This window comes from Pseudomonas sp. 5C2 (assembly GCF_034314155.1).
Taxonomy (GTDB): Bacteria; Pseudomonadota; Gammaproteobacteria; order Pseudomonadales; family Pseudomonadaceae; genus Aquipseudomonas.
Genome location: NZ_JAVIWH010000003.1, coordinates 1,151,312 through 1,208,982 on the forward strand (window position 1 = coordinate 1,151,312; position 57,671 = coordinate 1,208,982).

A 57,671-nucleotide genomic window follows, 5' to 3' on the forward strand; every position below is an offset into this window, starting at 1 on the left:
CGGTCCAGATCGCCGACGATAATCAGCGTCATGTTGTTCGCGGCATACCAACTGTTGCGTATTTTCTCGACCTGCTTGAGGGTCAGCGACTCGACATCGGGTCGTTCGGCACATTTGAGGCCCAACTCGACCGCCAGTTGTTTACTGGCGTTGTGACCGAGGTCTTGATGATCGAGCCAGCGTTGCAGGTGCGAGTAATGGCCGCCGTCCTCGCGCTCGACGATACGTTTGGCGGTGTTCAGGGCATTTTCATCGATGCGACTGCGGGTCAATACGGCCATCAACAAATCAAGAACCTTACGCTGGTTTCTCGCGGGCGCTTCGATCACAAAGGTCGTGTCGGCACTGCTGGTGAAAGCGTTCCACTCACCGCCCAGCGCCTGCATGCGCTCCTCAAGCCCCCCTTCCCCTTGATCATCAATACCGCTGAACAAAAGATGCTCAAGCAGGTGCGGTAATTCCTTGTTGGCGCAATTGAAGTCATCGAAGCCAATACCGACGACCAGTCGAATAGCGACATGGCCTTTTTCATTGCCCGGCTTGAGCAGTAATTGCAGGCCATTGGGCAGGTCGTAGCCTTCGACTTGATAACGGTCGAAGGCTATTGACGGGCTGGCAGTCAGAAGCAGGCAAACAAACAGCAGACAACGCATAAAACGAGCTTCCTTGCGGGCCGATATGTTTAACAGACTTCAATGAGCCGAGGTCGTTCACATTGGTTGGTCGGGCAAGGGTTCGCTGGACAGTGCACCCGTTTCCGCGGTTTCTAGGACGGCATAGGCGCTGCTGCAGAACAGCGAGTTGAGCCGTTTCATGTCGCCAATCATCTCCAGGTGCAGCGAGCTGGTTTCGATACTTTGCACCACTTTGCGTTGTAAGCGACTGACGTGGGCATGTGCCAGACGTCGCTCCTGAGCGCGGAAGCGGCGCTTCTCACGCAATAATTGGCGGGCGCTTTCGGGGTCGGCGCTGACGAAGACTGACAGGCCAAGGCGCAAGTTCAACAGCAATTGACTGTGCAGCCCCGTCAGTTCTTCCAGGCCTACCTCGGAGAACGAGCGGCGTTGCGAGGTCTTCTGTTGCTGGACCTTGCGCAGCATGCGTTCGATCAGATCGCTGGCCAGCTTGAGGTTGATCGCCAGCTCGATAATTTCTGCCCAGCGTCGGCTGTCCTGCTCGCCCAGGTCTTCCCGAGGCATCTGCGCCAGATAGAGTTTGATCGCGTTGTACAGCGCTTCGGCATCGTCGTTGAGGCGCCGCATTTCCAGGGTGACCGCCGTTTGCGTACCGCGCAGCACCCCGTGCATGGCGTCGAGCATGCTTTCGACCAGATCGCCCAGGCGTAGGGTCTCGCGCACGGCATTGGTCAGCGCCAGGCTTGGCGTTGCCAACGCCGTGGCGTCCAGATGCCGGGGTTTTGCCACGCCGTTGGTGTCGGGGCGTTCAGGCAATAGCCACGTGCACACCCGGGCCATGGGGCTGACGCTGGGTAACATCAGCAGGCAGCGCAGGGTGTTGTAGGTCAGGTGGAAGCTGATCACCAGGCTCTGGGCGCTGAAGTTCAGCGTATCCATCCACTTCACCAGCGGGTCCAGTATGGGAATGATCAGCAGCAGGCCGATCAGCTTGTACAGCAAGCTGCCAAGCGCAACCTGGCGCCCGGCGACGTTTTGCATGCTGGTACTCAGGAATGCCAGCAGGCCGCTGCCGATATTTGCCCCGATCACCAAACCGATCGCGACTGGCAGGCTGATGATTTCCGCGCCAGCCAGGGTCGCAGTTAACAGCACGGCAGCAAGGCTGGAGTAGGAAATCAGCGCGAACATTGCCCCGATGAGGGCGTCGAGCAGGAGGTCTCCGGTCAATGAGGCGAACAGTACCTTCACGCCCGCTGCCTGGGTAATGGGCGACGCAGCCGTGACGATCAGTTGCAGGGCCAGAATGATCAGGCCAAGGCCGATACCCACCCGCCCGAGTTGCCCGGCTCGGGTTTGCTTGCGCGACAGAAAAAAGATCACGCCGAGGAAAATCAGCAGTGGCGACAACCAGGACAAATCGAGCGTCAGCACCCGCGCCATCAGCGCGGTGCCGACGTCCGCACCGAGCATGATTGCCAGTGCCGGGGTTAAGGCCATTAGCCCTTGGCCGACGAAGGAAGTGACAAGCATCGCCGTGGCGTTACTGCTTTGCACCAGCGCAGTGACGAGGATCCCGGCGACGAAAGCCAACGGGCGCCTGGACATGTTCTGGCTAAGTACGCGACGCAATTGGGAGCCGTATACGCGGAGGATGCCGGTACGGACGATGTGCGTGCCCCAGATCAGCAAGGCAACGGCAGAAAGCAAATTGAGCAGGGTTAGCATACAAAGGCCCCCTGAGGTCACCCAAGCCGGGTGAGGATTAAAAGTGCAGCGTGTAGCGAACGAAGCGATGTAACCGAAGCGTTTTAGCGCTCACCTAAGCTTTAGTCGGCTTATGGCCTTGGCGCCAGCATCGCATAGGCAATACACGCTTTGAAACAAAACCGTCATAAATCAGTAGATTGAAAGTTCATAAAAAAACGGGGCACTCAATGCCCCGTTTGTTTTCAAGCGGTGCAGTTACTGACCAGGGATGTCCTTGCGCAGTTTGACCGGCTCGCTTTGTTTCTTCTTTTTCGCCATTTCGGTGCGCATCTTGATGTTGATGGCTTCTACCGCCAGCGAGAACGCCATGGCGAAATACACGTAGCCTTTAGGTACATGCACGCCGAACGATTCGGCAATCAGCACGGTACCGACCACCGTCAGGAAGGACAGCGCCAGCATCTTCAGTGATGGGTGCTTGTCTATGAAGTTACTGATGGCGCCTGCGCACGCCATCATCACCAGCACGGCGACGACGATGGCAGCAATCATGACGGGCACGTGAGAGACCATGCCGACCGCAGTGATCACCGAGTCCAGGGAGAACACGATGTCGATGATCGCGATCTGGATGATGGTGTAGAAGAACTGGCCGCCCTTGCCTTTGGGCACGTCGACGACTTCGTCTTCACCTTCCAGGCCGTGGTAGATCTCTTGGGAGCTTTTCCACAGCAGGAACAGGCCACCGAAGAACAGGATCAGGTCACGGCCGGAAAAACCCTTGCCGAAGACCTCGAACAGATCTGCGGTAAGGCGCATGACCCAGGCAATCGACAGTAACAGCAGGATACGCGTGATCATGGCCAGCGCCAGGCCGAAAATTCGGGTGCGCGGCTGCATGGCTTTGGGCATGCGGCTGACCAGAATCGAGATCATGATGATGTTGTCGATGCCCAGGACGATCTCCAGGGCAGTCAGCGTGAAAAAGGCAACCCAGATTTCCGGGTTGGTCAGCCATTCCATAGGTATTCCTTTATGCGGTTAATACCCCTATGTTACCCCGCCTCACGGGCCAACCCCGGTGGTGAGGGGTAACAACGGGATGAATCGAGTGCGTTATAGACTGCTGAAGAGCGGGAAAATCCCCATCAGTAAGGCGGCAAACATTATGCACAGGCAGACCAGCACTGCCCACTTCAAGGTAAAGCGCTGATGGTCACCGAATTCGATGCCGGCCAGTGCCACTAACAAGTAGGTTGAAGGCACCAGCGGGCTGAGCAAATGCACGGGTTGGCCAACGATAGACGCACGGGCCATTTCCACTGGGCTAATGCCGTAATGGCTGGCTGCCTCAGCGAGAATCGGTAACACCCCGTAATAAAAAGCATCGTTTGACATGAAAAATGTGAACGGCATGCTGACCAGCGCGGTGATGACGGCCAGATAAGGGCCGAGGGCATCGGGGATGACGGCCAACAGGCTTTTGGACATGGCGTTGACCATGCCGGTGCCCGACAGAATACCGGTGAAGATGCCTGCCGCAAAAATCAGCCCAACCACCGCTAGAACGCTACCCGCGTGTGCGGCGATGCGGTCTTTCTGCGCTTGCAGGCAGGGGTAGTTGACGATCATGGCAATACTGAACGCGACCATGAACAACACAGGCAGGGGTAGCAGGCCGGCGATCAGGGCCGCCATCAGGGCCAGGGTCAGGGCGCCGTTGAACCAGATCAACTTGGGCCGGCGCGCTTCCGGGAACTGCGAAACGCTGATTTCGCTGTGGTCGACGTCATCGTCCGACAGGTGCAGTTCACCCAGGCGAGCGCGCTCGCGTTTACCGTAGGCATAAGCAATCAGCAGGATCGCCACCACACCTGCCAGCATGGCCGGGATCATTGGTACGAAGATATCCGAAGGGTCAACATGCAGCGCACTGGCAGCACGCGCGGTTGGGCCGCCCCACGGGGTCATGTTCATCACGCCGCCAGCCAGAATGATCAAGCCCGCCATGATGCGCGGGCTCATGCCCACGCGGGCGTACAGCGGCAGCATGGCGGCCACGCAGATCATGTATGTCGTCGCGCCATCACCGTCGAGGGACACCACCAGCGCCAGCACGGCGGTGCCCACCGAGACTTTGACCGGATCGCCCTTGACCAGTCTGAGGATCAGGCGCACTGCCGGGTCGAACAGGCCCGAGTCGATCATCAAGGCGAAATACAGGATGGCAAACATCAACATCACGCCGGTTGGCGCTAGCTTGGTGATGCCTTCGAGCATCATCGGGCCGATGCCGGTAGCGAAACCACCGAACAAGGCAAATGCGATAGGTACAAGGATCAGCGCAATCAGTGCTGACAGGCGTTTGCTCATGATCAGGTACATGAACGTGACGACCATGGCGAAGCCGAGGAAGGTCAACATAGAGATACTCCAGATGTAGCGCGACGTGAGGAAGGCGAACCGAGCGAATCAGCGCTGGGTGGGCGGCGCGTGGAGTACAAGGGGGAATGGTGCGAAGAGAGGGGTAGTAGAGGGCATGAGAATCACCATGGTTGTTAACGCTTATTGTTGTTTACTGGGCCGGGTGACGTTGAAAACACATGCCCTGGCTGACCGGTCTTTTGCCGGTGGTGGTGCGATCCTAAAGGGGTAAGCTTTCAGCCAGCTTTCGTCGAACAAACATCTGACGCGTTGCCGTTTCGTTGAAGACGCAACCGTGGCGTGCCACAAGGGTTTCAATTTCATGTGATCTGAGAAGGAGCACGCTTGATGAGTCAGTCTCACACCGGTGGGTGCCATTGCGGCAGTCTGCGTTATCAGTTCAACGCCCCGCTGCAGGACATCGCCCACTGTCACTGTTCTATTTGCCGACGGGTTTCAGGTGGGCTGGTGACGACCTGGATTACGGTGCCGCTCACGTCGTTCGAGTGGCTGGTGGGCAGCCCGGCGTCTTACGACTCTGGTCCGACCTGTGTGCGTTATTTCTGCGCCAACTGCGGCGCACAGTTGGCGTTGTTCACCCGCAAAACGCCGGACAGCATGGACGTCACGGTCGCCACGCTGGATCACCCGGAGCAGGCCCCGGCAGCTCGGCATATCTGGACCGCCAATCGATTGCCGTGGTTGCATCTGGATGAGCATTTGCCCGAAGAGCGTGAGGAGTCGTTGTAGGTTTAACGCCTATGTTGCAGGACTAAGGCAGTTCCAGCCCACCTGCGGCCTTGTGCAACGTGCGCAGGTGGTCGCTGATCTGTTTGAGGTTGTCTTCGTTGGCGGCGATTTCTGCGGCGCGTTCGGGTTCAAGCAATGCGCGGACTTCTTTGTCCAGATCACCGGTCAAACGCTGCAATTGCTTCTGACGCTGGCTGCTTTCGTCTTCCAGGCGCTGCCATTCGCTGGCTTGGGGCAAGCCGTAGCCGCCGCTGTCGAGCAATTCTGCCGGGCGACTGAGGAAGCCGCTGCTGGCGAGAATTTCCCGCAAGGTGCCGGTCGCCTTGGAGACGCCGCCATCCTTCTGCTCCCTGGCACTGAGGTAGCGTTGCTTGACCTCCTCCTGGGCCAGTAACAGTTCTCGACGCAAGCTGGCTTGCTCCAGCAACAGCATCGCTGCGCTGGTGCGCAAATCGGCACTGGCAAACCACTCACGCCGCTCCTTGGAGGGCACCCCCAACCAGTCTTCTACCGTGGTCTGTTTGATCGGCAACTGTTTTTTGAGCACGTCGAACATCGCCTGATAGCGGTCGCGATAGGAATCGAAACGATACCCTAGGCGCAATGCCTCTCGCGGGTCTTTCAGTACGCTGGTGTCAGCCAATCCACGTGCATTGAGCACTTCCAGCAGCCCATTGGGGATAATGCTGTCCAGACCTTTGAGGCGTGGGTCATCGGTGCCACTGCGCAGCAGTTTCAGGGTTTCCACAGCGCAGTTGTTCGATATGAAGTAGTAGTTGCCGTCGTAACTCCAGTGCATCTCGGCCGCGTGCTCGACCAGGTCGTTGATTTGCGGCCGGGACAAATTCATCGGCACCGAGGCCAGGCTGCGCAGTTCGGTCTTGGTGTATTCGTCGATCACCTGGCCCAGCGGCAGGACGAACAAGCGCGACGGGTACACGCCGGTCAGACCGTCCCAACTGGAAAGCTGCACGTCGCCGACGAAGGCGCGGTAAGACAACACCAGGTGTTGATCCAGGTCCAGACGGCAATCCGGGCCACGAGGGCGTCCAGGTTTGCAGATCACCAGCCGCAACATGCTATGACCCCAGCGGCTGACCCAGTTCTGGTTGGCCTCGGCCAGCAGGTAGTCGACGGCGTACACACGCTCGGGGTCGATTGTGCCCAGAGGTTGACGGCCAAAGTCGCTGCCGGCGTTAAGGAACGGGAAGGACGTCCGGCACTCACTCCTGGCTGAGGGGGCCCAGTCGAAATTTTCTTTGTAGTACGCGTACAGCGCGGGACGACGGCAGGGGTAGTCCGGATCGAGGAGGAAATACTCCATGTTGACCGCGACGAACTCACGCGGGTTGCTGATTTCGTAGATGTCCGGACTACGGGCGACCTGGCGGTTGTGTTCCTCACGCTCGCCCCTGCGGCCGACGTATTGCTGCCAGCCGGCGAGGTCGAGCAGCCTCGGATCGTCGCTGAGGGTGAAGCGCCGGGCCGTTTGACCACGGCAGCGGTCGGGCAAACCAATCTTGCCCAGGCTATTGGCCTGACGCTGGCAATTGAGGATCAGCGAACGCTCGGCACCCGGCCATAGCGTGGCGCGATCATAGATATGGGTAAGTTCATGCAGCACAGTGGCGAGCATTTCCCGGCGCACGGTGCCGTGGGGGCGATTGGTTTTCTGGGTGGCCGCTGAGCCATCGGTCAGACCGGCCAGCAGATTGCTGTTCAAGTCGAGCTGATAGGGACCTGACGCTTGTCCGTATGCGTTGCTCGGCAGGTCTGCAGACCAACGAACGTCGATACGGCGGTCCAGTTGCTCGATAAAGCGCGGCGGCAAGGCCTGCAGGGCTTCATCGAGCAGTGTCTGGCTGGCTTGTTGCTGCGCCGGAGTGAGTCTGTCAGCGTTGAGCGACAGACTCAATGCGGCTGCGGCGCTGTTGCCGACCAGCAACAGCATTGAGGCCAGCAGCCAACCTGTGAGGCGCCTCACAGAGCAAGAATGGCTTCGGCCAGCGTTTGGTCACTGGCGTCTCGGGCTTCAGGCAGGCGAGCACGCAAGGTGTCGAACGCGGCCTCAAGCTGCACTCCGCGAATATCGCCTTTGCTGGCAACGTAGCTGGCAGCATCATCTTTGGCCTGGATCACGACTTTTGAGTCGCGGGTCGAGGTGGTGGTGTCAGAGGTGAAATCAATACTGCGGCCGAAGGCGCGGACGACAATGTTACTGGTTGCCTTCACAGTTTGAGCTTGAGCTACACCGGCCAACAACAAGAGGCCGAGGGCGGTAGCAATGAGCGGGGTACGCATGAAATGTCTCCGGAATACAAAAGATACAACATGATTATTGGACGAGGATTGCCTGCGCCAGTTCAAGATCACTGGCACGAAATTCTGGCTGGGTCTGACGGTGCTCTTCACGTAAAAAAGCCAACGCCGATTCAAGCTGTGCTCCTCGCAGTTGGCCATCACTGGCTATAAACGCTGCAGCATCATCCTGGGCGGCAAGTATCAGTTTATTGTCGAAGGGGGCGGAGGTCACTTTGCTGGTGACAAATCCGCTGGCGACCAGATTTTGTGTGGTCAGGTCAAACGCCTGGGCCTGGAGACTCCAAGTCAGGGCAACGAACAGAAGCAACAGAAAACGCATGGGTCGAAATAGCCAATAATTCGAGCGGCGAAGGCTAGCGTAATGCCCGGAGCAGAGCCAGCCCGACAGTTGCGGGCTAGCCGATTAGCCTCGAACGACGCTCGTTAGAGGGCCAGAATCGCTTGCGCCAGCTGAGTATCGGTGGCGCTGAGCTGAGGAGCCTGTTGGCGGATATGCGCCAGGGCGCCTTCCAGGTGTACACCACGGATGTCACCTTGGCTGGCGACAAAACTGGCCGCGTCGTCACGTGCCGCAAGAACGATTTTGTCATCCTTGAGCGACGACGAGACTTTGGACGTTGCATTGCTGGAGGCATCGAGCGCGCGGACTACAGCATCGGTGGTGACGACAAAACTCGAAGCGCTGGCGCCGGTAGCGACAGCCAGCAGGACTACAGCGCTAAGTAGGCGTAGGCGGGACATGATGAACTCCAATGACTGAAAGAGGTGAGCTAAGCACGCCCAAGCCTATCGCAGCGGCGCTGTACGCACCATCCTGCGTCAGCTCCAGTGCATAGTTAGCGACAATCGGCGCTTCTGTGGGGGTGTTATGTGGTTGAGAAGTAAGCAGAAAACAACTGTAGCGGTGGATTGAAGTGATTTGCAAACTGTACTTGTAGACTGTCTGGTCGTTCGTTTCTCAGCCTGATTCCGGATCTCTGAAATGACAAAACCCGTCGGCAGTTACCTGCGACGGGTCTTGTATGGAGCAATTCGGGTTGCTGGAGGGAGACCTATGGTCTGAGACCAGCGAGCGCTAGCTTAGCGCCAGAACGGCTTGCTCAACTCTTCGTAACGTTGCGATTCGCTAATCCCGGCGTCAGCCAGCAAACGTGCGTCCAGACGAGCCAGTTGGTGGCGGCTGGAGATGCGACGCTGCCAAAGCATCAGGTTGGCGAAAGCGCGAAGAGGCCATGCAGCTTTAGCGGTTGAAGCGGTATTTTCGTAGAACAGGTCGGAACTGAGTGTACGTTCCATGATGACTTCCTTCCGCTTGTGGCGGGTTTAGATAGTGGCTTGACTGGTGCCAATCTTCCTCCCTCTTGGCCAGTCCCTCCAGACACAGTTCACTTCAATTGTGCTGGTCCAGTTAACTGTTTATAGGGACTGTTTTGTTCGTATTTGGGGTAACTGTACTGGTCCGCACTTTAATGGCGCATTTTCGTGCTAATCAGGGGGTTTTTTCGATTTGAAAGCCTGGAAATGACCGGTACAGCAGTACAGTTTTCTGATTTAAGGGAAACATTGGGGTAGCTGACAGCACGAAAAAATCGTTGTCAGCTACCCACTCCAAAATCAGAGAGGCTGCATGCGCCCTGTTTCTTCCAGATTGATGTGCCAGCTGAGTGCTTCGCGCAGTACGTGTGGAGTGTGACCACCTATTTTGCAGGCTGCCGCGAAGTAGGCGTTGAGTGCTTCGCGATAATCCGGGTGCACACAGTTGTCGATAATCACCCGTGCGCGCTCCCGTGGTGCCAGGCCGCGCAAGTCAGCCAGGCCTTGCTCGGTCACCAGGATATCCACGTCATGTTCAGTGTGATCGACATGGCTGACCATCGGCACAACGCTGGAGATCGCACCGCCCTTGGCAATAGACTTGGTGACAAAAATCGCCAAGTGCGCGTTACGGGCAAAATCTCCCGAACCGCCAATGCCATTCATCATCCGCGTGCCGCAGACGTGGGTGGAGTTGACGTTGCCGTACAGGTCGAATTCCAGTGCGGTGTTGATGCCGATAATCCCCAGGCGGCGAATGACCTCAGGATGGTTTGAGATCTCCTGTGGACGCAGCACCAGCTGTGGCTTGTAGTGCTCCAGCTTGTTGAACACTTCGTCGTGCTTGGCGGCAGACAAGGTGATGGAGCTGCCAGATGCAAAGATCAGTTTGCCGGAGTCGAACAAGTCAAATGTCGAATCCTGAAGCACTTCGGAGTACATGGTCATGTCATGGAACGGTGAGTCCAGCAGACCGTGCATCACTGCGTTGGCGATGGTGCCAATGCCTGCCTGAAGTGGCATCAGGCTGTTGGTCAACCGATCTGCGCGCACTTCGCTTTTGAAAAACTCCACCAAGTGGCTGGCGATAGCCTGTGTTTCTTCGTCAGGTGGCAGGACTGTCGAGTGCGAGTCAGGTTGATTGCTGATCACAATGCCGATGATCTTCGCCGGGTCGATCTGCACGGCGTGGCTGCCGATGCGGCTGTCAGGCTTCAGTACCGGGATCGGCAGGCGGGTTGGACGGTAGCTTGGGATGTAGATGTCGTGCAGGCCTTCCAGCTCAAGTGGCTGAGCAAGGTTGATCTCGACGATCACTTCTTTGGCCAGAATGGCGAAGCTGGCTGAGTTGCCCACCGAAGTACTCAGGATCAGATGCCCTTCTTCGGTGATGGCCACGCATTCGATCACAGCCAGGTCAACGGCTTTGATCTGGCGGTTACGTAACTGCTCAACGGTGTCGGACAGATGCTGATCGATAAACATCACCGAGCCATCGTTGATTGCTTTGCGCAGGGTGCTGTCGACCTGAAACGGCATGCGACGGGACAGCACACCGGCTTCGGTCAATTGTTTATCGAGGTCATTGCCGAGGCTGGCGCCGGTCATCAGGCTGATTTTCAGCGGAGACACTTTGGCGCGCTCGGCCAGTGCCTGAGGCACAGCCTTGGCTTCGCCTGCACGGGTAAAGCCGCTCATACCGACGGTCATGCCGTCCTGGATCAGGGCTGCGGCATCTGCCGCGCTCATCACCTTGTTGAGCAGAGAAGGCAAGCGGATACGGTCACGGTACATGGATTTTCATCTCGGGCGGTGGAAGCAAGACCTGCAGTCTAGTGAGTTGAGCATTTTTCGTCCCGCTACCATGGTCGCATTCACGTGCTCTAATTATAGTGCGTGATGTAAAACACCGTTGTGACAGATGTAAAAATCCCCGGCGATTTCGGTGCCAGGGATTGTTTTGAAGCGTGCACTTGCAGCGTGCCAGTATCGAAGCGTTATTCGATGGCTTTGACCATGTCCTCAATCACTTTCTTGGCATCGCCGAACACCATCATGGTTTTGTCCAGGTAGAACAGTTCGTTGTCCAGGCCTGCATAGCCGCTGGCCATAGAGCGCTTGTTGACGATCACGGTCTTGGCTTTGTAAGCCTCAAGGATCGGCATCCCGGCAATTGGCGATTTAGGGTCATTCTTCGCTGCCGGGTTGACCACGTCGTTGGCGCCCAGCACCAGAACCACGTCAGCTTGGCCGAACTCGGAGTTGATGTCCTCCATCTCGAACACCTGGTCGTAAGGCACTTCTGCCTCGGCCAGCAGTACGTTCATGTGCCCCGGCATCCGCCCTGCAACCGGATGAATGGCGTACTTCACCGTGATGCCACGATGGGTGAGCTTCTCTGTGAGCTCCTTTAGTGCGTGTTGCGCCCGAGCCACTGCCAAGCCATAGCCTGGAACGATGATCACCGTGTCGGCGTTGCTCAGGAGGAAGGTGGCGTCATCTGCCGAACCGGATTTGACCGGCCGCGCTTCTTTGTCACCCGCTGGGCCCGCCGCGTCCGCATGACCGCCGAAGCCGCCGCCGATGACGTTGAAGAACGAGCGGTTCATCGCCTTGCACATGATGTACGAGAGGATTGCACCCGAAGAGCCCACCAGCGAACCGGCGATGATCAGCATCGAGTTGTTCAGCGAGAAACCGATCCCTGCCGCTGCCCAGCCCGAATAGCTGTTTAGCATCGACACCACGACCGGCATGTCTGCGCCGCCGATAGGGATGATCAGCAGCACGCCGAGAACGAACGCCAACGCCAGCATCAGGGCGAACGCATTCAGATTGCCGCTCACTATAAAGATGACGCCAAACGTCAGTGTCGCCAGGCCAATGGCCAGGTTAAGTTTATGCTGGCCGGCAAACTGTACGGGTGCGCCCTGGAACAGGCGGAATTTGTACTTGCCCGAGAGCTTGCCGAAAGCGATCACCGAACCGGAGAAGGTGATGGCGCCAATGGCGGCCCCGAGGAACAGTTCCAGACGGTTGCCCGCTGGAATGGCGTCACCCAGGTGCCGAACGATGCCCAGCGATTGCGGCTCGACGACGGCTGCGATGGCGATGAACACAGCTGCCAGGCCGATCATGCTGTGCATGAAGGCGACCAGTTCCGGCATCTTGGTCATTTCAACGCGCTTGGCCATGATCGAACCGGCCGTGCCGCCGACCAACAGGCCAAAGATGATGTAGCCAATGCCGGGGGCGGCCATCTCGGAGCCGAGTTTGTAGACCAGGCCAACGGTGGTGATCACTGCCAGCGCCATGCCGAGCATGCCGAACAGGTTGCCGCGTCGCGATGTGGTGGGGTGAGACAAGCCCTTGAGCGCCTGAATGAAGCAGATCGAGGCGATCAGGTACAGCGTAGTGACCAGATTCATGCTCATGGCTTCTGCACCTCAACCTTGGCTTTGGGTGCTTTTTTCTTGAACATTTCCAGCATGCGTCGGGTGACCAGGAAGCCACCGAACACATTCACGGCAGCCAGCGTCACCGCCAGGGTGCCCATGGTCTTGCCCAGCGGCGTTACGGTCAGCGCGGCGGCCAACATGGCGCCGACGATGACAATGGCCGAGATGGCGTTAGTCACGGCCATCAGTGGCGTGTGCAGTGCAGGCGTTACGTTCCAGACCACGTGATAACCGACATAAATCGCCAGCACGAAGATGATCAGGTTGTAGATGCCAGGGGAGATCAGCTCTTCCATTATTTTTATCCTTAGCCGTTCTTGCGGATGACTTGGCCGTCGCGGCACATCAGGCACGCGGCGACGATGTCGTCTTCGAGATTGATCTGCAGCTGCCCTTCAGGGGTGAACAGCAGCTTCATGAAGTCCAGCAGGTTGCGTGCGTAGAGCGCAGAGGCATCAGCCGCGACCATCGCAGGCAGGTTGGTATAGCCGACGATGGTCACGCCGTGTGCGCTGACTACTTGATCGGCCACGGTCAGTGGGCAGTTGCCGCCCTGAGCCGCCGCAAGATCAATGACGACCGAGCCTGGTTTCATCTGCGCGACGGTCTCGGCGCTGAGCAGCACAGGCGCCTTGCGACCCGGAATCAACGCGGTGGTGATCACGATGTCGGCCAGTTTGGCGCGCTCGTGGACCGCGACGGCCTGGCGTTGCATCCAGCTGGCCGGCATCGGCCGGGCGTAACCGCCGACGCCGACCGCGCATTCACGCTCTTCGTCAGTCTCGTAAGGCACGTCGACGAACTTGGCGCCGAGGGATTCGATTTGTTCCTTCACCGCAGGACGCACGTCGGATGCTTCGATCACCGCGCCCAGACGCTTGGCGGTGGCAATCGCCTGCAGCCCCGCTACACCGGCACCAAGGATCAGCACGCGGGCGGCCTTCACGGTACCTGCAGCAGTCATCAGCATCGGCATGAAGCGCGGATAGTGATGCGCGGCCACCAGCACGGCTTTATAGCCGGCGATGTTGGCTTGCGAGGACAGCACGTCGAGGCTTTGCGCGCGCGAGGTACGCGGCGCGGCTTCAAGGGCGAAGGCGGTAATGCCGCACTCTGCCATCTTGCCAATCGTTTCGTTGTTGAACGGATTGAGCATGCCCACGACGATCGTGCCGCTCTTGATGTGGGTCAGCTCGCTGTCGCTGGGTGCGACAACTTTGAGAATCAGCTCGGCACCGAAGGCATCCGTGGCGCTACCAATGGTGGCGCCCGCCGCTTCATAGGCACTGTCCGGAACACTGGCAGTGACGCCTGCGCCGCTTTGCACAGTGACCCGATGGCCTTGGCCGATCAGCTTCTTAATGGTTTCCGGGGTTGCGGCAACCCGCGTTTCACCCGCATGGGTTTCGAGAGGAATACCAATGTGCACGTTATATCTCCTGCGTAATCTTTTTATCTTGTTATCTATTTTAAATAGGCCAGCGCACTACGGATGGTGCTGCCGGGGCGTCAGATCAGCGCGATCCCGCCGTGAAAGGCGGGGGCGGCATTTTGCAGGCGAAGTTTGATCCCTTCAACAAGTTCTGAACTGTGACTGAATATTAACTACAAGTCACCCTGTGACTCAATGTCGCAAGGCCAGGGCTAACGCTCATGATTACCGGGCCCGCAGGGACTTTTAATGAGGTTTAATGAAATTCAGGATTCGCAGTGTGAATAACCCTACGGTGCTTTAACTCAAGCTGCAGTCCGCGGTTTCAGGCTTTTTGAGCCATTACCGATGCCATCCGTACAGTTGATGTAAAAGCGACATATTCGTACATCTGTAGGCGTCTCTAGCAGCTGACTACAAGGTCAGTTAATGGCTGCGGGCCGCTCGGTGATTAGCGCATAGCTATGAGCCTGTCCCACGAGCCAGTCGCGAAATGCGCGTAAAGACGCTGATTCCACCTTTCGCTCCGGAATCATCAGGTAATAGGCCTTGATACTCGATAGCGCGTGGGTGTTGGCAATGACCAAGCGCTTCTCGGCCAGTTCGCGCTGGATCAGGAAGGGCGGAATCAAGGCAATCCCCATCTCGTGCATGGCGGCTTGGGCAAGCATGGAGAATAGCTCGTAACGCGGCCCTGTCATGTCGCGGGGAATATTCAGGTTCAGAGAGCCGAACCACTGGCGCCAGGCATAGGGGCGTGTGGTTTGTTGCAGCAAAGGTAATTCAGCAATTGCCTGTGCGCTCAGCGTGTCGAAATTGCCCAAAAGATTGGGGCTGCACACCGGCATCGGGTTTTCCCCCATCAGCCGATGTGACTCGGTACCGGACCAGTCCGCGTCACCAAAATAGATCGCTGCGTCAAAGTCGGTGTCGGCAAACAGAAATGGCCGCGTGCGGTTGGTGAGATTGACCGTTACGTCGGGATGGCATTGCTGGAAATCCTTGAGTCGCGGCAGCAACCACTGAGTGCCAAAGGTCGGCACAACCGCCAGCTCAATCACGTTAGCGCCCTGCTGACCCATGACCGATAGCGTGTCACGCTCGACCGCATCCAGTTGGGTTGCCACGCGACGACTATAAGAAAGCCCGGCTTCGGTCAGTTTCACGCCGCGGCGTGAGCGTCGGAAGAGTTCGACATTAAGGAACTCTTCCAAGCCGGCGATCTGTCGGCAAATGGCGCCTTGAGTGAGGGAAAGCTCTTGCGCCGCCTTGGTAAAGCTCTCGTGTCGGGCTGCCGCCTCGAAGCTGATGAGTGCGGTTGTGCTGGGGATCTTTCTGCGCATGTACCTCTACCTCACTAGTCGATCACCGGAAAAAGCCTTTTTTGATCGTCACGGAGTGAGAAATTAGCACAACAGCATGCAAAATCCTCGTTTGCCGTATTCCTTAAGCCAGCCTAGGATCAGTCCCACGACTTTTGACCAATCTTCACGAGGACTCGCTCATGGGCGGCAAAGCAAGCTTCAACTGGATCGACCCGCTGTTGCTGGATCAACAGCTCACTGAAGAAGAGCGCATGGTGCGTGACAGCGCTGAACAGTTTGCCCGTGACAAGCTGGCACCGCGTGTTCTTGAAGCCTTTCGCCATGAGCATACTGATCCTGCCATTTTTCGCGAAATGGGTGAAATCGGTCTGTTGGGCGCGACCATCCCTGAGCAATACGGCGGCAGCGGTCTGAATTACGTGTGCTACGGCTTGATCGCTCGCGAAGTTGAGCGCGTCGACTCCGGCTATCGCTCCATGATGAGTGTTCAGTCCTCTCTGGTGATGGTGCCAATCAACGAATTCGGTACCGAAGCACAGAAACAGAAATACCTGCCCAAACTGGCCACCGGCGAATGGATTGGTTGTTTCGGTCTTACCGAGCCTAACCACGGCTCCGATCCGGGCGCGATGATTACCCGTGCCAAGAAGGTTGACGGCGGCTATCGCCTGTCTGGCAGCAAAATGTGGATCACTAACAGCCCGATTGCGGATGTATTCGTTGTCTGGGGTAAAGACGATGCGGGCGACATTCGCGGTTTCGTTCTGGAAAAAGGCTGGGCGGGCCTGACTGCGCCGGCTATCCACGGCAAGGTGGGTCTGCGTGCCTCGATCACTGGCGAGATCGTGATGGACAACGTGTTCGTGCCCGAAGAAAACATCTTCCCGGACGTCCGTGGCTTGAAAGGTCCTTTCACCTGTCTTAACTCGGCACGTTACGGGATTTCGTGGGGCGCGTTGGGGGCTGCCGAGTTCTGCTGGCACACCGCACGTCAATACACCCTGGATCGTCATCAGTTCGGGCGCCCGTTGGCGGCGACTCAGCTCATCCAGAAGAAGCTGGCTGACATGCAGACTGAAATCACCTTGGCCTTGCAGGGATGCTTGCGCTTGGGTCGGATGAAAGACGAAGGCACTGCTGCGGTCGAAATCACCTCGATGATGAAGCGCAACTCATGCGGCAAGTCTCTGGACATTGCACGGATGGCGCGGGACATGTTGGGCGGCAATGGCATCTCCGACGAGTTCGGTGTTGCCCGTCATTTGGTCAACCTGGAAGTCGTGAATACCTATGAAGGTACCCATGACGTCCATGCGCTGATCCTGGGTCGTGCACAGACTGGCATTCAAGCCTTCTATTAAGTAGCGGCTTTCAGCTTTCTATCTATAAAGGAAAAGGAGTCAGCCGATGGGCGCGCTTTCACATCTACGGGTCCTCGACTTGTCGCGGGTTCTTGCTGGACCTTGGGCCGGACAGATTCTTGCTGACCTCGGTGCCGAGGTGATCAAGGTCGAACGCCCAGGCAATGGCGATGACACTCGCGCCTGGGGCCCTCCGTTCCTTAAGGACGCCGAGGGCGAGAACACCAGTGAAGCGGCGTATTACCTGTCGGCCAACAGGAACAAGCAGTCAGTCACCATAGACTTCACCCGGCCTGAGGGTCAGAAGTTGGTGCGGGAGCTGGCTGCCAAGTCCGACATCGTCATCGAGAACTTCAAGGTCGGTGGGTTGGCGGCATATGGCTTGGACTATGAGGCGCTAAAAGCCATCAATCCCAAGCTTATCTATTGCTCGATCACCGGGTTTGGCCAAAGCGGTCCTTATGCCAAGCGGGCCGGCTACGATTTCATGATTCAAGGCCTTGGTGGTTTGATGAGCCTTACGGGGCGTCCGGAGGGTGATGAGGGCGCCGGGCCGGTCAAGGTCGGTGTGGCGCTGACGGACATTCTTACCGGGCTCTATTCGACGGTTGCGATTCTGGCGGCTCTCGCTCACCGGGATCAGGGCGGTGTTGGTCAGCATATCGATATGGCTTTGCTTGATGTGCAAGTGGCTTGTCTGGCCAATCAGGCGATGAACTACCTGACGACCGGGGTGGCGCCACGCAGGTTGGGCAACGCTCATCCCAATATCGTGCCGTACCAGGATTTTCCCACTGCTGATGGCAACTTCATCCTTACGGTGGGTAATGACGGTCAGTTCAGAAAGTTCGCCGAGGTTGCCGGGCAACCGCAGTGGGCTGAAGATCCGCGCTTCCTGACTAATAACCTGCGCGTTGCCCATAGGGCCGAACTGATCCCTCTCATCCGCCAGGCGACGGTTTTCAAGACCACCGCTGAATGGGTGACTGCGCTCGAGCGTGCCGGCGTGCCGTGTGGGCCGATTAACGACCTGGCACAGGTGTTTGCTGATCCACAGGTTCAGGCGCGCGGGCTGGCTATTACTATGCCGCACGCGCTGGCCGGAAGTGTGCCTCAGGTCGCCAGCCCTATCCGGTTGTCTGAGACGCCGGTTGAGTATCGTCTTGCCCCGCCGCTATTGGGTGAACATACGTTGGAGGTATTAGAGCGTGTCCTGGGTCTGGATGCCGACGCTGTAGATGTTCTGCGCCAGGCAGGTGTGCTGTAGCCATATAGCTATATATAGAGGGCTGATTTAAGGCTATCCATTAGCGTTTACTGGCATGTTTTACCAATGTGACAGGTTTATGAAATTAGGTGTTGACGCCCCAGCTAATCTCTCTATAATTCGCACCTCTTCCGGAGCAGATGAAACGGAAAACTCCTTGTAAATCAAAGAGTTATCCAGAGTAAGCGGCGAGGAAGGGGTTTTGATCTTCTGGATCGAAAGCGGTAGAAAAGAGGTGTTGACAGCAGCGTGTAACGCTGTAGAATTCGCCTCCCGCTAACGAGAGACGTGAAGTTGATCGAAGCGCAAGTGGTTGAAGTTGCAAAGGAAACTTTGAAACTTGTTAAAATAACCGCTTGACAGCAACAGGGGCTGCTGTAGAATGCGCGCCTCGGCTGAGACGAAAGATCTCAACCACCCGCTCTTTAACAATTGAATCAAGCAATTCGTGTGGGTGCTTGTGTTGTAAGACTGAAGTCAACTGATTATCAGCATCACAAGTTACTCCGCGAGAAATCAAAGATGTAACCAACGATTGCTGAGCTAAGTTTAGGGTTTTGTCAAAACCCAAAGATGTTTGAACTGAAGAGTTTGATCATGGCTCAGATTGAACGCTGGCGGCAGGCCTAACACATGCAAGTCGAGCGGCAGCACGGGTACTTGTACCTGGTGGCGAGCGGCGGACGGGTGAGTAATACCTAGGAATCTGCCTGGTAGTGGGGGATAACGTTCGGAAACGGACGCTAATACCGCATACGTCCTACGGGAGAAAGCAGGGGACCTTCGGGCCTTGCGCTATCAGATGAGCCTAGGTCGGATTAGCTAGTTGGTGAGGTAATGGCTCACCAAGGCTACGATCCGTAACTGGTCTGAGAGGATGATCAGTCACACTGGAACTGAGACACGGTCCAGACTCCTACGGGAGGCAGCAGTGGGGAATATTGGACAATGGGCGAAAGCCTGATCCAGCCATGCCGCGTGTGTGAAGAAGGTCTTCGGATTGTAAAGCACTTTAAGTTGGGAGGAAGGGCATTAACCTAATACGTTAGTGTTTTGACGTTACCGACAGAATAAGCACCGGCTAACTCTGTGCCAGCAGCCGCGGTAATACAGAGGGTGCAAGCGTTAATCGGAATTACTGGGCGTAAAGCGCGCGTAGGTGGTTCGTTAAGTTGGATGTGAAATCCCCGGGCTCAACCTGGGAACTGCATTCAAAACTGTCGAGCTAGAGTATGGTAGAGGGTGGTGGAATTTCCTGTGTAGCGGTGAAATGCGTAGATATAGGAAGGAACACCAGTGGCGAAGGCGACCACCTGGACTGATACTGACACTGAGGTGCGAAAGCGTGGGGAGCAAACAGGATTAGATACCCTGGTAGTCCACGCCGTAAACGATGTCAACTAGCCGTTGGGAGCCTTGAGCTCTTAGTGGCGCAGCTAACGCATTAAGTTGACCGCCTGGGGAGTACGGCCGCAAGGTTAAAACTCAAATGAATTGACGGGGGCCCGCACAAGCGGTGGAGCATGTGGTTTAATTCGAAGCAACGCGAAGAACCTTACCAGGCCTTGACATCCAATGAATCTGCTAGAGATAGCGGAGTGCCTTCGGGAGCATTGAGACAGGTGCTGCATGGCTGTCGTCAGCTCGTGTCGTGAGATGTTGGGTTAAGTCCCGTAACGAGCGCAACCCTTGTCCTTAGTTACCAGCGCGTAATGGCGGGCACTCTAAGGAGACTGCCGGTGACAAACCGGAGGAAGGTGGGGATGACGTCAAGTCATCATGGCCCTTACGGCCTGGGCTACACACGTGCTACAATGGTCGGTACAGAGGGTCGCCAAGCCGCGAGGTGGAGCTAATCCCAGAAAACCGATCGTAGTCCGGATCGCAGTCTGCAACTCGACTGCGTGAAGTCGGAATCGCTAGTAATCGCGAATCAGAATGTCGCGGTGAATACGTTCCCGGGCCTTGTACACACCGCCCGTCACACCATGGGAGTGGGTTGCACCAGAAGTAGCTAGTCTAACCTTCGGGAGGACGGTTACCACGGTGTGATTCATGACTGGGGTGAAGTCGTAACAAGGTAGCCGTAGGGGAACCTGCGGCTGGATCACCTCCTTAATCGAAGACATCAGCTTCTTCATAAGTTCCCACACGAATTGCTTGATTCATTGAAAAAGACGATTTAGAAGCAGCCCGAAATTGGGTCTGTAGCTCAGTTGGTTAGAGCGCACCCCTGATAAGGGTGAGGTCGGCAGTTCGAATCTGCCCAGACCCACCAATTTTGTGTGGGAAACGCCTGTAGAGATACGGGGCCATAGCTCAGCTGGGAGAGCGCCTGCCTTGCACGCAGGAGGTCAACGGTTCGATCCCGTTTGGCTCCACCACTTACTGCTTCTGTATTGTAGAGTTTAGAAATGAGCATTCCATCGATTGGATGGTGAATGTTGATTTCTAGTCTTTGATTAGATCGTTCTTTAAAAATTTGGGTATGTGATAGAAAGTTAGACCGGGCAGCACTTTCACTGGTGGTGTTACGGGCTAAGGTAAAATTTGTGAGTTAAATTGCGAATTTTCGGCGAATGTCGTCTTCATAGTATAACCAGATTGCTTGGGGTTATATGGTCAAGTGAAGAAGCGCATACGGTGGATGCCTTGGCAGTCAGAGGCGATGAAAGACGTGGTAGCCTGCGAAAAGCTTCGGGGAGTCGGCAAACAGACTTTGATCCGGAGATGTCTGAATGGGGGAACCCAGCGGTCATAAGACCGTTACCTTACACTGAATACATAGGTGTATGGAGCGAACCAGGGGAACTGAAACATCTAAGTACCCTGAGGAAAAGAAATCAACCGAGATTCCCTTAGTAGTGGCGAGCGAACGGGGACCAGCCCTTAAGCTGTATTGAGATTAGCGGAACGTTCTGGAAAGGACGGCCATAGTGGGTGATAGCCCTGTACGCGAAAATCTCTTTGCAGTGAAATCGAGTAGGACGGAGCACGAGAAACTTTGTCTGAATATGGGGGGACCATCCTCCAAGGCTAAATACTACTGACTGACCGATAGTGAACTAGTACCGTGAGGGAAAGGCGAAAAGAACCCCGGAGAGGGGAGTGAAATAGATCCTGAAACCGTATGCGTACAAGCAGTGGGAGCCCACTTTGTTGGGTGACTGCGTACCTTTTGTATAATGGGTCAGCGACTTATTTTCAGTGGCGAGCTTAACCGAATAGGGGAGGCGTAGCGAAAGCGAGTCTTAATAGGGCGTCTAGTCGCTGGGAATAGACCCGAAACCGGGCGATCTATCCATGGGCAGGTTGAAGGTTGGGTAACACTAACTGGAGGACCGAACCGACTACCGTTGAAAAGTTAGCGGATGACCTGTGGATCGGAGTGAAAGGCTAATCAAGCTCGGAGATAGCTGGTTCTCCTCGAAAGCTATTTAGGTAGCGCCTCATGTATCACTGTAGGGGGTAGAGCACTGTTTCGGCTAGGGGATCATCCCGATTTACCAACCCGATGCAAACTCCGAATACCTACAAGTGCCGAGCATGGGAGACACACGGCGGGTGCTAACGTCCGTCGTGAAAAGGGAAACAACCCAGACCGTCAGCTAAGGTCCCAAAGTTATGGTTAAGTGGGAAACGATGTGGGAAGGCTTAGACAGCTAGGAGGTTGGCTTAGAAGCAGCCACCCTTTAAAGAAAGCGTAATAGCTCACTAGTCGAGTCGGCCTGCGCGGAAGATGTAACGGGGCTCAAACCATACACCGAAGCTACGGGTATCACTTAGGTGATGCGGTAGAGGAGCGTTCTGTAAGCCTGTGAAGGTGAGTTGAGAAGCTTGCTGGAGGTATCAGAAGTGCGAATGCTGACATGAGTAACGATAATGGGTGTGAAAAACACCCACGCCGAAAGACCAAGGTTTCCTGCGCAACGTTAATCGACGCAGGGTTAGTCGGTCCCTAAGGCGAGGCTGAAAAGCGTAGTCGATGGAAAACAGGTTAATATTCCTGTACTTCTGGTTATTGCGATGGAGGGACGGAGAAGGCTAGGCCAGCTTGGCGTTGGTTGTCCAAGTTTAAGGTGGTAGGCTGAGATCTTAGGTAAATCCGGGATCTTAAGGCCGAGAGCTGATGACGAGTGTGCTTAGGCACACGAAGTGGTTGATGCCATGCTTCCAAGAAAAGCTTCTAAGCTTCAGGTAACCAGGAACCGTACCCCAAACCGACACAGGTGGTTGGGTAGAGAATACCAAGGCGCTTGAGAGAACTCGGGTGAAGGAACTAGGCAAAATGGCACCGTAACTTCGGGAGAAGGTGCGCCGGTGAGGGTGAAGCATTTACTGCGTAAGCCCATGCCGGTCGAAGATACCAGGCCGCTGCGACTGTTTATTAAAAACACAGCACTCTGCAAACACGAAAGTGGACGTATAGGGTGTGACGCCTGCCCGGTGCCGGAAGGTTAATTGATGGGGTTAGCTAACGCGAAGCTCTTGATCGAAGCCCCGGTAAACGGCGGCCGTAACTATAACGGTCCTAAGGTAGCGAAATTCCTTGTCGGGTAAGTTCCGACCTGCACGAATGGCGTAACGATGGCGGCGCTGTCTCCACCCGAGACTCAGTGAAATTGAAATCGCTGTGAAGATGCAGTGTATCCGCGGCTAGACGGAAAGACCCCGTGAACCTTTACTATAGCTTTGCACTGGACTTTGAATTTGCTTGTGTAGGATAGGTGGGAGGCTTTGAAGCGTGGACGCCAGTCTGCGTGGAGCCAACCTTGAAATACCACCCTGGCAACTTTGAGGTTCTAACTCAGGTCCGTTATCCGGATCGAGGACAGTGTATGGTGGGTAGTTTGACTGGGGCGGTCTCCTCCTAAAGAGTAACGGAGGAGTACGAAGGTGCGCTCAGACCGGTCGGAAATCGGTCGTAGAGTATAAAGGCAAAAGCGCGCTTGACTGCGAGACAGACACGTCGAGCAGGTACGAAAGTAGGTCTTAGTGATCCGGTGGTTCTGTATGGAAGGGCCATCGCTCAACGGATAAAAGGTACTCCGGGGATAACAGGCTGATACCGCCCAAGAGTTCATATCGACGGCGGTGTTTGGCACCTCGATGTCGGCTCATCACATCCTGGGGCTGAAGCCGGTCCCAAGGGTATGGCTGTTCGCCATTTAAAGTGGTACGCGAGCTGGGTTTAGAACGTCGTGAGACAGTTCGGTCCCTATCTGCCGTGGACGTTTGAGATTTGAGAGGGGCTGCTCCTAGTACGAGAGGACCGGAGTGGACGAACCTCTGGTGTTCCGGTTGTCACGCCAGTGGCATTGCCGGGTAGCTACGTTCGGAATAGATAACCGCTGAAAGCATCTAAGCGGGAAACTAGCCTCAAGATGAGATCTCACTGGGACCTTGAGTCCCCTGAAGGGCCGTCGAAGACTACGACGTTGATAGGTTGGGTGTGTAAGCGCTGTGAGGCGTTGAGCTAACCAATACTAATTGCCCGTGAGGCTTGACCATATAACACCCAAGCAATTTGCGTCGAAAGAGCAGATTGCGGTGTGTGAAGACGACACAAACCGAAAATTGGCAACAACCCACAGATCTATCACATCCCCATTAGTTGGCCCGTTGCGCGCAAGCACGACGATCCGGCAGCCGAATTTCTTGACGACCATAGAGCATTGGAACCACCTGATCCCATCCCGAACTCAGCAGTGAAACGATGCATCGCCGATGGTAGTGTGGGGTTTCCCCATGTGAGAGTAGGTCATCGTCAAGATTAAATTCCGAAACCCCTGTTTGCTTACGCAAACAGGGGTTTTCTTTTAGTGAGAGTTACCGAAATTAGCTGGCACGTTACCCCTGTAACGGATCGGCATCAGAATTTCTTGACGACCATAGAGCATTGGAACCACCTGATCCCATCCCGAACTCAGCAGTGAAACGATGCATCGCCGATGGTAGTGTGGGGTTTCCCCATGTGAGAGTAGGTCATCGTCAAGATTGAATTCCAAAACCCCTGTCTGCTGATGCAGACAGGGGTTTTGTTTTTGCGGCTTACTAAAGCGTAGATGTCAGGCGAACATAGTGCGCACGTTGTTCATCGCATCGTCGGCAAAAGCCTGCAGGAATGCTTGAAACGCTGGCAATGAGTCCGGCCAGTCTGAAGACGGCTCACCGACGATTGTCCACGTCGCGCGGCACTGATCATCACCTTGCTCTGCTACGGTCATGGATGCCCATAGATTGCCGATAGGCAGGGTGGTGTATATCAGCGACCAGGTCATATAACGCGCGTCATCGTCGCGAGAGTTAAGCTGTTCGACCACTACGTTGCCATCCTTGAACAGCTTTTTGCGTATCGAACGCACGCCACTTCCGGTCATCTCGCAGGCGTCCAGCGCCGGAATGAACGCCGGAAAACCAGCGAAATTACCGACGATACCCCACACGCTTCGCGCATGACTTGCTACTTCTACCGCAGAGACCACACGGCAACTTTCAGGGTTTCTGATCAGGGTGTCCGGTTGCAGATTTTCCAATGTGTTGAGGGTATTCATGATGTTCTCCAGCGGGTTGGTTTAGATAAAGTCGATTTCTTTCAGGTACTCGCAACCTTTGTGCAGCAGTGCCTCTGTTTTTAGCGGATAGCACTCGCCCATACGCCGCACACCGGCTCGGGCGTTGTCGTGCTGGATCATTGAGATATCGCCGATGTCTTCTTCAAAGCCATCGAGATAGAACCCCAGCACCCCGAATAGCGCGTTCTGGTTGTCGACTCGGCTGAGTTGTTTTTGCCAGTGTGCAGTGCTGACCATCTCGAACTCCCGCCCCGCCTCACGGAACGCAGCCACGTAGTCAGTCCAGCTCAGCAGTTCGGGGTTGTGCAGGTTGAATACCGCATGACTGGCTTGATAACGGCTGGCATGAAAGCCAATGAAACGGGCGAGGAAGTCGACGGGCATCAGATCAAAGTTCATGGCGAACTCGGGCACCTGGCCCAATTGCATAGAGCCCTTGAGCATCAGCATCAATCGGTTCTTGTGGGGTTGGCAGACGCCGGTGACACTGTTGAACGCGATGTTGCCGGGTCGGTAGATGTTTACCCATACGCCCTGATCACTGGCGCGTTGCAGGATGCGCTCGGCAACCCACTTGGAGAGGTTGTAACCATTCTTGATATAGATCGGTGGGGATGCGGCGGCCGGTTGCTCCAGCACGTTGCCGGCGGCATCAATGGTGCTGCAGGCCGATAGCGTAGAAACGAAATTAAAGATTTTCTTGCTACGACCTTCACACAGACGCAGGCATTCGAAAATGGGTTCGACGTTATCCTTGATCAGCGTTTCGTAATCCTGAACATGGTTAACATTGGCTGCGTTGTGCACCAGTACGCCGAACTCACGGTCGATGTATTCGTACACTTCGGCGCTGAGGCCCAGTTGCGGTTGAGTGATGTCTGCGGGGTAAACCGTCACCCTGCTCAGGTCCAGATGCTCGAGACGGTTTTCTCGCAGTGATTGAGCGAAGCGCGCTTGTGCACTTTGTCCGCCACCTTCACGAACCAGACAAACAATCTCACTGGCACCCCAATCAAGAAGGGCTTGAACAATATGCACGCCCAGAAAGCCATTGGCGCCAGTGACAACCACCTTATGCACATCTCCCAACTGGTTGATAGGCAATACCGCCATGTCCAGCTGAGGATTGGCATCAAGCAGTGCTTGCGCGCTGACGGTGCACGCGGACGATTGTGCTCCGTCGTTATCGATCAGTGCCGCAAGCGTGCGCAGTGTCGGGGCTTCGATGAAGCGGTTGATCGGGATGCCTCGCCCGAACTGTTCACGAATCCCCAATAGCATCTGTGAGAGCAGGATTGAGTGGCCACCGAGATTGAAGAAGCTTTCCTCCGTGGAGATATCGGCAGACGGCATCTCAAGTAACTCTGCCCAGAGAGTGAGTAGCTGCTGCTCTACAGCTGTTTCCGGCAGGCGTCGCAACTGCACGTCGAGGAAGGAGACCGGCAGCTCCAGCAACGCCTTACGATCGACCTTGCCATTGCTGGCGAAGGGCATACTCACCAACTCGGTGTACGTGGCGGGGCGCATATAATCGGGCAACATTCGCTCGGCATGAGCCCTCAGCGCCTGACGAGCTACGCTGGGTTGGTCCTGCAGTGGCTGGGCAACAAACGCCATAATCCGCCGTTGCGCATCGACGACCACCGCCACCTGCCGATACAACTGGCTGCCACGCAGGCAATGTTCTATTTCCTCGGGCTCGACGCGAAAGCCGCGAATTTTCACTTGGTTATCGCGTCGGCCACAGATCTCGATGCCGCTGTCGGTCCATTTGCCGATATCGCCCGTGCGGTAGACCCGTAGGCTTCGGCCTCCAGGCAATTGCAGGTTCAGGTAACGTTCTGCAGTCTGTGTCGGGTTGTTCAAGTAACCCAGGCATACGCCCGGTCCGGCGATATACAGCTCGCCGGGCGTCTGCTCGGGCACGGGTTGAAATTGCTCGTCGAGGATCAGCACCTGGCTATTGGCAATGGGCAGACCCAGATTGCGATTGCTGCTGTCCGCGTGGAACATACCACAGGTGACCAGCACCGTCGCCTCGGTCGGGCCATAAAGGTTGTAGAAACGGCATTGCCCGGCCAGCCGCTCGATGACGTACGGCTCGCAGACATCGCCACCGGTCATCAGATGGTCAAGCCCCAGTGGCCGTTCGAGCGGCAGGATGCTCAACAGTGCGGGTGGCAGAAACGCGTGGCTGATGTGTTGACCAAGCAGCTCAACCAGCAGCACAGGATCGCGGCGCTGTTCTTCACTGGGCACCACCAGTTCCGCGCCGCTGAGCAATGTCGGGAAGATGTCGATCACTGAAGAGTCGAAGCTAAGCGTCGAGAAATGAAGCACGCGGCTGTGCTCGGACAGGCTCACCTGCTCGGCGTACCAGGCCGTGAAATGGCTGAGGTTGCGCTGGCTGAGCAATACACCTTTAGGGTGACCCGTGGTGCCCGATGTGTAGAGCGTCATGCACGGCGCCTCACGGGTGGGACGCTGGCGCATCAGTGAGCGCATGGGGTCGCGCTCATCCGCGCCCACATGGCTGATGTCTAGCCCTGGCCATTGCTCACCGAGCGGATGTTGTCCGTCATGGAGTAGCAGCACGGCACCGGCGTTTTCCAGAATGTACTGCTGACGCTGGATTGGCTGGCTCGGGTCCAGCGGCAAATACACAGCACCGCAACCAAGAATGGCGAGGATCGCGGCAAACAGGGCGACTGATTTCGGCATGCAGATACCGATCACCGGCGGGCCATCATCCGGCCCGGTCCCCTGTTCTGCCAGCACGCTCAGCAACCGTTTCTGGATCGCCAGGCTGTGCGCATGCAGAGCCTCATAGCTGATCTGCTTGCCGCCGATGTTCAGCGCAGTCCGCTCGGCAAACCGCAACAGACTCTGATCCAGGCGCACAATCATCGGTATCTCGGCGAGCGCTAGCAGATGTGGCTGAACGGTGCGGTTGAATCGGTGTTCGAACGCCAGTTGTTCGAGTATGCCCAGCCCTTTTTGCTGCGCCGCGTGAGGGGGCTCGACAGTGGGTGCTTGAAGAAAATACTCGGCATCGCGAGATAGACGGCTGACGTGCAGCGCGACGGTCTCCACCAGCGTCGCAATCGCGGAGTCGCGTAATACTCGACCATTGCCCGAGGTGTCGGCGACCAGTAATTGACGCGATATCAGGCGTTGCCCGGAGGCAGTACCGAACCAACAGAGCAACTCCAGTTGTGGCAGGCCATGATCCGTAACGGGACCGAGCCCGACGCGCAAACCCAAACGGGGGCGCGCGCCAAAGGCTTTCTCCTGCTGTGCGGTCAATGTCAGGCTGCCATCCTCGATCAGCATGCACGCGTCGGTACAGAGGCACAGGTCCAGCGCCCGGGGATCTGTCAAACGATGCAACTGATGACCATGCTCCTCCAGCTCCGCAATCAGTGTGTTCAAGGCCAGGCTCTGGCCAATCAGCACAATCTCAAGACGTTTCATTGCAGTGATCCTTGGCTGATAGAGCCGGGCAGATAGTCAGCCAGCGCACGCTGTACACAGGGGCACTCGAGCACCGAGCTGCTGTTGAAAAAGCGCACGATGTTGCCCACCAGCGGGTGATGACGATTGATCGGGAAGGTCACGGCCAAGGCTTCGTCCTTGAGCGCTTGTTTGACTGACTCGGCGACCGCCAGGTGATCGATTAGCGTGAAGTCGAAACCCTTCTGGATCTCGTGGGTCAGGTACTGGCGGATGAATACCGGCATGATCCGCGCGATGCTTTCGCGGTCCGACTCGGGCGCGGTATGCCAGTAGATACGCACCAGCCGCGCCCAAAACCCGGAGTGCCGTCCCTCATCAAGCAGGTGGTCGGCCATCATCCCCTTGATCGATTGTTTGACCGACTCGTCCTTGGCGAACGCGGCGACATCGTTAGTCACCGTGTTCTCGGCGATGGCCACGCAAATCAGTTCAACCGCACTGCGCAGATGCTCGGGGGCCAAGGTCAGGGCGGCGGGTATCGCCCGGCTCAGCTCGATTTCTCGGGGTAGCTCGATGGGCTCGATGCCAGTCAGGGCGATGGTCTGTTGCATGAAATCCATCGCGACCAGGGCGTGGTAATCCTCATCAACGACGATGGTCATGGCGTCGTAACGACAGGCAAAGGGGAAGCGAATCGCAAAGTGGTTTTTGGCGATCCCACGCGCCGTTTTGTCGACGATTTCTGTCTCGAAAATCACCACGTCATTGATGAATTTGTAGAGGCTTTGCGTCAGGGCGAAATCGCGCAAGTGTGCGCACTCACGGGTGAACGTTTCACTGAGGACCAAGGGCTGGCGGCTGAGTGGATAGATGAGCTTTTCATCGTTTTCGATGATCCGGCGCGGGCGCGTGCGAATCGTCGCACGACCCTCCCAGGCATCGGCGAAGGACTGATAGTCATCGGCAATCATACGTGGGACTCCATCTGTTCAGCCCGCATGCTCAGGCGCAGTTTGTCCCAGAGGGTCATCCGGCTTTCGATGGCTGCAATGGCAGCTTCATAAACGTCGCGCTGACGCTGTTCGTCGCCATTGACCAGTCGTGCCAGAAGCTCTTGAGCTGCAGGGCCGTGATCTTCGGAGTCGACCTCAATGTGGCGTTGCAGGTAATAGCGAAAGGTGGGCGCTTGCTCAACGGTGATGCCCCAATCGTCGAGGATGCGCTGGAACATCAGCGGGATGACGCTTTCCCGTCCGTGCAGAAATGCTGCTGCCACACGATGAGCGGGTGCATGCAGCGCGGTGTCGAGAGTGTGTTTGACGAAACAATAAGCAGCCTGTCCAGCACCGACATTCTGCAGCGCGGTTTCATAGCTAACGCCTTCTTTTTGCAGTGCGACGAAGCGCTCGATGGGCAGCGTATTGGCGCCGACTTCGCGCATGGCATCCAGGTACAGCTCGAAATGGCTGTAATGACCGTGGCTCAATTTGGCGTCCGACTCCTCACCCAATACGATTTCATTGATCAGGCGCGCAGCCTTGGGGTCCCTGGGGGGGAGCCACGGAAGCTGGGTGCAGGTCAATTCTTGCTGTAAGCGCTTGGTCAGGGACATAAAGTCCCATACGGCAAATACATGGGTTTCCATGAAACGTCGCAGCACCTGAATTGAATCGATTTCAGAAAATATGGGGTGATTGCTGAGTGCTGCTTTTTTACGATCAAGCCTAAGTTCGAAGTTGTTCATGGGGAGCACCTTAGTGGGGACTTTCAATCAACGGTCAGTGGGTTAACTCAGTGGGTGAACATTGTCGGCGCACGGGGTGTGGCTCTTTAATTTAGACGAATAGAAGCCTCGAAGTTGAATGCGTGAATAAGCAGTTATCTGCCGTCGGTGGTTGTGTCCATTGGGCTGCAGGGTCAGGCCCGGCAGGGCTTCAGGCGGAGCACGATTGAATGGTCAGTGGCGGCGAAGGAAAAGTTAAAGTACTTCAAAAGTGTCAGGCAAGTTATTTTTATATTATTTGTGGTGGCGTCTTTTTTAAGTAATACCGTGCCAGCTAAAAACCATGGGCTAGGTTTTAGTTGGCAGCAAGTAACCCTTCCGGCCTATTAAAGTCAGAATATTTACTAACGAGTGAATGCCTCACTCAGGGTCACTCAATAGTGGAGAAGTTATATTTTCGTTTTTTTAGGCAGCGCTGGAATTCCTTCCAGTGGGTCCTTGCCCGTTCGACAAACTCCTTGGACAGCGCTAGGGGTTTTGAAGGTTTCTACTCTGATGCCGAAGCAAAGTCTGCGATAGACGCGGCAATGAAGAGAAGACGAACGCGACCGCAAGCCGGTCGCGCTTGTAGAAGCAGGTCAGCGCGAGGCGCTAGAGGGGAGGGCGTTGCGAAAAAGGTCGCCCGGAATACGTGGAGGAGATCCGGTGTCGGGGACCTTAATCAAGCTTGTTTCACAACGGTTGTAGCGGATCCTTCAGCGGGTCTGATCTGCCTGCAATCGCTCGACGTGCCTTGGCACTGCGTGGCGCGGTGGGTGAACGACTGCCCAAGTATCGGGTGACGGCTTCAACACCCCGGTTAAGGTGGTGTTCGAGCATCGCCACGGCTTTATCAATGGCTTTGTCGCGGGCGGCATTGAGCAGCGCCCAGTGATCATCCTGCGAGAGCTTACCCAGGCCCATTTCCGAGAGATTGAAGCGCAGGAAGCGCTCTTCTTCATTGAGCCCGTCTTCAACCAGGCGCAGCAATCTTTTATTGGGCGCTTTGGTGTAAAGCGCCATATGGAACATGCGGTTTAGCATACCGATTTCGGCGTAATCGGTTTCGCTTTCCAGCCTTTCAATACAGTGATGGGCTGTTGCTATATCGCTTTCGTCCAAATGAGGAATCGATAGGCGCAACGCCTCCGACTCCAACAGGATGCGCAGGGCGTAGGCATCGGCCGCATCCTCCGCAATCAGTGGCGCAACCACTGCACCTTTATGTGTCTCGACCCTTAGCAGGGATTGAGCTTCCAGTTGGCGTAACGCTTCGCGCACCGGCATACGACTGACGCCAAACAGGGTTGCCAGTTCTTGCTGACGCAACGCCGTACCACTGGGTAAGCGTCCGTCGAGGATGGCATTGCGCAGTTTTTCTTCGATGACGGCTCTGGCCAAGTGGGAAGGCAGTTGTTCACGTCCCAGGACGCCGCTCAAAAAGCTTTCGTTGTCGGTTTTTGACATGCGCGCGCTTCTATAGATTTGAATTGTTTTTTTGGATCCAGCCCACAATAAAGACAGCCAGAAAACGTGTAGACCTTTGAAAGAAAGTAATCTGAACGCCCTGAAATACCCGTTGCGCTTGGCTTTCCGCAGTTTAGGACAGAAATGGATTTAATGTCGCCAGGGTTGCAGAGCAAGCGTGCGCATCATCTTCTCAGTGCTGCAGGATGAGCCGATTCTCCGCTGTAAGTGATCGCACGATGCCATTGTTTTTTCCTGATTGAACCCGCACCATCGACCGGTTCTCGGATGACCGCACGGATTAACTTCAATTGGCGGCACGTTTTGCATTTTATCGGCGAGAGCCTTGTCATCGACTAGGGCGATGGCTCTCTTTTGCGTTGCTCTTGGCCAGTGTGTTGGTGGGCGGCCTGCATGCCGATTGGGATTTTTCCTTGATCAGCCGTCGGGCCGAGGCTTTGTATGGTCCGTTGGGCGAGGGCCGTCAGCGGATTGATGCCTGGCAGCACCTGTTGTCGACCGAGAAACAAATCAGCGAAAGGGAAAAGCTGGAAGTAGTCAATCAGTTCTTCAACCGCCAAATTCGTTATGTAGAAGACATAGATAACTGGCATGAAATCGACTATTGGGCGACGCCCATCGAATCACTATGGAAGGGGGCTGGCGATTGCGAGGATTACGCTATCGCTAAATATTTTAGCCTCAGGCGGCTGGGCGTTCCGAGCGAAAAACTTTTGATCACTTACGTCAAAGCCTTGCGCCTGAATCGTGCGCACATGGTGCTGACCTACTACTCAAGCCCGAATGCTGAACCCTTGGTGCTCGACAGCCTGATTGATGCAATCAAACCCGCCAGCCAACGAACGGACCTGTTGCCGGTGTATGCATTCAATGGTGAAGGGTTGTGGTTGCCTGGCGCCAAAGGCAATAAGAGAGTGAGCGACACAAAACGATTGTCACGCTGGCAGGATGTGTTGAGAAAAATGCAAGCCGAAGGCTTCCCGGCTGAGCCCGAGTTTTAGGAGTTCCGATGTCTCTGTTCAAACAGTTGTTGATCGCTATTTGTGTGTTCCTGGTTGTCGCCTTTAGCGGCAGCTTCATAGTCAGCCTGGAAAGTTCGCGCACGCAATACGTCAATCAATTGCGCTCCCATGCACAAGATGCGGCGACCTCTCTCGCGCTGTCGTTGACGTCCAATATCGATGACCCGACGATGGTCGAGCTGATGGTCAATTCAATCTTCGACAGTGGCTATTATTCGAGCATCCGCGTCATCGATCTGGCCACCGACAAGATCATTGTCGAGCGTTCTGGCGTCCCCGATAGCAGCACCGTACCGGTCTGGTTCGTTAAACTGATCGGCCTGGAAGCTGCTGGTGGCGATGCGATTGTCAGCCGTGGCTGGCAGCAGGCTGCACGGGTCGAAGTGGTCAGCCATCCGATGTTCGCATTGGCCAAGCTCTGGCAAAGCGCGCTAGGCAGCCTCGCCTGGTTGCTGATCTGCGGTCTGGTCAGCGCAGTTCTGGGTGCTTTGCTGCTGCGTCGGCAGTTGCGGCCTCTTGATTATATGGTGGCGCAATCCCACGCTATCGGCCGCCGCGAATTCCTCAGCCTGCCCGAACTGCCGCGTACCCCGGAGCTGCGGCGCGTGGTCCAGGCTATGAACCAGATGGTCGAGAAGCTCAAAGCCCTGTTTCAGGAAAACACTGAACGCAGTGAAAAGCTGCGGGTCGAGTCATATCAGGACAGCCTTACCGGCCTGGCCAACCGTCGTTATTTCGACATGCAGCTCAACGCCAGGGTCAGCAACCTGGAAGAGGCCAGTTCGGGCTATCTGCTGTTGCTGCGGGTCAAGGATTTGGTCGGGTTGAACCAGCGTCTGGGCGGCAAGCGCACAGATGAACTGCTGCGCGCGGTGGGCGAGCAATTGGTTCGGCAATGCGCGCATTATCCGGAAACCAATAACCTCATCACCCGCAGCCGTGGCGGCGAATTTGCCGTGCTGGCGCCAAAAATGCTGCGCGCCGAAGCGCTGCAACTTGCTCAAAATCTGGAAAGCGCGCTGCTCAGCCTGCAAGCCACTGGGGCGTCGGATGTGACGCCTGTAGCGTACATCGGCCTGGCACCCTACAGCCCCGGCGACTCGCCGCAAACCTTGCTCGGCCTTGCCGACCAGGCGTTGTCTCAGGCTGAAAGCGAGGGCGAGCGTAGCTGGAGCTGTATTGAGCACAGCGCCGCCATCAGCTTGGGCGACGATCACCACGCCTGGAACAACCTGCTGGACCAGGCACTGACCCAGCGTCGCTTCCAGCTGTTCTTTCAGCCGGTAGTGGACAGTCGTAATCCTCAACACGTATTGCATTACAAGGTGCTTTCCCGCTTGCTTGATGAGCAGGGACAGACCATTGCTGCGGGGCGTTTCCTGCCTTGGCTCGAACGATTCGGCTGGTCGACGCGGCTGGACCAACTGATGCTTGAGTTGGTCCTGCAACAGATGGCCCAGCATGATCAAGCGCTGGCCTTGAACCTCTCTGCGGCCACGCTTGCCGATCCAAAAGCCTTGAATAAAGTCTTCGAGACCCTGAAACAGCAAGCACGACTCGGGCCTCGATTGACCCTGGAAATCGGTGAAGAGCAACTGCCGGAACAGCGTGTCCTAGAGCAATTGACCCGACGCCTGCGAGAACTGGGGTTCACCTTGGCAGTGCAACACTTCGGCGGCCGTTTCAGCATGATCGGCAACCTGGCGCACTTGGGGTTGGCGTACTTGAAAATCGATGGCAGTTACATTCGGACCATCGATAAGGAAAGCCATAAACGCCTGTTTATCGAAGCCATCCAACGCGCAGCGCACAGCATCGATTTGCCGTTGATTGCCGAGCGTGTGGAAACCGACGCTGAGCTGCAGATTATTTGCGAGATGGGTATCGAAGGTGTGCAAGGTCAGCTGTTTGGTGATCCGGCGCCCTGGAAGTAAGGATGACCAATCGGGCCTGATCGCGCGTCGGCGATAGGCCCTCAAGCCATAAACAGAATCAGATCAAACCCGTCTCGTCATCATTGATCAAATGGTTCAACCCGCCCAGCGTTTCCCGTGCCTGGGTACGGTCCATCAACTTGGCCTGCGCCGCAGGCGGCAGATCGGTCACCCGGATCACGCCCTTGCTGATCAGTACCTGAATCAGGTCGTCAAGCACCCGAATCATCTCAAAGTCGCTCTGCTTGAGCTGCTTGAGGCTGTTCTCGATCACATCGTTCGCATACCAGGCTTGAATCTCGTGGTTGTCTGGAGGAAGTGTTTCAGTCGCTTCCACGTAAGGAACGCCCTCCACGCGGACCAGCTCCCCCTGTTGATCACGTTGCACGTAGAACATGGGTAAAACCTCGAAATGTAAGTCCCGCCCGAAACAACAGAAGGGCGCTGCCCGCGATGATGTTAGTTCAGACTCTACATCATCGCGGGCGGGCTTAATCAGCTGTGGTCATACTTGATGGTTGTGTCGGTACCGGCCACCAGAGACTTGATCATATCGTTGTTCCAAGTCACCCCTTCAACCTTGATATGCACGTCGGCGTTGGCGACGCCGCCAGTAGCGTTCAGCTTGCCAGCGCTACTGATGTCCAACGTTGTATTGGTACCGTCGTTGGTGATTTTCAGGAAGTTCGTCAGGGTCGCATCAGTCTCTCCCTGCAGCAGATCGCGCAGGTCAAGTTTGTCGCCTTGTGCAGTACTGAAATCCTTGATCACGTCGACGCCGGTACCGGTATTGGTATCACCCTTGAGCCAGACAAAGGTATCTGCGCCAGCGCCACCAATCAATATGTCGTTACCCTTGCCGCCGGTCAGGGTGTCGTTGCCGCCCTGGCCGAACAAGATATCGTTACCGGCACCGCCGAGTAGAGTGTCGCTGCCATCTGCCAAACCTGTAGTGTTCGAGCTATTTGCCAGTGCGGTGACATCGTTCAGGTGCCCGGTAATGTACTGATGCAGAGCTTGATCATCCGCGATGACAGCGCCTTTGCTCTCGGCAAATGCTTTGAGCGCGGCAGTACCTTGCGCAGTGCCGAAGGTGATCATGTCGCCGAACAGGATGTCATTGCCATCGCCGCCATTAATAACGTCATTACCTGGCGCGATAGCTGAGGTAGTTGCAGCAATCTTGGCGGAAAGGTCTGCTGCATCAATCGAGGTATGCGCCGTGTTGTCGGAGTCATAACTGTTTAGGGCGCTAGTGATACCGTTGGTTATACCAATGGCTTCGACCACTGAAACCTTGGCTAATGCCGCATAGCTGGCCATCGAATCGGTGTTGGTTGCGTAATCGGTCGAGTCGCCAGCCCCCGCGACAGCTTCGTATATCAGATGACCCGTGCTATCAGTGCTGTGCAGCACACCAATGGTGTCCTGAGTCCACGTGTTGCCGCTTTTCGACCAGCTGAAAACTTCGCCTGTGGCGCTGATCAGCGTACGACTCACGCCACCGACGTCCGCCATGATTGCAGTACCGGTGTGAAAGCTCGTCATTGTGTCGGCAAGGCTGACAGAGTTGTTGTTGCTATTGTTGTGCACCAAGAAAGTGTTAGCGGCGTCGCCAGTCACAAGGTGATAGGTAGGCTGCCCATCGGTGATGAAGAAGGTAAGGTTTTGAGCATTGGCGTTACTTTTCGTCATATCGCTGGCGAACCACTGGGTGGTCAGCTTGAACACGTCCTCATAGTTAGTAGCACCGCCACTGCTAATGGAGTCGATCACCGTTTGCAGCTGCTTGTGAGCACCCGGGTCTGCAAGGTTCACCGAGACGTAGTTGTGGACGGTGCTGTCAAAATCGGCCAGGAATATCTTGACGACCCCGTTGCTGCCGCCGACCTTGCTTTGCAAGTCATTGAACAGGGAGGTCAGAGCAGTCTTCGCGTTCGTGATAGCTGTGCTGCTCATGCTGCCCGAGCTGTCGAGCATGATGGCAATGTTGTAGTTCTGCCCAGCAACGATTTTGGTGCCGCTGATATCACCGACGATGACATCGTTGGCAACCGTACCATTGATTGTGTCGGTCCCTGCATGGCCGGTGGTGCTTTTGTAATCCCCCTTATCCACAGTAACGGAGATATTCACGACGTCGGTCTTGGTGTCCAGGTTGGCAGTTTCCGTAGCGGTCGCGGTAACGGTCAACGTGAATTTACCGCTGTAGTAATCCGGCGTTTTGATGCTTAGGCTGCTCAGGTCCAGGCTGCTGACATCGACCTTGGTGGTTGCATCGGTCACCATAACGCTATGGCCATTCGCATCACTCAATACCGAGCCAGCAGGTGCGCCGGACATCGTGGTGATGTGAGTTTCTGAGCCGTCGTTATCGGTATACGTCGCGCTGACAGAACTGAGTTTGATCGCAGTATTTCCTACGCCGTGGTTGAGTTCGTAGCCTGCGTAGTAACCCTCGCCGATGACGCCATTCACCTCGTTCAGGCTGGAAACGGTCAGGCCTGCATTGGTCAGATCGCTCACGTTACGGTAAAGCAATGCATTGGCGCTGTTCAGCTCCGAGGTCACGCCGTTTACCGTCAGATTGATGGTGTAGTTTCCAACGTTGTCCTGGTTGTAGTGGTAAATATCCAGCGTGTAGAAGCCGGTTGCCGTTGGCGTGTATTGGCTGGAGGAAATAGCCCCAGAGTTGATGCCCCACGCCGCGTTGGCTACCGTCTTACCGCCGATGGTGATCAGCAAGCTGTCATCGGCCGTACCGCCGAAGCTGTAAACCTTGCCAGCTTCCAGGTAGACAAGTCCGGAAATTTTAGTGGCGGTACCTACTGCAACATCTCCCGTCGACTTTGTGATCGATGTATCGGTGTGTGTGGTGGGAGTAATGGTGGTATTGAAGCCCAACTTGATCATCGACTCCGTTGCGCCGCTGCCGCTACCAGACATACCGGTCAGGGTATTAACCCATACGTCCTTTACCAGTCCGGTTGAGCTGATCACTGCACTGCCAAGCGCCAGGCTCGGCTGATCGGCAACGGGAGTGATATCGACTTTCAGGGTTGCCACGGTACCCGTTACACCCTCAAGGGTCGGTTTGAACTGAATCTGCGCGTAGTCGGCTTGCTTGTTACCGACACCGGTTCCGCCAAAGCTGTCTATACCCGACTCATTGCTGAGCGGCACAAAGGTCAGCTTGTTTTGGACAATGTCGTCTTTGCTGATGACCTGATTTGCAATGACGGCAACACCGTTGAGCAGCAACGTACCGCTGCCCGGAAGCGTGGTAATGATGATGCTCGGAACGGCTGTTGCGTTGACCGGGTTTGCAACGCCGAAGTTATCCCACGTCAGAGTCAACGTCTGATCTTCGGTGCCAGTGGCCTTCCCGCCAGCTGAAACCGGAGCATCCGCGTCCACGATGCTCGTAGTAACGCTGTTGTTGGCGCCAGGCACCAAGCTTTCGAAGTTGCCACCCGTGGCCGAGTCGATTTTGACTGTGAACTTCTCGGTGCCCTCTACAAGCCCATCGGTGAGGGCTTTGATGTCGAGCAGCGCTGTTGTCTGGTTGGCTTTGATGATCACCGTGGTTACGCCACTGAAGTCACTGCCATTGGTCGCGGTGCCGGTGTAGCTAAGCTTGACCGTTACATCTGCTGTTGGCGTGTTGCTCAATGTCAGCGTGTAGTGGGCAGTAGCGCCTTCTGTCACTTGTGTTGACCCAGCGGTGAAATTGACAGTGGTGGTGTCGATGGTGTCGGTAACAGCCGTGGTTGCCGAAGCCTTGCTCAGGTCGAGGCCTTCCAGCTGACCGTCTTTACCATCGGCAACCCCGGTCACGCTCAGGGTGGTCGGACCGGCATCCTTGTAGACGTCGTCTGCTGGCGCGGCAGCGGTGAAACTGGCTGACGTGGCGTTGGCCTTGATGGTGACGTTATCACCATTGGACAAGGTCAGGACCAGGTCGGTCTTCGGTGCATTGGCGACCGAAACGGTGTAGTGAATCGTGCCGCCTTCGGCCACCGAACTATCAGCGGTCAAGGTAACCGCCGTGGTGTTAATGGTGTCAGTGACGTTGACCGTTGCCGAAGCCTTGCTCAGATCGAGACCTTCCAGCTGACCGTCTTTACCGTTGGACACCCCGGTCACGCTCAGGGTGGTCGGACCGGCATCCTTGTAGACGTCGTCTGCCGGCGCGGCAGCCGTAAAGGTAGCTGATGTGGCGTTGGCCTTGATGGTGACGTTATCACCGTTGGACAGGGTCAGAACCAGGTCAGTCTTCGGTGCATTGGCGACCGAGACGGTGTAGTGGATCGTGCCGCCTTCGGCCACCGAACTATCAGCGGTCAAGGTGACCGCCGTTTTGTTAATGGTGTCGGTAACAGCCGTGGTTGCCGAAGCCTTGCTCAGATCGAGACCTTCCAGCTGACCGTCTTTACCGTTGGACACCCCGGTCACGCTCAGGGTGGTCGGACCGGCATCCTTGTAGACGTCGTCTGCCGGCGCGGCAGCGGTGAAACTGGCTGATGTGGCGTTGGCCTTGATGGTGACGTTATCACCATTGGACAGGGTCAGGACCAGGTCGGACTTCGGTGCATTGGCCACCGAGACGGTGTAGTGAATCGTGCCGCCTTCGGCCACCGAACTATCAGCGGTCAAGGTGACCGCCGTTTTGTTAATGGTGTCGGTAACAGCCGTGGTTGCCGAAGCCTTGCTCAGATCGAGACCTTCCAGCTGACCGTCTTTACCGTTGGACACCCCGGTCACGCTCAGGGTGGTTGGGCCAGCATCTTTATAGACGTCGTCTGCCGGTGCGGCAGCCGTAAAGGTAGCTGATGTGGCGTTGGCCTTGATGGTGACGTTATCACCATTGGACAGGGTCAGAACCAGGTCAGTCTTCGGTGCATTGGCCACTGAGACGGTGTAGTGAATCGTGCCGCCTTCGGCCACGGTGTCGGACGCGGTCAAGGTGACGGCGGTGGTGTTAATAGTGTCGGTAACAGCCGTGGTTGCCGAGGCCTTGCTCAGGTCGAGGCCTTCCAGTTGGCCGTCTTTGCCGTTGGACACCCCGGTCACGCTCAGGGTGGTTGGGCCAGCATCTTTATAGACGTCGTCTGCTGGCGCGGCAGCGGTGAAACTGGCTGACGTGGCGTTGGCCTTGATGGTGACGTTATCACCGTTGGACAAGGTCAGGACCAGGTCGGTCTTCGGTGCATTGGCGACCGAAACGGTGTAGTGAATCGTGCCGCCTTCGGCCACCGAACTATCAGCGGTCAAGGTGACCGCCGTTTTGTTAATGGTGTCGGTAACAGCCGTGGTTGCCGAAGCCTTGCTCAGATCGAGACCTTCCAGCTGACCGTCTTTACCGTTGGACACCCCGGTCACGCTCAGGGTGGTCGGACCGGCATCCTTGTAGACGTCGTCTGCCGGCGCGGCAGCGGTGAAACTGGCTGATGTGGCGTTGGCCTTGATGGTGACGTTATCACCATTGGACAGGGTCAGGACCAGGTCGGACTTCGGTGCATTGGCCACCGAAACGGTGTAGTGAATCGTGCCGCCTTCGGCCACCGAACTATCAGCGGTCAAGGTGACCGCCGTTTTGTTAATGGTGTCGGTAACAGCCGTGGTTGCCGAAGCCTTGCTCAGATCGAGACCTTCCAGCTGACCGTCTTTACCGTTGGACACCCCGGTCACGCTCAGGGTGGTCGGACCGGCATCCTTGTAGACGTCGTCTGCCGGCGCGGCAGCGGTGAAACTGGCTGATGTGGCGTTGGCCTTGATGGTGACGTTATCACCATTGGACAGGGTCAGGACCAGGTCGGACTTCGGTGCATTGGCCACCGAAACGGTGTAGTGAATCGTGCCGCCTTCGGCCACCGAACTATCAGCGGTCAAGGTGACCGCCGTTTTGTTAATGGTGTCGGTAACAGCCGTGGTTGCCGAAGCCTTGCTCAGATCGAGACCTTCCAGCTGACCGTCTTTACCGTTGGACACCCCGGTCACGCTCAGGGTGGTCGGACCGGCATCCTTGTAGACGTCGTCTGCCGGCGCGGCCACCGTAAAGGTGGCTGACGTGGCGTTAGCCTTGATGGTGACGTTATCACCGTTGGACAAGGTCAGGACCAGATCGGATTTCGGCGCATTGGCCACCGAGACGGTGTAGCTGATGCTGCCGCCTTCGGCCACGGTGTCGGACGCCGTCAAGGTGACGGCGGTTTTGTCGATGGTGTCGGTGATCTGCGTTACTGCGGGCGTCGGGTCGATGGTCAGTACCAGGCCCCCCCCGCCGGTGGTGCCGGTCACTGTGGTCGATATCTGGCTTGGATCTATGTAAGGCGTGTTGTGGTCCTGGATCTGGAGGGAGCTACTGCCCGTGGTCTGGCCGCCAGCGATCACGATGGTCTGGCCATTGGACAAGGTAATGGTCAGGTCGGTCAGTGGCGCCTGGGTTACGGTCGCGGTGTATACCAACGTACCGCCAGCTTCGGTCAAGGTCGGGGTGGCGGTCACGGTCAAGGTCGAGGCGCGCAGAGGTGCGCTGGTATCCACGGCGCCAGCGTTTTGGGTGGTCGACAGGGTAGAAAAGCCAATGCCTGCAGTGGGAAAACCGATTGTAGGGTTGACCACACCCGCCGTGGCATCCAGCACGACAAAACTATGGCCGCCACCGGCAGCACCACCACCAGCGCCTGCCGGGGTCGGGCCAGCGGCAGCCGCTTCAAAGTCTTGCGTCGGGTCAGCACCGGCGGCGATGGCCTGCTGCAACTCTGCAACCGAAGGCGCGGCTTGCGCGGTAGCTTCCGCCAGGTTGGTGGCTGAGTCCGGTGCATCGGCACTCCACTGCGTGTCACGGCCCAGATCAATGCTGCGGCCGTCCGCGAGTTCAAGCGTCACGGCACCTTCAGGCCCCGTCAGTGCTTGCTCCCCGGCAAACAGCCGATCCCCTTCGATGAGCACACGACGAATCCCTTCAGGGGAAACTGCGATTACTTGGCCAACAATGCTTTTGACGATGGCAACAACACTGCTCATTTGGGGGACTCTCCGGTTTTACCGTCAGTGGGTATCCATTATGCCGACCGGCTTTTTTATATGCCGCTTCGTAACGTGGAGTACTTAAGTGTTCAATTATATTCAATAGCGTTTGGTGTATGTTTGACGTCAAGTTATTAGCGTGTGTTTTTACGTTGCGTTGTAACCTGCAATACTGAACTGTCCAACTATGTTCGACGCATATTTGGCGTCAAATTATCAGCGTATGTTTTATATGTCGCGTCGCAACACACAGCACTGAAGTGTTCAACTATGTTTAACTATGTTCAATAACGTTTAGTGTATATTTGGCGTCAATTTACTAGCGCTCACTGTTGCAAAAATTAACTTTCTGCCAAACTATTGACCTATTCGGCGCCATCCTAAACAATCCGCTTCGTAATGTCACATTGATATTTAAATGGCAACGCGGCTTTCTGTTGTGTGATCCAGTTCCTATTCAGAACATTCCGACAACGGTCCATTTGATTGCCATTTTTCCGATGCAGCGGTCGGTTTTTGCTGTGTTTTGAAACCAGAAAGTCCTCGGGATATAATTTACATGCGTGCGTACTTCTTTAAGGCTCTTCCTTTCGCTCTGACCGCCAGTTTCGTCCAGGCACAAAGTCTGCCAGAGGCCATGCAGAAGGCCTTGGACGTTCATCCAGAAGTCCAGGCTGGAGTTAATAGCCGCCTTGCTGCTGACTACAATTTACGGGCTGCAAAGGGTGGCTATTTGCCGCGTGTAGATGTATTGGCCGGTTACGGGCGGGAAGGTTCTGACTCTCCGAGCTCACGTGTTAACACTAACGGCTGGGACACCATGAACCGAGGGGAGTCCAGCGTACGTATGCAACAGATGCTGTTTGATGGCTTTGCCACCAGCAGTGAAGTAGGTCGTCAGCAAGCCACCGTCAACTCTCGTGCCTATGCGTTGTTGAATACGTCTGAGCGTACAGCGCTGACCGTTGCACAAGTTTATCTGGACGTTCTGACCCGCCGCGAGATGGTGCGTTTGGCTGAAGATAACTTGAAAAGCCACGAACGGATCTTCGATCAGATCAGGTTGCGTACAACGCGTGGGGTCGGGAGAATGGCTGACATGGACCAGGCCGAAGCGCGACTGGCTCAGGCACGAAACAACTTACTGACCGAGCAGGCCAACTTGGCTGATGCTCAGACCAACTACCTCAGCGCCGTCGGCGAAATGCCCGATCAACTGAGCCCGCCACAAGGCTTTATCGCCTTGATGCCGGCAAATTTGAACGAAGCGCGCCAGCAGATGATCGAGAACAGTCCTGTTCTGCGCTCTGCTGAGTCAGACATTGCCGCCGCCGAGAAGCAATATCAGGCCGCGAAGTCGAATTTCTACCCACGTTTCGATGCGGAGCTTGGCCGCACTGCCGACAATAATATTGGCGGCGAACAAGGCCATAACAATAGCTGGGAAGCGATGGTGCGCATGCGGTTTAACCTGTATTCGGGTGGCAGCAACAAAGCGGACCTTGAATCCAAGTCCTACCAGGCCAATCAGGCGCTGGACATCCGCAACAACGCACTGCGCCAGTTGAATGAAGAAGTCGGCCTGGCCTGGAACGCCTACAACAACGCCAACGCGCAATTGCCGATTGCCCAGCAATACGTTGACCGCAGCAACAGTGTGCGTGTTGCCTACCAGCAGCAGTTCAGTTTGGGAGAGCGCACCCTGCTTGACTTGCTCGACAGCGAGAACGAATTGTTCACCGCTCAGCAGCGTCTTGTGCAAATCAAGAACCAGCAGCTTTACACTCAGTACCGCATCAAGGCCGACATGGGTCAGTTGCTTAAAAGTCAGGGTGTCGTAGCGCCGATGGCGTCAGTTGTGCAAAACGATATGAAACCGTCGGTAAACCTGCCAGGCATGAACTGATTCTTGACTGAGTCAGGTCATTCAATTGCTTAAAAGAGAGTGTCAGCGTGGATTCGGAATTAAGTGCAGTTCAACTCAGCCATGATCCTCGCAGCCAGCATGATGACCCGTTGCTGGACGGCCTGCTGACACTTTGCTCTCTACATCACAAGCCAGCCAGCCGGGCGATGTTGACCACCGGCCTGCCGTTGCCGTCGCAGCGGTTGAGTGCCGACTTGCTGCCCCGTGCGGCGGCGCGAGCCGGTTTGCAGGGGCGTCTGCTGCAGCGTCGTCTTGAGCAGATTCCTTCCATTGCCTTACCCGCCATGTTGTTGCTCAAGGACGCGCGTTGCGCGGTTTTGTTGGGTTGGGAGGGTGATACTGCGCGTCTGCTGCTGAGCGAAAGCGACGGTGGCGAGGTACACGTCGGCCGTGATGTGCTGACTGAGGATTACAGCGGTCGGGTGTTCTTTGCCCAACCGCAGCATAAATTCGACGTGACCAAGGGCTCGCTCATTCCTCGGGCGCGCTCCTGGTTTCGCGACACACTCAAACGCTCGCGCTGGCTGTACGCCGACGCGATTGCCGCCAGCCTGGTAATCAACTTGATTGCGTTGGCCGCGCCGTTGTTCGTGATGAACGTCTACGACCGCGTCGTGCCCAATCAGGCAACCACGACCTTATGGGTGCTGGCCGCCGGTATCTGCGGCGCTTACCTTTTCGACTTGTTGCTTAAGGGGCTGCGCAGCCTGTGCCTGGACCTGGCAGGCAAGAAGACTGACCTGATCATTTCGGCAACGCTGTTCGAGCGCATTGTCGGCATGTCCATGAAGTTTCGCCCTGCTCGTGTGGGCAGCTTTGCCCAGAACATCCACGAGTTTCAGGGCATGCGTGACTTTCTGACCTCGCTGACCCTGACCAGCCTGATCGACCTGCCGTTCACCCTCATCATTCTGCTGGTGATCGCTCTGCTGGGCGGAAACCTTGTGTGGATTCCCATCGTCGCGTTTCCGTTGGCGTTGGGTATCGGTCACTTTTTGCAGAAGCCGTTAACGGCAACCCTGGAACGCACCATGGCGCTGGGTGCCGAACGCCAGTCGAGCCTGATCGAGACCCTCGCCGGTCTGGATGCGGTGAAGGTCAACAACGCCGAAAGTGAGCGCCAGTATCAGTGGGAGCAAACTATCGGCACCCTCAGCCGCCTTGAGCTGCGGGTCAAGGTTCTGTCTGGTCTGGCCATGAACATCACCTTGCTGATCCAGCAACTCGCTGGCGTGGCGATGATCATTTTCGGTGTTTACGAGATTATTGCCGGCAACCTCAGCATGGGCGGACTGGTGGCTTGCTACATGCTCAGTGGCCGTGCCTTGGGGCCTTTGGCGCAGCTGTCGGGCTTGTTGACCCGCTACCAACAGGCCAAGGTCACCATGGTTTCCGTGGATCAGATGATGGAGCTGCCGCAAGAGCGCAATTTCGACGAGCGCCCGTTCAGCCGTCAGGTCTTGCAGGGGGCCATGGAGTTTCGCAACCTGAACTTTACGTATCCCAACCAGCAGACGCTTGCCTTGCAGGGCATCAATCTGGTGGTTCGCCCCGGCGAAAAAATCGGCATCATTGGCCGTAGCGGCTCGGGCAAAAGCTCCCTGGCGAAATTGTTGGTCGGGTTGTACCAGCCTGATTCTGGCGCCTTGATGGTAGACGGCGTCGACATTCGCCAGATTGACGTGAGTGAGCTGCGCCACAACATTGGTTATGTGGCGCAGGACATTCAGTTGTTGGCAGGTACCTTGCGCGACAATCTGGTATCGGGCGCTCGCTACGTTGACGACGAAATGGTGCTGCAAGCAGCAGAGCTGGCCGGTGTGCATGAGTTCGCCCGGTTGCACCCGCAAGGCTATGAACTTCAAGTCGGCGAGCGCGGCCAGAACCTTTCCGGTGGCCAGCGGCAGAACGTTGCGCTGGCTCGCGCATTGCTACTCAGCCCGCCGATTCTATTGCTGGACGAACCGACCAGCGCCATGGACAACACCGGCGAGGAGCGCTTGAAGCAGCGCCTGCAAGCCGTCATCGAGAACAAGACCGTGATCCTTGTCACACACCGCGCCTCACTGCTCAGCCTGGTTGATCGCCTGCTGGTAATCGACCGCGGGCAGATTCTCGCCGACGGTCCTAAAGCCGCCGTCATGGAAGCGTTGAAGAAGGGGCAGATCAGTGTTGCTTAAGTCCGGTCCAGGCCGCTTCAAAGACGCAATTTTTGGTTACTTCAAGGGGTCTGACTCCCTCGACGGGCAACCGATGCCAGAGGTCGAAAAGGCCCTGATCGACGATGCCCCGCGCATCGTCCGGCTGACCATTTGGGGGATCATCGCGTTTTTCGTCTTTCTTCTTTTATGGGCACACTTTGCGATCATTGATGAAGTGACCAAGGGTGAAGGCAAGGCGATTCCATCCTCCAAGATCCAGAAAATCCAGAACCTTGAGGGCGGTATCGTTGCTCAAATCTATGTTCACGAAGGCCAGATCGTCGAAGCCGGCGCGCCGTTGGTGCGTCTGGACGACACGCGTTTTGCCTCTAACGTAGGCGAGACCGAGGCTGATCGGGTGTCGATGGAGCTGCGCGTAGAGCGCTTGAGTGCGGTAGTGGACGACCGGCCGTTGAACATCACCCCTGCGGCGCGCAAGGCAGTACCTAATCAGGCGGCCAACGAAGAGTCGCTGTACCTGAGCCGTCGCCAGCAACTGGCTGACGAGATAGGCGGTTTGCAGCAGCAACTGATCCAGCGCCAGCAAGAGTTGCGCGAGTTCAGTTCCAAGCAGGAGCAGTACCGCAACAGCCTGAGCCTGTTACGCCAAGAGATCGGCATGTCCGAACCGTTGGTCAAACAGGGCGCTGTTTCGCCTGTTGAAGTCTTGCGCCTCAAGCGTTCGGAAGTGGAAACCCGTGGTCAGCTCGATGGCACCACGCTGGCCATTCCTCGGGCACAGGCGGCGATCAATGAGGTGCAGCGCAAAATCGACGAGACCCGTGGCAGGTTCCGTAGCGAAGCGTTGACCCAGCTGAACGAGGCCCGCACTGACCTGAGCAAGGCCCAGTCCACGGCTAAAGGCCTGGAAGACCGGGTCAATCGCACCATGGTGACCTCGCCGGTTCGTGGCATCGTCAAGCAAATGTTGGTCAATACCGTGGGCGGCGTCATCCAGCCAGGCAGCGATCTGGCCGAGATCGTTCCGCTCGACGACACCCTGCTGATTGAGGCGCGCATTCGCCCGCAAGACATCGCCTTCCTGCACCCGGGTCAAGAGGCAATGATCAAATTCACGGCCTACGACTACACCATCTATGGTGGGATGAAAGGCAAGCTTGAACAGATCGGCGCAGACACTATCCAGGATGAAGAGAAGAAGAACACCTTCTATGTCATCAAACTGCGCACTGATCGCAGCCACTTGGGGACCGATGAGCACCCGTTGCTCATCATCCCCGGCATGATTGCTTCGGTCGACATCATCACTGGCAAGAAAAGCATCCTCAGCTACCTGCTAAAACCCGTGCTTAAAGCACGCGCTGAAGCGATGCACGAGCGGTAGCCGTGCGTCAGTCACCGAAAAAACATCAACCCATCAACGCACCACCCGGCCCGAAACAAAATGCGCGATATCGTTGTAACCCGGTGTAGACGAGTGCCCCGGTGTTACCAGCGAATCAATGAATGCTTCGTCTTCGGCAGTGATTTTCACGTCCATGGCTTTGATGTAGCCATCCCACTGTTGCTCGGTACGCGGCCCGACAATCGCGGAAGTGACGGCCTGGTTGTTCAGTACCCAGGCGATGGCGAACTCGACGATGCCGACGCCTTTGGCCTGGGTGTACTCCTGAATTTTCTGCGCGATACGCAGAGACTCGACCCGCCATTCGGTTTCCAGGATGCGTTTGTCCTGGCGCCCTGCGCGGGTGCTGCTGTCGGGGGTGACGTCTGGAGCGTATTTGCCGCTGAGCACACCGCGCGCCAGAGGGCTGTAAGGCACCACGCCCAAACCATGAAAAGCCGCAGCGGTGATTTGCTCAATCTCGGCCATTCGGTTGGTGATGTTGTACAGCGGCTGACTGATCACGGGCTTGTCCACCCCCATGCGCTGGGCGATATTCACGACTTCTGCGATGCGCCAGCCGCGATAGTTGGATAGGCCCCAATAGCGAATCTTGCCTTGGCGCAGCAGGTCGCCGATGGCCGACACCGTCACCTCCAGCGGCGTATCGTGGTCTTCGCGGTGCAGGTAATAAATGTCCACGTAATCGGTGCCCAGCCGGTTCAGGCTGGCCTCGATGCCATTGAAAATATGTTTGCGGCTCAGCCCGCTGGAGTTGGGCGCACCCTTGGCGGGACCATAGCCCACCTTGGTCGCTACTACCCAGTCATTGCGCCGTGATGCGATGGCCTCCCCGATTATTTCCTCGGAGCGCCCACCGCCATAAACATCCGCCGTATCGATGAAATTGACGCCCTGATCCCAGGCCTTGTCGATGATGCGCAGGGACTCTTCAGTACTGGTCTGCTCGCCGAACATCATGGAGCCGAGAGTCAACGTAGAAACCCGCAGGCCGGATTGGCCAAGAATGCGATAAGTCATGCTCGATATCCTTTTCAATGAGTGGAAGGGAAAAACAGAATGTTTCCAAACATAGAACCTCGCCACGTCGCGGTCCATTACAAATGCAGGGTATTTATGAATGGCTCTGGGCCATTCGACACCCTTGACGGCCAGCACCGCTACCGTAGACTGCCGCCTTTAGTCGGGAGTAAAGGCTATGCGCCACTTGCGTTGTTGGGCTTACGGATTTGCCTGTCTTGCTGGCTTGGCACAGGCAGACACTTCCCAATCGAATGATCCATTGTTGGACAGTGCTCCCCCCAGCGCGCAGACCGTGACCACCGGCGAAGCCCGTGGCGTCTTGCGGGCTCGTGATCAGGCGGTGCTTGCCAGCGAATTGTCCGGGCGAATCGTCGACATGCCGTTCAGCGAAGGCGAGGCCTTCAACAAGGGCGATACCCTGGCGCGCTTCGACTGTGCCGCTTATCAGGCCCAGCTCAATGCCGCCCAGGCAGGCATTCGCGGCGCCAGTGAAGAGTTGGCGCACAACAAACAACTGGCCTCGCTCAACTCCGTTGGCCGTTTCGAAGTGGCGCGAGCCGAAGCCAAACTGGCTGAAGTGCAGGCTCAAGCGCAGGTCTATCAGGTTCAGGTCAAGCGCTGTAGCGTGGTCGCGCCATATGATGGTCAAGTAGTGCTACGCAAGGCGCAGCGCTATGAAAGCGTTTCGGCTGGCGCGCCGCTGATGGAAATTGTCGACAACCGCACCCTGGAAATTCACCTGTTGGTGCCGTCGCGCTGGATGTCACGACTCAAGCCTGGGCAAACCTTCAGCTTTACCCCCGATGAAACTGGTCAGCCACTGACCGCAACGGTCAAGCGATTGGGTGCGCGCATCGATGAGGGTAGCCAAACGCTGTTGCTGGTCGCCTCGCTGACTGACGTCAAGGGCCTGCTGGCGGGCATGAGTGGTACCGCGCATCTGGCGTCCGCCAAGTGAACGCTGCGGCGCCAGGCATAGCCGAACGGGTTTTCGCGCAATTTCTCGATCTGGAGCGTCAGACCCGCGCCGCCAAAGATATCGATCAACTGGCCTACAGCCTGGTCAATGACGGTCAGGCCCTGTTCAGTTTTCGTCACGCAGCGCTGTTGATCGCTGGCAAGGTGCGCGCAGTGACGGGCGTCAGCATGGTTGAACCCAATGCGCCCTTTGTCGCCTTCGTCGAGCACGCTGTGGCAGACCTGTTCAAAAAAAATCAGTTAAACCAGCCGGGTTCTGTCGCCATCGAACAGCTGGGTGGGCAGGACCAGGCGGAGGTGCAGGCGCTGTCGGCGACCCAAGTGTTCTGGCTCCCCTTGCTTGATCGCAAAGGCCTGGTATTTGGTGGGTTGTGGTTGGCCCGCGAACAAGCCTGGACACAGCCTGAGCAAATGCTTCTGGCGCGGTTGGGCGACACCTACAGTCACGCCTGGCTGGCGTTGCAACCGCGCAAGCCGTGGCGTTTGCATTGGTCCGGGAAAAAGCAGCTGGCGTTGGTCGGGGTGTTGTTGCTGTGTCTGTTGATACCTGTGCGTCAATCGGTGCTCGCACCCGCCGAAGTGGTGCCATTGGGTGGCCGCGTGGTGGCGGCACCGCTGGACGGAGTGATCGCCGAGTTCTTGGTCAAACCCAACCAGCCGGTAAAAACTGGCGACCTGTTGCTGCGCTTCGAAAGTACCACGCTCAAAGCGCAGGCAGATGTTGCTGAGCGGACCTTGGGTGTGGCCGAAGCGGAGCTCAAGGCCAACGCACAGCGGGCCTTCGCTGATGCCGAATCCAGCTCGCGCATCGACCTGCTGGCGGCGCGCGCCGAACAAAAGCGCGCCGAGCGTGATTACGCGCGTGAGTTGCTCAAACGCAGTGAAGTGCGGGCCGAACGTGACGGCATCGCGGTATTTGCTGACGCAGAGCGCTGGACCGGAAAACCGGTGCAGACGGGCGAGCGCCTCCTGGATATTGCCGACCCGACCCAAGCGGAGCTGCGTATCGAACTGGCGGTTGGCGATGCCATTGAGCTTGAGCCTGGTGCAAAGGTGGCACTCTTTCTCGACAGCGATCCTTTGCACCGCTATGAGGCAACTCTGGAACGTGCGGCTTACGAGGCACAACCTACCGCTGCGGGGCAATTGGCCTACCGGCTGGACGCGAGCTTCAGCGAAGCGCCGCCGCGAATTGGTTTGCGTGGCACCGCCAAACTCTTCGGTGAGCGCGCGCCAGTGGGGCTCTATCTGCTGCGTCGTCCTCTGGCAGCGTTGCGTCAGAGCGTAGGCCTTTAAATGAACGTGCCCGCGCTGCGAGCGGATTTGCAGCTGTCGGCGGCTGCCCCGGCGCTGGACGGTTCGCCACGCTGGACCCTGGCTGACCCGGTGCGTGGGCGTTACTTCAAGCTCGGTGCGGCGGCAATTCGCTTGCTGCGCCATTGGTCGCTGGGTGATGCCAGCAAAGTTTTGGCTGCTGCCAATCAGGAACCTGGTCTTCCATTGGTCGGGCATGAGCTTGACGAGCTGCTGAGCTTTCTGCGCGCCCATGACCTGATTGCCGCACTGGATCAGGAGCAGCGCGACAGTTATATGCGCAAGGCGGCCGCCCAGCGTCAGGGCGTTTGGCAGATGCTGCTGCATCAATACCTGTTTTTCCGAATCCCGCTGTGGCGCCCCGATGCTTTCCTCAATCGCGTCTGGCCGTGGCTCGAACGTTATGGCTCGCGTCTGCTGCGCTATGGCTTACCCCTCACTCTGGGAACTGGCGTGTTTCTGGTGGCGCGTGATTGGGACCGTTTTCTGTCGACGTTTCCGCATTTGTTCAGTCTCGGCGGCGCGATGGCGTTCGGCATCGCGTTATTTTTCGCCAAACTGTGTCACGAATTCGGTCATGCATTCATGGCCAAGCGTGCCGGTTGCCGGGTACAAAGCATGGGCGTGGCATTCATGGTTATGCTGCCGTTGTTTTATACCGATGTCAGCGATGCCTGGCGGGTCAATGATCGCCGTTCACGGCTGCTCATTGGCGCGGGTGGCGTGCTGGCTGAGTTGGTCTTGGCCTGCATCGCCTTGCTGGTCTGGTCACTGCTGCCCGACGGCCCGGCGCGTACCGCTGCGTTCATGCTGGCCAGTGCGACCTGGCTGACCACGCTGGCGGTGAACCTCAACCCATTCATGCGCTTTGATGGTTATTTTCTGCTCAGTGATTTGTGGCAGGTGGACAACCTGCAAGGTCGCGCCTTCGCTCTGTGCCGCTGGCGCTTGCGTGAGGTCCTGTTCGGTTATCAGCAACCGGCACCGGAGCCGTGGTCTCCCGCCATGCAACGTCGACTGTTGTTGTGGGGGTATTTCTCCTGGCTGTGGCGCGCAGCGTTGTTCTTTGGCATTGCGCTGGCGGTCTATCACCTGTTCTTCAAGCTGCTCGGCATCTTCCTGATGATGGTCGAGTTGGTGTGGTTCATCTTCCTGCCGATTTGGAAAGAAATGCGCATCTGGTGGAAAAGTCGCGAATACGCCCATAACGCTCGCGCCCTGTTCAGTTTGCTGGGTTTGCTGGCAGTTATTGCCGTACTGGTATTGCCATGGCGCAGCAGTGTCGAGTTGCCGGCGATGCTTGAAGCCGGACGTGTCAGTGCGCTGCACACGCCTATCGCGGCGCGGGTCAAACGAGTGAACGTGCAGGACGGGCAGCGCATCGAGGCAGGGGCGGTTTTGATCGAGCTGGAGTCGCCGGATCTGGACTCGCGCCAGACCATCGTGCGTCGGGAGATAGATATTCTGCAGCTGCAATTACGGCGTCAGGCCGGACGTAGTGAAACGGTGGCCGATGTGGGCATCTTGGAGCAGCGGCTGGCTGAAGCGGTGGCTCAATACCGTGGACTGGTGGCGCAGCGTGAGCGTCTGCTGGTGCGTGCGCCGCAGGCCGGACAGGTGCGTGATCTGTTACCAGAACTGAGCGTCGGGCGTTGGGTATCGACCAAGCTGCCATTGGCGCGCGTGGTGGAGGACGGTGTCCGGCTGCGAGGCTATCTGGCTGAGGAAGCATTGTGGCGTGTTGCGTCGGGCGCGGAGGGACGTTTTATTCCTGATGACCCGATGCGCCAGGCTATCCCTGTGGCGCTCCTGGAGGTGGACGCCAACGGCGTGAACTATCTGGATCTGGAAGCCCTGGCCTCCGATCACCATGGGCCAATTGCCGTTCGCCGCGATGAAAGCCGCCGCGCCGAACCTGTGCAAGCGCAATACGGCGCACGCTTGAGCATTCTGCAACCCACGCCTACCCCAAATCAGCCCCTGCGTGGTTTGGTGGTGTTGCAGGGGCGCAGTGAGTCGCTGCTGGGCAATGCCTGGCGTCGATTGGCGGCGTTGGGCGTGCGGGAAAGCGGTTTCTAAGAATAACGAGCGCACTGGGCTGGCAAGTGCTCATCGGCATACTGTTATAAAACGTTATTTTTTCAGGCCGTTACCGAGGGACGGCTCAAGTGTTTTTTCGTCGCCAGAAAACTGCCGAAGAGGCCTGTATTTACGGGGGGGTTCATCCCGAAAAAGTGCCAGGTGATATCAAAACAATACTAGGCGTATATTCCACGATCCGGTAATCTTGTCCTACAAATGGACTTCCGCAGTGGGTGAAGGGATTGGCAAGTTTTCATTTTATTTCAGGCTTGCCGCGTTCCGGGTCTACCCTGCTCTCCGCTATCCTTCTGCAAAACCCAAAATTCCACGCCGGCATGACCAGCCCGCTGGGTTCGTTGTTTTCTGGCGTGCTCGAACAATGCAGTGCGGGCAGTGAGTTCGGTGCGGTTATCGACACCGGCATGCGCCAGCGCCTGCTGCGTGGGTTGTTCGATTCCTACTACGCCGACAAAGCCGACAAGCCCGTTATCTTCGACACCAATCGCCAATGGTGTGCACGTTTACCTGCCCTCAAGGAACTGTTCCCCCAGGCCAAGACCATTGCCTGTGTGCGTAACGTTGCCTGGGTGATGGACAGCATTGAGCGGTTGTACCGCGCAAATCCGTTCGAGAACACCAAGTTGTTTTCCGACGCGAACGAGCGCAATACCGTTGAGAGCCGCGTCGAAACCCTGGCCCAACGCAACCGCCTGGTGGGGTTCGCCTGGTCAGCGCTTAAAGAAGCCTATTACGGTGAGCAAGCTGACTCGTTGTTGATCGTCGACTACGAGCTGCTGAGTCAGGCACCCGAGTTGGTCATGCGCCTGGTCTACGACTTTATCGGCGAGCCCTGGTTCGAGCATGACTTCGAGAACCTGGTCTATGACGCGCCGGAGTTCGATCAAGGTCTCGGCATGAGTGGCCTGCACAAAGTAAGACGCAAGGTCGAGATGACACAGCGGCGCACGATCCTGCCGCCAGATATTTTCGAGAAGTACGCAGAGTTGTCCTTTTGGAACGATGGTCGGTCCAGTGCCGCCAACGTCATCCGTATAAAAAACTGAAACCGCTATCAACTGATAGCGGTCATTCGTTTGAGAGTCTGAGTTTCGAGCGCAGGTGAGCCTCATGTGGTGGAATAAAGCTAAGTCGTCGAGTGCAAGACAGGTAGCGCCACGGGCGAAAGCTTTGGCTGCGCCATTGATCATGTCGCTTGAGCCGCGAATGCTGTTCGACGGTGCGGTCGCCGCGACAGTTGCGGACACCGCTCACGCCGACAGCCATGCCACCACGGACGCCGCCAAGCCAGCGGCGGCGACTGATCATGCTGCCAGCAACGATAGCCATCCCCAGACCGATACGGCCGCAACGCCGACACCGACACCGCCTGCTGTCCCAGGGCAGACCGTGGTGTTCGTCGACTCGCGGGTCAAGGATTCCGAAAGCCTGCTTAAAGGTGTCTCGGCCGGTACCCAGGTGGTCCAGCTCGACGCTACCAAAGATGGCTTGCAGCAAATCGCCGATTACCTGGACCAGCATCATGGCGTGAGCTCGGTGGAGATTCTGGCACACGGCAACGCGGGCGACCTGTGGTTGGGCAATAGCTACATTTCCGCCGATAACCTGGCCGCACGCAGCGCCGTGTTGGCCGAGATTGGCAAGGACATGAACACTGGCGGCGATATTTCGATCTACGCCTGCAACACCGCCGAGGGCGCAAGCGGCATGGCCTTCGTCGACTCGCTGGCGCAATTGACCGGGCGTGACATTGCCGCGTCCACCAACCGCACGGGTGTGGGTGGCGATTGGACGCTGGAAATTGCCACTGGGGTGATCGAGAGCCATAACGTGCTGTCGCAACAGGCCATGGCTGATTATCAGTGGGGGCTTCAAACCTTGACGGTGAAGGACTCGTCGGACGACGTCCTCGACCCACTCTCATTGCGTTATGCGCTGAGTCATGCGGTGGATGGAGACATCATCACCTTCGACACCGGGCGCACCATTCAGCTCAGTGCGGAACTACTCATCAGCAAAAACATCACCATCGATGGCGACCTGAACAACGATGGCGTTGCCGACGTAACGCTGGATGGTCAATACAAAAGTCGTGTCATTGAGGTGACTACAGGCGCGACGGTGACCCTGGATGGCCTGATTGTCACTAAAGGGCTGGTGGCCGGTAATGGCTCGAACGCTGGCGTAGGCATTGCCGCTACGGCATCAATGGGCGGCGGGATTTCAAACGCAGGTGATCTGACCCTGCATAACGTCACGGTGACCGGAAACGCAGCATCGGGCGGGGGCGGGGGCGGGGGGCGGCAACTACTATTGGACTGCTGTCGGTGGCGGTGGCGGTGGTGGCGGTATCGGGGGCGGGAAAGGCGGTAACGGTGGCAGTGGCTCCTACGGCAACCGTAGCTACGCGGGCGTGTCAGGGACCAGCAACCTCGGAGGCCGAGGTGGTGCCCCTTCCTGGTATTCAAGTAGTATCGGCGGCGCTGGTGGTTCTAGCGTGGGAGGTTCAGGAGCGAACAGTCCCTTTGGTTTCGGGGGCGGCTCGGCAGGTGGCACGGCGAGTAACGGCAGCCTGTCTATTGGCGGCGGCGGCGGTGGCGCCGGCTATAATGTTAAAGGTGGTAATGGTGGGAACGCAACGGGTGGTATCTATAATGCCCGTACCGGCATCTTGAAAATTGTCGGTACCTCGGTCATCTCCAACAACCTGGGGGCTGGTGGAGGAGGCGGAGGCGGCGGTTATAATTCGGGTGCCATCGGCGGTGATGGCGGTGAGGGCGTCGGCGCGATATGGAACAAAGGCACATTACTGATTACCGCCGCTAACGTTGCGGCCATCAGCAGTAACGCAGGCGCGAGCGGTATTGCCGGAACTTCCTACTCTTATGGTAGCGGCGCTAACCAGGCCTCCGTCAACGGGATATTCAATGACGGTGGCACGCTCGACCCTAACTATTTGTCCGCCAACATAGTGGTCGCCAGCAATACCTTGAAAGTGGGCGAAACGTCACAGGTGACCATCACCTTCAGGGAGGCGGTGACCGACTTCACCAACGCTGACCTGACCATTGCTAACGGCACGCTTAGCGCGATCAGTTCCAACGACGGAGGCAAGACCTGGATCGCGACCCTGACCCCGACGGCAGCAATCACGGACAGCACCAACGTTGTTACGCTCGATAACACAGGCGTGCTGGTCGGAGGGTATGCAGGGGCTGGCATCATCACATCCAATAACTACGCCATCGACACCGTGCGGCCGATGGCGACTGTCGTTGTCTCGAACCCTGCGCTGAACGTGGGTGGAACGTCCACGGTGACCATTTCCTTCAGCGAAGCGGTTAGCGGTTTCACCAGCACCGACATGAGCGTCACCAACGGCACCCTGAGCGCCCTGACTACCAGCGACAGCAAGACCTGGACCGCGACCCTCACTCCGACCAATGGCATTACCACTGCCAGCAACACGATGACCCTGGACAACACCGGCTATACCGATACGGCGGGAAATGCCGGTGTCGGGCTGGCTGTTTCCAACAACTACGCCATCGATACCGTGCGGCCGACCGCGACCATTGTGGTGGCCGACACGGCGCTGAGCATCGGCGAAACTTCACCGGTGACCATCACTTTCAGCGAAGCGGTCAGCGGGTTCACCGCAGCCGACCTGACGGTTGTCAATGGTGTGCTCAGCGGGCTGACAACGAGCGATAACATCACCTGGACCGCGACGTTCACCCCAAACAGCGGGGTGAGCAATACAATCAACGTGATTACCCTGAGCAGCAGCAGCGTGGTCGATGCTGCTGGTAATACCAACGCCAGCACCACCTACTCCAATACCTACGCCGTCGACACCCAGCGGCCGAACGCGACCGTCTTGTTCGCCAACACCAACCTGGGTATCGGCCAAACGTCGTTGGTGACCATCACCTTCAGCGAAGTCGTGACCGGTTTCACCAACGCCGACCTGACAGTCTCCAATGGCACTCTGAGCGCGGTGAGCAGCAGCGACGGCGGCATCACCTGGACCGCGACCTTCACCCCGACAGCGAGTATCGTCAGCGCGAGCAACCACATCACCCTGGACAACACTGGGGTCCAGGATACGGCGGGCAACGCCGGCAGCGGCACTACTACGTCGAACAACGTGGTCATCGACGGCGTGCGTCCGACCGCGACTGTGGTGGTTGCGAACCACTCCCTGATCATTGGCCAGACCTCGCTGGTGACCATTACCTTCTCGGAAGCCGTGGTCGGTTTCAGCAACGCCGACCTGACGATCGCCAACGGCACCTTGAGCGCGGTGAGCAGCAGCGACGGTGGCATCACCTGGACCGCGAACTTCACCCCGACGGCGAGCATCACAAACGCCAGCAACGTCATCACCCTGGACAATACCGGCTATAGCGACACCAGCGGCAACGCCGGGACCGGCAGCACCAACTCCAACAACTACGCCATCGATACCCAGCGTCCGACCGCGACCATTGTTGTCGCCGATCCTGCGCTCACGGCCGGCGAAACCTCGTTGGTGACCATCACCTTCAGCGAAGCGGTGACCGGCTTCACCCTGGCCGACCTGAGTGTGAGTCACGGTAGCCTGAGTGGCTTGAGCACCGGCGATGGCGGTATCACCTGGACCGCGACTTTCACTCCGGGCACCAATACCAGCAGCGCGACCAACGCCATCACCCTGACCAATACCGGTATCGCTGACATCGCTGGCAACGCTGGCGCAGGCACCTCTAACTCGGCGAACTTCAGCATCGACACCGTGTTGCCCTCGGCGACCATCGTGATGGCGAACCCGTCTCTGAAAATCGGCGACACCTCGCTGGTGACCATTACCTTCAACGAGGCGGTGACCGGGTTCAGCAATGCCGATCTGTCGATTACCAACGGCACCCTGGGCGCGGTGAGCAGCAGCGACGGCGGCATCACCTGGACCGGGACTTTCACCCCGACCAGCAACGTTCACGACACCACCAACCTGATCAGCCTGAACAACGCGGGCTATACGGACCTGGCCAATAACGCCGGCACCGGCATCACCAATTCGGGCAACTTCACCATCGATACGGTGCGCCCGACCGCAACCATCGTGGTGGCGGACAACGCCCTGAACATCGGCGAAACCTCGCTGGTGACCATCACCTTCAGCGAAGCGGTGAGCGGTTTTAGCAATGCCGACCTGACGATCAGCAACGGCACATTGACCGCCGTGACCAGCAGCGACGGCGGTATCACCTGGACGGCGACGTTCACGCCAACCAACGCCATCACCGACAGCAGCAACCTGATCAGCCTGGACAACAGCGGTGTGCAGAACGCCTCGGGCAATACCGGCAGTGGCACCACCGACTCCAACAACTTTGCCATCGATACGGCGCGTCCAACCGCGACCATCGTGGTGACCGACCCGGCCTTGGGCGTCGGCCAGACCACGCAGGTCACTATCACCTTCAGTGAGGCGGTGAGCGGGTTCGATAACA

General features: G+C 57.0%; 34 protein-coding genes, 2 tRNA genes, 4 rRNA genes and 1 pseudogene (2 of these 41 running past the window's edge). 19 read left to right on the forward strand and 22 right to left on the reverse strand.

All coding sequences use genetic code 11. The features are described from left to right. The 4 genes from RGU44_RS20150 to RGU44_RS20165 form a co-directional block, all read right to left on the reverse strand. Positions 1-653, reverse strand: partial view of a M16 family metallopeptidase gene (locus RGU44_RS20150; RefSeq protein WP_322218772.1) — the beginning only. The gene continues 733 nt to the left of window position 1, outside the view; 653 of the gene's 1,386 nt are visible here — the first part of the coding sequence; the start codon lies at positions 651-653; its stop codon lies off the left edge, out of view. Positions 654-710: 57 nt separating this feature from the next. Continuing rightward, positions 711-2,363 (reverse strand): Na/Pi cotransporter family protein, encoded by a 1,653-nt coding sequence (locus RGU44_RS20155; RefSeq protein ID WP_322177204.1) that lies wholly within the window; start codon positions 2,361-2,363, stop codon positions 711-713. Between the two features lie 237 nt (positions 2,364-2,600). Then, positions 2,601-3,368: a TerC family protein gene (locus tag RGU44_RS20160; RefSeq protein WP_322218775.1), complete on the reverse strand. Its 768-nt coding sequence runs from the start codon at positions 3,366-3,368 to the stop codon at positions 2,601-2,603. A gap of 93 nt (positions 3,369-3,461) precedes the next feature. Continuing rightward, entirely contained in the window at positions 3,462-4,769 is a 1,308-nt protein-coding gene (locus RGU44_RS20165; RefSeq protein ID WP_322177206.1) for a CitMHS family transporter, read from the reverse strand. 348 nt (positions 4,770-5,117) lie between these two features. Between RGU44_RS20165 and RGU44_RS20170 the strand changes: the two genes are divergently transcribed. Continuing rightward, positions 5,118-5,519: a GFA family protein gene (locus RGU44_RS20170; protein WP_322177207.1), complete on the forward strand. Its 402-nt coding sequence runs from the start codon at positions 5,118-5,120 to the stop codon at positions 5,517-5,519. A gap of 22 nt (positions 5,520-5,541) precedes the next feature. On the opposite strand, the gene RGU44_RS20175 is transcribed toward RGU44_RS20170, so the two are convergent. From RGU44_RS20175 to RGU44_RS20220, 10 genes are all read right to left on the reverse strand, one after another. After that, the gene (locus tag RGU44_RS20175) at positions 5,542-7,503 is read right to left on the reverse strand and encodes a DUF4105 domain-containing protein (protein ID WP_322218778.1); all 1,962 of its coding nucleotides are present in this window, start codon (positions 7,501-7,503) and stop codon (positions 5,542-5,544) included. Further along, the gene (locus RGU44_RS20180; RefSeq protein WP_322177209.1) at positions 7,500-7,820 is read right to left on the reverse strand and encodes a DUF2388 domain-containing protein; all 321 of its coding nucleotides are present in this window, start codon (positions 7,818-7,820) and stop codon (positions 7,500-7,502) included. The genes RGU44_RS20175 and RGU44_RS20180 overlap by 4 nt, the downstream gene beginning before the upstream one ends. A gap of 34 nt (positions 7,821-7,854) precedes the next feature. Then, the gene (locus tag RGU44_RS20185) at positions 7,855-8,160 is read right to left on the reverse strand and encodes a DUF2388 domain-containing protein (protein ID WP_322177210.1); all 306 of its coding nucleotides are present in this window, start codon (positions 8,158-8,160) and stop codon (positions 7,855-7,857) included. Positions 8,161-8,264: 104 nt separating this feature from the next. Beyond that, positions 8,265-8,582 carry a DUF2388 domain-containing protein gene (locus RGU44_RS20190; RefSeq protein WP_322177211.1) on the reverse strand — a complete coding sequence of 106 codons (318 nt, stop codon included), beginning with the start codon at positions 8,580-8,582 and terminating at the stop codon, positions 8,265-8,267. A 339-nt stretch (positions 8,583-8,921) separates the two neighbouring features. Then, positions 8,922-9,137, reverse strand: coding sequence for a DUF1127 domain-containing protein (locus RGU44_RS20195; protein ID WP_219063263.1), 216 nt, complete (start codon positions 9,135-9,137; stop codon positions 8,922-8,924). Between the two features lie 318 nt (positions 9,138-9,455). Then, positions 9,456-10,949, reverse strand: a complete 1,494-nt coding sequence (locus RGU44_RS20200) for an acetyl-CoA hydrolase/transferase family protein (RefSeq protein WP_322177212.1) — start codon at positions 10,947-10,949, stop codon at positions 9,456-9,458. A gap of 203 nt (positions 10,950-11,152) precedes the next feature. Continuing rightward, positions 11,153-12,589 (reverse strand): NAD(P)(+) transhydrogenase (Re/Si-specific) subunit beta, encoded by a 1,437-nt coding sequence (locus RGU44_RS20205; RefSeq protein ID WP_322177213.1) that lies wholly within the window; start codon positions 12,587-12,589, stop codon positions 11,153-11,155. Next, on the reverse strand, positions 12,586-12,909 hold the full coding sequence (locus RGU44_RS20210) for an NAD(P) transhydrogenase subunit alpha (RefSeq protein WP_219063260.1): 324 nt from the start codon (positions 12,907-12,909) through the stop codon (positions 12,586-12,588). The genes RGU44_RS20205 and RGU44_RS20210 overlap by 4 nt, the downstream gene beginning before the upstream one ends. A gap of 11 nt (positions 12,910-12,920) precedes the next feature. Continuing rightward, on the reverse strand, positions 12,921-14,042 hold the full coding sequence (locus RGU44_RS20215; protein ID WP_322218782.1) for a Re/Si-specific NAD(P)(+) transhydrogenase subunit alpha: 1,122 nt from the start codon (positions 14,040-14,042) through the stop codon (positions 12,921-12,923). Between the two features lie 425 nt (positions 14,043-14,467). Then, positions 14,468-15,388, reverse strand: coding sequence for a LysR family transcriptional regulator (locus tag RGU44_RS20220; RefSeq protein WP_322177216.1), 921 nt, complete (start codon positions 15,386-15,388; stop codon positions 14,468-14,470). 161 nt (positions 15,389-15,549) lie between these two features. Here RGU44_RS20220 and RGU44_RS20225 point away from each other — a divergent pair, with 161 nt between their 5' ends. The 8 genes from RGU44_RS20225 to rrf (RGU44_RS20260) all read left to right on the forward strand — a co-directional run bounded on the left by RGU44_RS20225 (position 15,550) and on the right by rrf (RGU44_RS20260) (position 23,995). Continuing rightward, the gene (locus RGU44_RS20225; protein WP_322177217.1) at positions 15,550-16,731 is read left to right on the forward strand and encodes an acyl-CoA dehydrogenase; all 1,182 of its coding nucleotides are present in this window, start codon (positions 15,550-15,552) and stop codon (positions 16,729-16,731) included. Positions 16,732-16,777: 46 nt separating this feature from the next. Further along, positions 16,778-17,998: a CaiB/BaiF CoA-transferase family protein gene (locus tag RGU44_RS20230; RefSeq protein WP_322218785.1), complete on the forward strand. Its 1,221-nt coding sequence runs from the start codon at positions 16,778-16,780 to the stop codon at positions 17,996-17,998. Positions 17,999-18,577: 579 nt separating this feature from the next. Next, positions 18,578-20,116 (forward strand): 16S ribosomal RNA (locus RGU44_RS20235). Positions 20,117-20,199: 83 nt separating this feature from the next. After that, positions 20,200-20,276 (forward strand) — tRNA-Ile (locus tag RGU44_RS20240). A 30-nt stretch (positions 20,277-20,306) separates the two neighbouring features. Then, positions 20,307-20,382 (forward strand) — tRNA-Ala (locus tag RGU44_RS20245). Positions 20,383-20,618: 236 nt separating this feature from the next. Next, positions 20,619-23,509: ribosomal RNA gene (locus RGU44_RS20250) — 23S ribosomal RNA — on the forward strand. Positions 23,510-23,655: 146 nt separating this feature from the next. After that, positions 23,656-23,771: ribosomal RNA gene (gene rrf / locus RGU44_RS20255) — 5S ribosomal RNA — on the forward strand. Positions 23,772-23,879: 108 nt separating this feature from the next. Beyond that, positions 23,880-23,995: ribosomal RNA gene (gene rrf, locus RGU44_RS20260) — 5S ribosomal RNA — on the forward strand. The 16S, 23S and 5S rRNA genes sit together here with 2 tRNA genes alongside, the layout of an rRNA operon. 71 nt (positions 23,996-24,066) lie before the next feature. On the opposite strand, the gene RGU44_RS20265 is transcribed toward rrf (RGU44_RS20260), so the two are convergent. The 5 genes from RGU44_RS20265 to RGU44_RS20285 all read right to left on the reverse strand — a co-directional run bounded on the left by RGU44_RS20265 (position 24,067) and on the right by RGU44_RS20285 (position 31,258). Further along, positions 24,067-24,552, reverse strand: coding sequence for an SRPBCC family protein (locus RGU44_RS20265; RefSeq protein WP_322177219.1), 486 nt, complete (start codon positions 24,550-24,552; stop codon positions 24,067-24,069). Between the two features lie 21 nt (positions 24,553-24,573). Further along, on the reverse strand, positions 24,574-28,047 hold the full coding sequence (locus RGU44_RS20270; protein ID WP_322218788.1) for a non-ribosomal peptide synthetase: 3,474 nt from the start codon (positions 28,045-28,047) through the stop codon (positions 24,574-24,576). Then, entirely contained in the window at positions 28,044-29,000 is a 957-nt protein-coding gene (locus RGU44_RS20275) for a diiron oxygenase (protein ID WP_322218791.1), read from the reverse strand. Before RGU44_RS20275 ends, RGU44_RS20270 begins: the two co-directional genes overlap by 4 nt. Continuing rightward, positions 28,997-29,773, reverse strand: coding sequence for a DUF3050 domain-containing protein (locus tag RGU44_RS20280; protein ID WP_322218794.1), 777 nt, complete (start codon positions 29,771-29,773; stop codon positions 28,997-28,999). Before RGU44_RS20280 ends, RGU44_RS20275 begins: the two co-directional genes overlap by 4 nt. Positions 29,774-30,484: 711 nt before the next feature. Further along, a complete protein-coding gene (locus RGU44_RS20285; RefSeq protein WP_322177223.1) occupies positions 30,485-31,258 on the reverse strand; it encodes a GntR family transcriptional regulator in 774 nt (257 codons plus the stop codon). A 311-nt stretch (positions 31,259-31,569) separates the two neighbouring features. Here RGU44_RS20285 and lapG point away from each other — a divergent pair, with 311 nt between their 5' ends. Then, positions 31,570-32,280, forward strand: coding sequence for a cysteine protease LapG (gene lapG, locus RGU44_RS20290; protein WP_369124889.1), 711 nt, complete (start codon positions 31,570-31,572; stop codon positions 32,278-32,280). An 8-nt stretch (positions 32,281-32,288) separates the two neighbouring features. Continuing rightward, positions 32,289-34,235: a cyclic di-GMP receptor LapD gene (gene lapD, locus RGU44_RS20295; RefSeq protein WP_322218797.1), complete on the forward strand. Its 1,947-nt coding sequence runs from the start codon at positions 32,289-32,291 to the stop codon at positions 34,233-34,235. Between the two features lie 58 nt (positions 34,236-34,293). On the opposite strand, the gene RGU44_RS20300 is transcribed toward lapD, so the two are convergent. Together RGU44_RS20300 and RGU44_RS20305 are read right to left on the reverse strand one after the other, a co-directional pair. Beyond that, positions 34,294-34,632: a tryptophan synthase subunit beta gene (locus tag RGU44_RS20300; RefSeq protein ID WP_322177226.1), complete on the reverse strand. Its 339-nt coding sequence runs from the start codon at positions 34,630-34,632 to the stop codon at positions 34,294-34,296. Between the two features lie 98 nt (positions 34,633-34,730). Next, positions 34,731-41,264 (reverse strand): retention module-containing protein, encoded by a 6,534-nt coding sequence (locus RGU44_RS20305; RefSeq protein WP_322218800.1) that lies wholly within the window; start codon positions 41,262-41,264, stop codon positions 34,731-34,733. Positions 41,265-41,826: 562 nt separating this feature from the next. On the opposite strand from RGU44_RS20305, the gene RGU44_RS20310 reads away from it, so the two are divergent. From RGU44_RS20310 to RGU44_RS20320, 3 genes are read left to right on the forward strand one after another with little or no spacing between them, the layout of a single operon-like run. Then, entirely contained in the window at positions 41,827-43,173 is a 1,347-nt protein-coding gene (locus tag RGU44_RS20310; protein ID WP_322177228.1) for a TolC family outer membrane protein, read from the forward strand. A gap of 47 nt (positions 43,174-43,220) precedes the next feature. After that, positions 43,221-45,374, forward strand: a complete 2,154-nt coding sequence (locus tag RGU44_RS20315; protein WP_322218803.1) for a type I secretion system permease/ATPase — start codon at positions 43,221-43,223, stop codon at positions 45,372-45,374. Then, a complete protein-coding gene (locus RGU44_RS20320; protein ID WP_322177230.1) occupies positions 45,364-46,740 on the forward strand; it encodes an HlyD family type I secretion periplasmic adaptor subunit in 1,377 nt (458 codons plus the stop codon). The genes RGU44_RS20315 and RGU44_RS20320 overlap by 11 nt, the downstream gene beginning before the upstream one ends. A 33-nt stretch (positions 46,741-46,773) precedes the next feature. Here RGU44_RS20320 and RGU44_RS20325 read toward each other — a convergent pair whose 3' ends face one another. After that, entirely contained in the window at positions 46,774-47,781 is a 1,008-nt protein-coding gene (locus RGU44_RS20325; protein WP_322218806.1) for an aldo/keto reductase, read from the reverse strand. A gap of 178 nt (positions 47,782-47,959) precedes the next feature. Here RGU44_RS20325 and RGU44_RS20330 point away from each other — a divergent pair, with 178 nt between their 5' ends. The 5 genes and pseudogenes from RGU44_RS20330 to RGU44_RS20350 form a co-directional block, all read left to right on the forward strand. Next, positions 47,960-48,742: an efflux RND transporter periplasmic adaptor subunit gene (locus tag RGU44_RS20330; protein ID WP_322177232.1), complete on the forward strand. Its 783-nt coding sequence runs from the start codon at positions 47,960-47,962 to the stop codon at positions 48,740-48,742. Then, positions 48,739-50,058, forward strand: coding sequence for an efflux RND transporter periplasmic adaptor subunit (locus tag RGU44_RS20335; RefSeq protein ID WP_322218810.1), 1,320 nt, complete (start codon positions 48,739-48,741; stop codon positions 50,056-50,058). The genes RGU44_RS20330 and RGU44_RS20335 overlap by 4 nt, the downstream gene beginning before the upstream one ends. Further along, on the forward strand, positions 50,059-52,155 hold the full coding sequence (locus RGU44_RS20340; protein WP_322218813.1) for a site-2 protease family protein: 2,097 nt from the start codon (positions 50,059-50,061) through the stop codon (positions 52,153-52,155). Positions 52,156-52,391: 236 nt separating this feature from the next. Further along, complete coding sequence (locus tag RGU44_RS20345) at positions 52,392-53,222, forward strand: sulfotransferase (RefSeq protein WP_322177235.1); 831 nt, start codon at positions 52,392-52,394, stop codon at positions 53,220-53,222. Positions 53,223-53,286: 64 nt separating this feature from the next. After that, positions 53,287-57,671 (forward strand): annotated as a pseudogene (locus RGU44_RS20350) (Ig-like domain-containing protein) (its annotated part continues 1,424 nt past the right edge of the window); the annotation flags it as partial.

Bases quoted from the DNA above. Each gene is read 5' to 3' on its own strand.
- RGU44_RS20155 (WP_322177204.1), bottom strand. From the start codon at position 2,363: ATGCTAACCCTGCTCAATTTGCTTTCTGCCGTTGCCTTGCTGATCTGG.
- RGU44_RS20160 (WP_322218775.1), bottom strand. From the start codon at position 3,368: ATGGAATGGCTGACCAACCCGGAAATCTGGGTTGCCTTTTTCACGCTG.
- RGU44_RS20165 (WP_322177206.1), bottom strand. From the start codon at position 4,769: ATGTTGACCTTCCTCGGCTTCGCCATGGTCGTCACGTTCATGTACCTG.
- RGU44_RS20170 (WP_322177207.1), top strand. From the start codon at position 5,118: ATGAGTCAGTCTCACACCGGTGGGTGCCATTGCGGCAGTCTGCGTTAT.
- RGU44_RS20180 (WP_322177209.1), bottom strand. From the start codon at position 7,820: ATGCGTACCCCGCTCATTGCTACCGCCCTCGGCCTCTTGTTGTTGGCC.
- RGU44_RS20185 (WP_322177210.1), bottom strand. From the start codon at position 8,160: ATGCGTTTTCTGTTGCTTCTGTTCGTTGCCCTGACTTGGAGTCTCCAG.
- RGU44_RS20190 (WP_322177211.1), bottom strand. From the start codon at position 8,582: ATGTCCCGCCTACGCCTACTTAGCGCTGTAGTCCTGCTGGCTGTCGCT.
- RGU44_RS20195 (WP_219063263.1), bottom strand. From the start codon at position 9,137: ATGGAACGTACACTCAGTTCCGACCTGTTCTACGAAAATACCGCTTCA.
- RGU44_RS20200 (WP_322177212.1), bottom strand. From the start codon at position 10,949: ATGTACCGTGACCGTATCCGCTTGCCTTCTCTGCTCAACAAGGTGATG.
- RGU44_RS20205 (WP_322177213.1), bottom strand. From the start codon at position 12,589: ATGAGCATGAATCTGGTCACTACGCTGTACCTGATCGCCTCGATCTGC.
- RGU44_RS20210 (WP_219063260.1), bottom strand. From the start codon at position 12,909: ATGGAAGAGCTGATCTCCCCTGGCATCTACAACCTGATCATCTTCGTG.
- RGU44_RS20220 (WP_322177216.1), bottom strand. From the start codon at position 15,388: ATGCGCAGAAAGATCCCCAGCACAACCGCACTCATCAGCTTCGAGGCG.
- RGU44_RS20225 (WP_322177217.1), top strand. From the start codon at position 15,550: ATGGGCGGCAAAGCAAGCTTCAACTGGATCGACCCGCTGTTGCTGGAT.
- RGU44_RS20230 (WP_322218785.1), top strand. From the start codon at position 16,778: ATGGGCGCGCTTTCACATCTACGGGTCCTCGACTTGTCGCGGGTTCTT.
- RGU44_RS20265 (WP_322177219.1), bottom strand. From the start codon at position 24,552: ATGAATACCCTCAACACATTGGAAAATCTGCAACCGGACACCCTGATC.
- RGU44_RS20270 (WP_322218788.1), bottom strand. From the start codon at position 28,047: ATGAAACGTCTTGAGATTGTGCTGATTGGCCAGAGCCTGGCCTTGAAC.
- RGU44_RS20275 (WP_322218791.1), bottom strand. From the start codon at position 29,000: ATGATTGCCGATGACTATCAGTCCTTCGCCGATGCCTGGGAGGGTCGT.
- RGU44_RS20280 (WP_322218794.1), bottom strand. From the start codon at position 29,773: ATGAACAACTTCGAACTTAGGCTTGATCGTAAAAAAGCAGCACTCAGC.
- RGU44_RS20285 (WP_322177223.1), bottom strand. From the start codon at position 31,258: ATGTCAAAAACCGACAACGAAAGCTTTTTGAGCGGCGTCCTGGGACGT.
- lapD (WP_322218797.1), top strand. From the start codon at position 32,289: ATGTCTCTGTTCAAACAGTTGTTGATCGCTATTTGTGTGTTCCTGGTT.
- RGU44_RS20300 (WP_322177226.1), bottom strand. From the start codon at position 34,632: ATGTTCTACGTGCAACGTGATCAACAGGGGGAGCTGGTCCGCGTGGAG.
- RGU44_RS20305 (WP_322218800.1), bottom strand. From the start codon at position 41,264: ATGAGCAGTGTTGTTGCCATCGTCAAAAGCATTGTTGGCCAAGTAATC.
- RGU44_RS20310 (WP_322177228.1), top strand. From the start codon at position 41,827: ATGCGTGCGTACTTCTTTAAGGCTCTTCCTTTCGCTCTGACCGCCAGT.
- RGU44_RS20325 (WP_322218806.1), bottom strand. From the start codon at position 47,781: ATGACTTATCGCATTCTTGGCCAATCCGGCCTGCGGGTTTCTACGTTG.
- RGU44_RS20330 (WP_322177232.1), top strand. From the start codon at position 47,960: ATGCGCCACTTGCGTTGTTGGGCTTACGGATTTGCCTGTCTTGCTGGC.
- RGU44_RS20340 (WP_322218813.1), top strand. From the start codon at position 50,059: ATGAACGTGCCCGCGCTGCGAGCGGATTTGCAGCTGTCGGCGGCTGCC.